This window comes from Kitasatospora sp. NPDC001175, from assembly GCF_053598215.1.
This window is the reverse complement of the sequence record NZ_JBSFJU010000058.1, coordinates 1-48,154: the sequence shown is the minus strand read 5'-3', so window position 1 is coordinate 48,154 and position 48,154 is coordinate 1. Positions and strand designations below refer to the sequence as shown.

Genomic DNA, 48,154 nt, shown 5'->3' with positions numbered 1-48,154 from the left:
CACGCCACCCATCCGTACACCCAGGCGCTGCTGTCGGCGGTGCCGGTGCCGGACCCGACCGGCCGCGACGGGCGTGAGCGGATCATCCTGTCCGGGGACATCCCCTCGCCGGCCAACCCGCCCTCGGGCTGCCGCTTCCGCACCCGCTGCTGGAAGGCCGAGGAGAGGTGCGCGGTGGAGGTGCCGCTGCTCGCGGTGCCCTCGCTGGAGGGGCCGGCCGCGCACGAGTCCGCGTGCCACTTCGCCGCGGAGTGCGAGGTCGAGCAGAGCGCCGCGGAGCGCGAGGTCGAGTAGCGCAGGGCGGTGTGACGCCGCTCAACGGGGCGGGCCCCGGAGGGAAATCCCTCCGGGGCCCGTCCCGTTGAGCGGCTCAGGGCCGGAACATCACTTGGTGAAGCCGATGTTCTCGAAGATGTAGTCCGACAGACCCGGGGAACCGAGGTTGGCGATGCTCTTCTTCACGCCGTAGATGGCCGGACGCTGGTACAGCGGGAGCAGACCGGCGACCTTCCACTCCTCGGCGTCCGCCTTGTCCAGCCCGGCGAGCTCGCCGGCGGTGTCGGGGGCCGCGACGGCGCCGTCCAGCGCCTTGTCCAGGGCGTCGCTGCCGACCTGGCTGTAGTTGGCACCGCCGCCCTGCTTGTACTGCGGCATCATCGAGCTGGCTGCGAACGGGTTGCCGAGCAGCGCGAAGACGGTCATGTCGAAGTCGTACTTGTAGACGTACTTGTCGAAGAACTCGTCCGACGGGGCGGTGAAGGTGGTCACCTTGATGCCGACCTGCTGCAGCATCTGGGTGATCATCGAGCTCTCGTTGGTGGCGGTGGTGACACCGGCCGGGATGACGAGCTTGAGCGCGAGCTCCTTGCCGTCCTTCTTGCGGACGTCGCCGTCCATCTTCCAGCCGGCCGCGTCCAGCGTCTTCTTGGCCGTCTCGGGGTCGAACTTGCTCAGACCGCCCGAGTTGTCCTTGTAGCCGTTCTGGGTCGGCACCAGGAAGTGGTTGTTCATCGCGGCCGGCGGCCAGTTCAGGCCGTTCAGATCGGACTTGGCGATGGTGTCGCGGTCGATCGCCTGGAAGATCGCCTGGCGGACCGTCGGGTCCGTCAGCATCGGGCTCTTGCCGTTGAGCATGACGTGGCGGAAGTCGGGGCCGCCCGCGATCCGGGCCTCGCCGTCGGCGGTGCCCTGGATCTGCTTCAGACCGGCCGCGTCCGGGCCGTTGTTGAAGAAGTCGATCTCGCCGTTGGCGAAGGCCTGCGGCATGGTGTTGGTGTCCATCGCCTTGTAGACGATCTTCTCCAGCAGCGGCTTGTCACCGGTGTAGTCGGGGTCGGCCACCACGGTGACGGTCTTCGCGGTCTGGTCGATCTTGTCCAGCTTGAACGGACCCGCGGTGGCCGGGATCTTGTTCACGAAAGCCGTGTTGAACAGGTCCGGGGTGGAAATGTACTTGGCCGGGAGCAGCGGCGCGTTGGCGACGCTGTTGAACATGCCCTGCCAGTCCGCGTACGGCGCCTTGAAGGTCATGATCGCCTGGTAGTCGTCGACACCCTTGACGACGCTCTCGACCTGGTCGAAGCCGGAGGTCGAGGAGACCTTGTAGTCCTTGTTGGTGCCGTTCTGGGACTGCCAGTTGGCCTGGATGTCCTCCCAGGTGATCGGGGTGCCGTCGGACCACTTGGCCTTCGGGTTGAGGGTCCAGGTGACGACCTGCTTGCCGTCCTTCACCTCGGACTTGGCGTCCACCAGGTAGGCCTTGTTCGGCGTCTGGGTGCCACCGGCGTCCGAGCGCCAGAAGGTCGGGAAGAGGGCCTTGGCCACGTCGATGGTGGACGACTCGTTGCCGTCGGCCTCCAGCGGGCTCCACTGGCTGGACATCTGGTCGATGGCCCAGTTGAGGGTGCCGCCCTGCTTCAGGGCGGAGCGGTCCTTGGCGTTCATCGCCGTCTGGGTCGGCTTCGGCGCGGAGGAGGCGGCCGGGGCGGCGGAGTCGTCGCTCTTGCTGCTGGAGCAGGCGGTCAGCGACAGCGAGGCGGCGGCGATGGTGGCGACCAGCGCGACCGGGATCCGGTTGGGCTTCAAGGGATTCCCCCTGGTGGTTACGGATGTGTGGGAGTAGACCCGGCAGCGTCATTGGCGACGGGAGGTGCCGGTGGAACGACTACGGCTGTACTGGACTTGGCTGTACTGGTGGTGCAGGACGCCCTGAGGTGGGGCTCGGTGGGGTCAGATCACTTCCAGCGCCTTGGCGAAGTGGCAGGCGGCCGAGTGGTCGTCCGCGAGTTTCGCGCTGGCGGGGTCCTCGTCGCGGCAGCGCTGCTGGTCGCGCTCGTCGAGCGTGAGGTACTTCGGGCAGCGGTTGCGGAACCGGCAGCCGCTCGGTACGTCCGCCGGACTCGGCAGGTCGCCGGTGAGCAGGATCCGGGTCCGCTCGCGTTCACGGCGCGGATCCGGGAGCGGCACTGCGGAGAGCAGGGCCTGGGTGTACGGGTGGGACGGCTTGTCGAAGATCGCGTCGGTCTCACCGATCTCGACGATCCGGCCCAGGTACATCACGGCGATCCGGTCGGCGATGTGCCGGACCACCGAGAGGTCGTGGGCGACGAACAGGTAGCTGAGTCCGAGCCTGCTCTTGAGCTCGTCCAGCAGGTTGAGCACACCGGCCTGGATGGAGACGTCCAGGGCGGAGACCGGCTCGTCGAGGATCACCAACTTGGGCTCCAGGGCCAGGGCCCGGGCGATCGAGATGCGCTGCCGCTGGCCGCCGGAGAACTCCTGCGGGTAGCGGTCGGCGTGGTCGGGGTTGAGGCCGACCAGCTCCAGCAGCTCCGGGACGCGGGCTGCGATCCGGGCCTTGTCCCAGCCGTGGGTCTTGAGCGGCTCGGCGAGGATGTCGCCGATCGGCATCCGGGCGTCCAGCGCCGCCATCGGGTCCTGGAAGACGATCTGCATGTCCCGGCGGAGCGCCTTGCGGTCGTTCCGGTTCATGTTCTTGGTCGCCTTGCCGAAGACCGTCACGGTGCCGACCTGGTCCTTGGGCAGGTCCAGGATCTCCAGCAGGGTGGTGGTCTTGCCACAGCCGGACTCGCCGACCAGGCCGAGCGTCTCGCCCTCGCGGATCTCCAGCGAGATGCCGTCCACCGCGCGCACCACGCCGACCTTGCGCTTGACGATCGCGCCCTTGCTGAGCGGGAAGTGCTTGGTCAGGTTGTCCAGCTCCAGGACCGTGGCACGCTCGCCGCGGGGGCGCTGCTCCAGGTCGGAGGACTCGGGCAGTTCGGGCACCGGGTAGATGGCGTCCGGGTCCAGGGTGTCGCCCAGCTCGTGGCTGCGGTGGCAGGCGGTCGGGTGCGTGCCGCCCTCCTTGACCGACAGCTCCGGCTCGACCTCGCGGCAGCGGTCGATCGCGATCGGGCAGCGGGCCGCGAACGGGCAGCCCTGGGGCAGCTCGACCATGGACGGCGGCGTGCCCTCGATCGGGGTGAGCGCGCGGCGCTCGGTGTCGTCCAGCCGCGGGATCGAACCCAGCAGGCCGATGGTGTACGGCATCCGGGGGGAGTAGTACACCTCGTCCACGTCGCCGGACTCGACCGGCTTGCCCGCGTACATCACCTGGACGCGGTCGGCGAAGCCGGCCACCACGCCGAGGTCGTGCGTGATCATCAAAATGCCGGCGCCGGTGAGCTCCTGAGCCTTCTTCAGGACCTCCAGTACCTGGGCCTGGATGGTCACGTCCAGCGCGGTGGTCGGCTCGTCGGCGATGATCACCTTGGGGTCGTTGGCGATCGCCATGGCGATCATCGCGCGCTGGCGCATACCGCCGGAGAACTCGTGCGGGAAGTTGTCCACCCGGCGCTTGGGGTCCGGGATGCCGACCGTGTTGAGCAGGTCGATGGCCCGCTCTCGGGCCTGCTCCTTGGTCATCTGCTGGTGGATCTGCAGCGCCTCGATGATCTGGGTGCCGACGCTGTACACCGGGGTGAGCGCGGACAGCGGGTCCTGGAAGACCATGCCGATGTCCTTGCCGCGGATCTTGGACATCTCGCCGTCCGAGAGGCCCAGCAGTTCACGCCCGCCCAGCTTGACCGAGCCGGTGACCGCGGCGGAGTCGGGCAGCAGGCCGAGCACGGCCATCGAGGAGACGGACTTGCCGGAGCCAGACTCGCCGACGATGCCCAGCACCTCGCCCGGGCGGACGGTGTACGAGACACCGCGCACCGCGCGGACCGGTCCGGCCTCGCTGGGGAACGAGACGACCAGGTCGCTGACGTCGAGGATGGGCTGAGACTTGTCCAGCCGGGAGTCGGTCACCGGTCGGAGTCCTTCCTTGGTACGGGTGCTGTCCGAGGGCTGCGAGGAGTTGGCCGCGGCCGTCATGACGCGCTCAGCGCGTCGGAGGAGGTGCTCGGACCCTGCAGCTGGTTGGGGAGCCCCTGGCCGGCCTTCTTGGTGCCCGCGGGCTTGAGCTTCTTGGCCTTGGCCTTGGCGCCGGAGGCGTTCGGGTCGAGGGCGTCGCGCAGACCGTCGCCGATGAAGGCGACCGCGATACCGATCAGCACCAGGCAGCCGGCCGGGAAGTAGAACAGCCACGGGTAGGCCGGGGCGTTGGTGGTGTTGTCGGCGATGATCGTGCCGAGCGAGACGTCCGGCGCCTGGATGCCGAAGCCGAAGTAGGACAGGCCGCTCTCACCGATGACCGCGGCGCCGACCTGGATCACCATGTCGATGATCAGCAGCGAGGCCATGTTCGGCAGGATGTGCCGGAAGATGATGACCGGTCCGGACACGCCCATGTACTTGGCGGCCTTGACGAACTCGCGGTCCTTCAGGGTCAGCGTCATCGAGCGCACCACGCGGGCGGTGATCATCCAGCTGAACGCGGCCAGCAGCACCACGAAGATCAGCCAGCTGGCCTTCTGGAACAGCGGCGAGAGCACCGCGACGAGTAGGAAGGACGGCAGCACCAGCAGCAGGTCGACCCCCCACATCAGGATGCGGTCGACCCAGCCACCGTAGTACGCCGAGACGGCGCCGACGGCGCCCGCGACCAGGGTGCTGATGATGCCGACCAGGAGGCCGATCACCAGGGACTTCTGCAGGCCGCGCATGGTCAGCGCGAAGAGGTCCTGTCCGCCCTGGTTGGTGCCCCACCAGTGGTCGCCGCCCGGAGGGGCGTTGAATGCCATGTAGTCGTGGTGCAGATAGTCGTACTTGTCCACCAGCGGCCCGCCGTAGGCCATCACGAAGAGGATGACCAGGACGGCCAGACCGGCCAGCGCCAGCCGGTTGCGGGCGAAGCGGCGGATGGTGAGTTTGGCGCGGCTCTGCCGCTTGGCGGTCTTGGGCTTCTCGGTCGTTGCGTCGCTCATGAGTTCTTCTCCTCTGCTGAGTAAGGGACGTGATGCTGCGTCGGGTGCGTCAGCGCACCCGGACGCGCGGATCGAGCGCCGCGTACATCAGGTCGGAGAGGAATCCCGCGATCAGCACCAGCACGGCGGTGAACAGCGAGACGGCCGCCGTCGCGTTCACGTCGTTGCGGGTGATGGAGTTGACCAGCAGCTCGCCCATGCCGTGCCAGCCGAAGGTCTTCTCGGTGAACGTGGCGCCGACGAACAGCAGAACGATGTTGTAGACCAGCAGCGGGACGACCGGCAGGATCGCGGTCCGCAGACCGTGCTTGACGAGTGCGGTGCGGCGGCGCAGGCCCTTGGCCCGCGCGGTGCGCAGGAAGTCGCTGCCCAGTACGTCGAGCATGGTGCTGCGCTGGTAGCGGCTGTAGAGGGCGACCTGGATCAGGATCAGCGTCAGACCGGGCAACAGCATGTGCTCGGCGCGGTTGCCCAGCGCGGCGAAGTCCCAGCGGCCGGCGAACTCGGGGTCGGTCTCACCGGTGAAGTGGATGGTGCCCGCTCCGAGCAGCTGGATCGTCCCCAGTTTGAGGAACAGGCCGAGGATGAAGACCGGCATGGCCAGGATGAAGAACGAGGCCAGTGTGCTGAACCGGTCGAAGAACTTGTACTGCTTGATGGCGCCGACCGCGCCGACCGCGACACCGCCGACCGAGCCGAGGAGGGTGGCCAGCAGCAGCAGGCGGGTCGAGACGCCGAGCCGGCGGCCGACCTCGTCGTTGACCGACGAACCGTCGATGGTCTTGCCCAGGTCGCCGTGCGCGACGCCCTCCGCCCAGGTGGCGAACCGGGTGACGATCGGCGTGTCCGGGTTCATGTTCACGTCATCGAGCGTCTTGGCGATGGTCGCCTTGGGGATCGGGGGGTTGCGACCTTCGTAGTTCGCCTGCGGGTGCAGGCTCAGGCCCGCTACGAAATATGAGAGGGAGGCGGCAAGGACGACCAAAATCAGATTATTGGCCAGCTTGCGCAGCAAATAGCGACCCAAGGTGGTTCTCTCCCTCGTGCGGTCCCGCGTTCGCCGACTGCACAAGGGCCCCGACGGCGCGATCCGTGAGGATGGCGGGTCCCGCACTTGATGCTGAGGGGCGTCTCGGAGGTCGGACTGTTGGTCAGAAATACGGCAGCCGCTGTAGGACGGCTCGCTGCCACATCTTGCTAACCAGGTGAACGCTTGTCGACTGGCGCCGGATCAAATATTGGTAACGCTGGGCGCAATCCTCCAGGTCGAAGACCGTTTTGACCGTAGGTTCTTCGGCTCCAACCCCGGCTGAGGGGCGTATTTCGGGCTCCAATGCCGCCGGAGCACAGGATTCCGCTACTGCGCGACGATGGCGGCATGTCCGGCCATAAGTCGCCAATGGCGAGAATTCGCCAGCTTTCGCGGATCAATGAGTGGATGAATTGAGGTGTCCGCGATGAAAAACATATGTCCGATATGTGGATATATGGAATCGTTGGATCGATGGCGCGGGAACGCCGAAGGCCGGGACCAGTGAACGGGTCCCGGCCTTCGGTCGCGCGGCGGGCGGGTCAGACCTGGAAGCGGTAGACCCGGTCCTTGGCGGCGGTCTTGTCGATGACGGAGGCGATGCCGTCCGCGACGTCCTGGGGGGTGACCTGTACCGGGGCGCCGTCCTTCTTGATCTTGACCTTGTCGAAGGAGACCTTCTTCAGGGCGTCGTTCAGCTTGTCGAGGTCCCACTTCAGGACGATCTTGCCGGAGTCGTCCGGTGCCAGCGTGAGCGCCTGACTGGCGGTCACCTTTCCGAAGTCGAAGCTCTTGGTGCCCGCGTAGACCGTGACGGTGCCGTTCAGCACCGACTTGCCGAGGCTGTCGGCGGCGGCCCTCAGGGCGTCCTCGGTGACCTTCGGCTGGGCCGCGGCCACCGGGACGGTCACCACGGCGTCCGGCTTGCCCGCGGCCCGGTCCCGGTACGCCTGCTCGATCAGGTCCATCGCGGCGTTGGCGTCCACGGCCTGCCCCGCCTTGCCGGGGACGACCTCGGTCTGGCCGGCGGCGGTGAAGCGGACGAAGCCCTCCTGGAGGCCCTGCGCCGAACTGCCGCTGAGGGTCTGGAGCGCGGCCTTCAGCTTCGCCCGGTCCACCTTCACCTGCGGCTCGACGGCGGTGCTGCCGCCGCTCAGCGAACCGATCACCGCGACCGGATCGTAGGTGTGCTTGGTCAGCCCGTCCACGGTGGCCGTGGTGTCGAAGCTCAGACCCGCGGTGGCCGGGTCGAGGTTGACCGTCTGGTCGCCGAGCTTGAGCTTCAGCGGCTGCTGCCCGGCCTTGCCGACCGAGCTGTCCAGCGTGCTGACCGCCTGGTCGCGGGAGTCGCCGCCGATGTCCGTGCCGAGCACCGTGGTGCCCTTGGGGATGTCGGACTGATTGAGCATCAGGCCGGTTCCGTACGCGGCGGCGCCGGCGAAGAGCACTCCGCCGACCGCGTATCCGGCCAGCTTCTTCACCCGGCCGCCGCGGGACTTGGCGGGGGCGGAGGAGCCGGAGGCGGCCTTCGGCTGCGGCGCCTTGGCGTCCGGACCGGCGCTCTTGCCGGCCTCCGGGGAGGCCGGGGCCTCGGCGTTGCCGCCCGGCTCGGCGCCCTTCGGGGCAGCTCCGAAGGGCGGGCCGGCCGGTGCGCCGGGTACGCCGGGGAATGGTGCGGGCGCCTCGAAGCCCGGCGATTCGGCGAAGCGGCCCTGGGTGGGCCTGCCGTCGGGGAAGGGGTGGGGCCGGTCGGAGGTCGAAGTGGCCTGCGCGCCCGGGCGGCCCGGAGCGAAGGGGTCGGTGCCGGCCGCGGGCGGGGGAGCCGCGCCGAACCGGTTGGCCGCGGGCAGCCCGGATATGCCGCCGTGCTGCGGGTCCTGGCCGATCGGCTCGAAGCCGCCGATCTGGGTGTCCTCCGGCTCGCCCGCGGCGGAACCGGGACCGCCGGCCGGGTCGGCCTGCTTGGGCGCGGCCCGACGGCGCGGTGCGGCGGCCTCGGTGCGGAACGGGTCGCCCTGCCCGGGGCGGGTGGCGAACGGGTCGGTCTGCCCGGGGCCGGTGGCGAACGGGTCAGCCGGTGCCGGACCGCCCGCGAAGCGCCCGCCCGGGACCGGGTTTCCCGCGAACGGGTCGCCCTTGGCGGGCGCGGCGGCGAACGGGTCGGCCTGGGCCGGAGCGCCCGCGAAGCGGCCGCCGCGCGCCGGGCCCGGCGCGAACGGGTCGGTGGCCTGCCGGTTACCCGCGGCGGGGAAGCCCTGGCCGGGCTCGACGGCGTTCTCGCGGTACGGGGCGGCGGAGTACGGGTCGTTGGTGGCCGGCCCGCCCGCACCGAACGCACCGCCGCGGCCGGCGTCCTGGACGAACCCGTCGGGCTGCCGCTGCTGACCGTCCGCCGCGAAGGGGGAGGCCTGCGGGCCCGCCGGCCGGGCCCCGGGCACACCGCCCGCACCCGGCCGCGCCTGGTCCGCACGGCCCGGCAGACCCTGCTCCGGGGCGCCCTGACCGCGTGGCGCGGGCTCCTGCCCGGGCATCCGCTCCTGGCCCGTCTGCGTGGCGGTACCGCCGGGGCGCCCGCCCTCGTTGCGCGCACCGGCCGCGGTCGCTCCGGCGGCCGCACCGGCCATCGCCGCGCTGACGCCCGCGCCCGGACCGGTCGGCGCCGGCCCGGCGTCCTGCTGCCGGCCCCGCTGGCGCGGCCGGAACCATTCGCCGGTCGAGTCCGAGGAGCCGCTCTGCGGCTGGGGTGCGGCCTGCTGGCCGGCGTTCTGCCACTCCGGCGGCAGGTTCGGCGGCGTCGAGGCCCGCGGGTCGGGGTCCATGACCCCGAGCACGGGCGAGGACGGTGTGGCGGAGCGGTGCCGGGGCCCGTTCGGCCCGGACGGCTCGGCGGGGGCGGCGCTCTCCTCGTTCTTCACGGGGCTGCGCATCACCACCGGCGGGATCGGCCGGGAGCCGGGGATGTTGATCCGGATCCTGGTGGTCAGCGTGGTCTCGGTCTTCGGCGTGTCGTCGTCCGCCCCCGGCTCGGTCGCAGCCGGGTCTTCCCCCAGCCTCCGGCCGGGGGTGCCCCCAGGGCCGAACGGATCGGCGGCGTGGCCGCCCGGGAGACCCGTGCCGTACGGCGGGGTGCCCGACGGATACGCGTCCGGCCCCTCCCCCGGTCGCCGGCCGGAGTTGCCCCCAGGCCGGCGCGGCGGGTACGCGCTGTCAGATTCGCGGCTGCTCAATGCTGCTCTGCTCCGGGTTCGCAGCCGCGCTGTGGAACGGCGACCGCGGGTTGTGGGGCGTCAGCCCGGCCGTGCGGCGACTACTGCCGCGCGTTGGACCGGACAACCCCTCCGACACCAGTCTTCTTATCGTGTTGGCTGCGGCAAGCCGCCGGCCTTGCGATTGGGCGAAGCTACCTGCTCGTCCCGTGCACCGCATCGTCCGGGGCGGTTCTGCCGTTGCACCACCTTACTGGGAAGAAGTGCACGGTGAACTGGTTCGGATAGAACCTGATACGTCCGGGTTCCTCCGATATGAGCGTACGTGTGGAGCACTCTGACTGCTCGTCGCGGAGGTTTCAGCGCTTGGGCCCCGGTACCCCGAGCCCGAACCCACCCCGGGTCGGCAGGGTGGCGCAGATCACGCCGCCGACCGCGCCGAGGAAGAGGTAGGCGTACGAGGTGGGGTCCGCGGAGAGGACGAAGTCGCCCTTGGGGCGAGGGCTCATCAGCACCAACAGCATCAGGAACCAGCCGCCCAGCGGTGCACCGGCGCCCAGCTTGGTGCCGGTGAGCCTGAGCCCGCCGTAGAACAGGCCCAGGCTGGCGGCCACCGCCAGCAGCATCCCGAACGGCGGCCAGAGCGCCTGTACGAAGCAGCCGCAGAGCGAGACCACCAGCCCGAGCAGGAAGAGGACGACGTAGGCCACGATCCGTCCGGCGCGCGGCGGCTGAGGCTCGGCCAGTCGCTCGGCCTGGGATCCGAGCACCTTGGCGGGGAGGCTGCGCCCGGCGGGCGCGCCCTTCGGGGAGGGGCTCACCGGAGGGACTCCGCACTCGCGGGGGCCGGCTCCGAACCGGCCGGTTCCCGTCCGGAGGCGGGTTCCGCCACGTCGAGGCCGGCGAACAGATCGGTCTCGGGCCGCTCGCCACCCGGTTCGCCAAGGACCAGTTGGTAGTACTCGGTCGTCACGATCGGCTGCGCGAGGTCGTTGCTGAGCGCGAAGAACTCGCCGTCCACGGCGATCTGGGTGCGGTGTGCCCGCAGTGCGGCCGTCTTGGCCGAGGCGTGGGCAGTCCCGTCGAACACGGTGGTGATCACCTCGTCGTCCACCACGCCCGGGATGTCAGACACCTGGGCCACCCCGGGGAACAGCCCGCGGACGGCGGCCTCGGCCAGCCCCCGTTCGATCACCGAGCGCGGCATCCGGGTCCAGTAGACCTTGGCGATGTGCCAGGCCGCGCCCAGCTCGGGCCGGTGGGCCGGGTCGGCCGCCAGCTCGTGGGCGCGCATGGCGACGAGGTGCGCCTTGATGTGGTCGGGGTGGCCGTAGCCGCCCCGCTCGTCGTACGCCACCAGCACCTGGGGCCGCACCTCGCGGATCACCGCGACCAGGTGGCCGGCGGCCTCGTCCAGGTCGGCCTGCCAGAAGCAGCGGGGGTCGTCGTTCTCGGGCACGCCCATCATCCCGGAGTCCCGGTAGCGTCCGGGCCCGCCGAGGAAGCGGAAGTCGGCGACGCCGACCGCGCGCATCGCCCCGGTCAGCTCGTCGATCCGGTACCGGCCCAGGGTGTCGTCCCGGTCGGCGGTCAGATGGGCCAGCTCGGGCGGGATCACCTCACCGCCCTCCCCGAGGGTGCAGGTCACCAGGGTGACCTCGGCTCCCTCGGCGGCGTACCGCGCCATCGTGGCGCCGTTGCCGATCGACTCGTCGTCGGGGTGGGCGTGCACCAGCAGCAGGCGCCGGGTCGGCCGGTCGGTGGCAGAGGTCATGGACAGCAGCCTAGCGACCGGAGCCGGGGCGGCGGCGCCCGGCGACCGTCCGTGGGTGGGGGCCATCGGGCCGCTCCCGCTCTTCGCCGTCCAACCGGCCGGCTAGAGCTTCAGGCCATTGAGCATCCCTGCCAGGTTGCTGGTCACCGCCTGGATCGACGGGGCGATCGAGCTGGAGGCGAGATAGAAGCCGAGCAGCGCGCAGACGATCGCATGCGCCAGCTTCAGCCCCGATCGGCGGATCAGGACCACCACGATGACCAGCATCAGCATTGCCGCGGAGACGGACAAGGCCATGACGGCTCACACCCTTCCTCGGGTGCGCCGCCCTCGGCGAGGACGGCGGTCGGGACGTGCGGGACAAGCTCTCGACCCAGTCGGACGCGGGGTGCGGGCACACCTGGACGCGGCGGTTCCGAATCGACCAGTCAAGGAATACCCGATCAGTGAGGGCTGCATTACTTTCCGTGAGTCCGCATGGTCGGGGCGCGGGTGCGTCCATGGGGCGCACGGCCCGGCGGGAAGCGGGAAAGGGGCCGTGCCGAGTCTCTTCGGGGCGCTGCTCCGAACGAGTGATCACCGTGTCGGGCAGGCCGTATGGTTCGGTGCCATGACCACCGACACACCCGCGGACACCTTCCCCCGGCAGTACGCCCGGACCCTGCGCTACACCGTCGGCGCGCCCCGGTCCTTCACCGTCGCACCCGACGGCTCCCGGGTCCTCTTCCTGCGTTCCAGGACCGGCGGCGACCGGGCCAACCTGCTCTGGGCGCTCGACACCGCCACTGGCGCGGAGCGGATCGTCGCCGATCCGGCCGTCCTGCTCGGCGGCGGCGAGGAGGACCTCTCCGCCGAGGAGAAGGCCCGCCGCGAGCGCAGCCGGGAGGGCGCCGCCGGGATCGTCGGCTACGCCCTGGACGACGCCGGTGCGGTGGCCGCCTTCGCGCTCTCCGGGCGCCTGTTCACCGCCGACGCCGCCACCGGTGCCGCCCGTGAACTCCCCGCCGCAGGGCCCCTGTTGGACCCGCGTCCGTCGCCCGACGGTGCGTACGTCGCCTATGCGACCACCCTGGGCCAGCTGCGGATCACCCGCACCGACGGCAGCGGGGACCGCGCCCTGGCCGAGCCCGAGCGGGACGGAATCACCTGGGGCCAGGCCGAGTTCATCGCCCAGGAGGAGATGGACCGCGACCGCGGCTACTGGTGGTCCCCGGACAGCGACCGGCTGCTGGTCGCCCGCGCCGACGACGCGCCGGTCCGCCGCTGGTGGATCGCCGACCCGGCCAACCCCGCCAGCACCCCAGCCGAGATCGCCTACCCGGCGGCGGGCACGCCCAACGCCGAGGTCGGCCTCTGGCTGCTCGGCCTGGACGGCTCGCGCACCGAGGTGAACTGGGACCGTGCGGCCTTCCCCTACCTGGCCCGGGTGCACTGGTCGACGGGCGGGGCACCGCTGCTGCTGGTCCAGGCCCGGGACCAGCGCAGCCAGCAGATCCGCTCGGTCGACCCGGCCACCGGTGAAACCGAGCTGCTGGCCGAGGAGCACGACCCGGCCTGGCTGGAGCTCTTCTCCGGCGTCCCCGCCTGGACCCCCGACGGGCGGCTGGTGCGGATCAGTGACGAGAGCGGCGCCCGTGCCCTGGTGATCGGCGACCGTACCGTCACCGGCGGCGAACTGCACCTGCGCTCGGTGGTCTCGGTCGGTGCGGACGGCGTGCTGTTCAGCGCCTCGGCCGGGGCGGACCACGCGGTCCTGGAGCCCGGCGCTATCGGCGCGTTCACGATCGGCCTCGAGGACGGCGCGCAGCCGGTCGCGCTCGGCGAGGCCGGTGTGGTGGCGGCCGTCAGGGCGGGTGGAGTGACCGTGCTCTCCTCCGCCGACCCGGCCTGGGCCGGTGCCAGGGTCGAGGTGCTGCGGGAGGACGAGGCGGTCGCCACCATCGCCTCCTACGCGGAGACCCCGCTGCTCACCGCCCGGCCGGCGTTCACGCTCGCGGGCGAGCGGCGGATCCCGTGCGCGGTCTTCCTGCCCACCGGCTACGACCGGGAGCGGGACGGCCTGCTGCCCGTGCTGATGGACCCGTACGGCGGGCCGCACGGCCAGCGGGTGATCCGCTCGCACAACCCGCACCTGACCTCGCAGTGGTTCGCCGACCAGGGCTTCGCCGTGATCGTCGCGGACGGACGCGGCACCCCCGGCAACAGCCCGGCCTGGGAGAAGTCCGTCGCCTTCGACTTCGCCGGGGTCACCCTGGACGACCAGGTGGCCGCCCTGCGGGCGCTGGCCGGCGAGTACCCGCTCGACCTCGGCCGGGTCGGCATCCGCGGTTGGTCGTACGGCGGCTACCTCTCCGCGCTCGCCGTGCTGCGCCGCCCGGACGTGTTCCACGCGGGCGTCGCCGGCGCCCCCGTGACGGACTGGCAGCTCTACGACACCCACTACACCGAGCGCTACCTCGGCCACCCCGGCGAGCGGCCCGAGGTGTACGCGGCCAACTCGCTGATCGAGGGCGCGCCCGGGCTGGAGCGCCCGCTGCTGATCGTGCACGGCCTCGCCGACGACAACGTGGTCGCCGCGCACACGCTGCGGCTCTCCTCCGCGCTGCTCGCCGCCGGGCGGCCGCACAGCGTCCTGCCGCTCTCCGGGGTCACCCACATGACGCCGCAGGAGCAGGTCGCGGAGAACCTGCTGCTGCTCCAGGTCGACTTCCTGGAGAAGGCGCTGGCGGGCTGACCGCCGTCCCGGCCGGCGACTGCCGCCCCCGTCGCCGGCCGGGACCCATGACATCCGTCATGGCGAGGACACGACGGTGCACACTGCCCGGCGGCACCCCCGTCGCGGGAGCCTGAGCAGGTCAGGTGATCGGGAAGGGTGTGGGACGGATGAGCGCGGTCACGGCGGGGCTCAGGGCGGACGAGGAGGTCGCCGCCTTTCGGGGCGTCAGCAAGAGCTACGGCCAGGTGAGGGCGGTCAACGGCCTCGACCTGGTGCTGCGGCCCGGTGAGACGGTGGCCCTGCTGGGGCCGAACGGGGCCGGGAAGTCGAGCAGTCTGGATCTGCTGCTCGGCCTGCGCGAGCCCGACCAGGGCAGTGTCTCGCTGTTCGGCGGCACCCCGCGCGCCGCGATCGAGGCCGGCCGGGTCGGCGCGATGCTGCAGAGCGGCGGACTGATGGGCGACGTCCTGGTCCGCGAACTGGTGAAGCTCGCCTGCGACGTCCACCCGCGCGGTCGCCGCCCGGCCGAGGTGATGGAGAGCGCGGGCATCACCGAGCTGGCCGACCGCAAGGCGGACCGGCTCTCCGGCGGCCAGGAGCAGCGGGTGCGCTTCGCCCTCGCGATCGCCGGCGCCAACGACCTGCTGGTGCTGGACGAGCCGACCACCGGCATGGACGTCTCGGTCCGCCGGCAGTTCTGGGCGGCCATGCGGGCGCAGGCCGACGCCGGGCGCACCGTCCTGTTCGCCACCCACTACCTGGAGGAGGCCGACTCGATCGCCGACCGGGTGTTGGTGCTGCACCGGGGACGGCTGATCGCCGACGGCACCCCGGCGGAGATCAAGGCCAGGGCCGGTGCCCGCCGGATCACCTTCGAGCTGCACCCCGCCGACCCGGCCGCGGACGAGTCGCTGCTGCGCACCCTGCCGGGCACGGTGAGCCTGGACGTCACCGGCCGCATCGACGGCGTCCGGACGGTACGGATCCGCAGCAGGGACGCCGACGCCTCGGTCGCCGCCATCTACCGGGCCGGACTCTTCCCGCGCGGCCTCGAAGTCACCAGCCTGGGCCTGGAGCAGGCCTTCCTGACCATCACCGGCGAGGGGGCACCCTTCCCCCAGTCTTCGGCCGGGGGGACCCTCCCCCAGTCTTCGGCCGGGGGGACCCTCCCCCAGTCTTCGGCCGGGGGGACCCTCCCCCAGCCTTCGGCCGGGGGGACCCTCCCCCAGTCTTCGGCCGGGGGGACCCTCAGGCCCGAAGGCTGGGGGAAGGACGCGGCCGCCGACGACTCCGCCGCCGAGGAGGGCAAGCGATGACCACCCTGATCCAGCTGGAGATCATGCGCACCCTGCGCAACAAGCGCTACCTGCTGGTCAGCCTGCTCTACCCGGGCCTGCTGTACGTGTTCTTCATCAACGCGTACCACGGCGGGAGCGTGGCGGGCGGCACCCCGGCGAAGTCGTACTTCATGGTGTCGATGGCGACCTTCGGCGCGGTCGGCGCGGTGCTCAGCAACAGCGCCCAACGGATCTCGCTGGAGCGCAAGAGCGGCTGGGTGCGACAGTTGCGACTGACCGCACTGCCCGGGCGGGCCTACACCGCCGCCAAGATCGCGTCCTGCGCGGTGACCACGCTGCCCGCGATCGCGGTGGTCTTCGCGATCGGTGCGGTCGAGGGGGTCCGGCTGTCGGCGGCCCAGTGGGGCGGGCTCGGGCTGGCGCTCTGGCTCGGCAGCTTCGTCTTCGCGGCGCTGGGTGTGGCACTCGGCTACGCGGCGGCGCCGGACTCGGTGCAGCCGATCGTCATGATCATCTACATGCTGATGGCGCTCTTCGGCGGCACCTGGTTCCCGGTGACCGGCTCGATGAAGAGCTTCGCCCGGTTCAACCCGGTGTACCTGTACAACCAGCTGGCCACCTTCACCCAGCCCGGACACCCGCTGGACACCGTCGCGGTGGGCGGGCTGGCCGGCTTCCTGGTGGTCTTCGTCGCCGTCGCGGCCCATCTGTACCACAAGGACACCAAGCAGGCATGATGTCCGCCATGTCCAACGTCTCGCCGCCCTTCCGCCCCGTCGAGTCGGGGGAGGAGGGGCAGTCGGAGTCGTACGGCAGCATTCCCGGTGGCCGGGTGGAGACCCGGCGCCAGCTGGTGGTCAAGATCGCCTGGATGCTGCTGTGGATGATCTACCTGGTCTACCCGGTCAAGGACCTGGCGAGCGGCAGGCACGGTACGGCCGCCGTGGTGGCCGGGGCACTGGCCCTGGCGACGTTCCTGGTCGCGTACATCGGTCTGGTCGCCGCCCGTTCGACCCGGTCGGAGAACTGGCGCGGCAGCTACCTGATCGTCGGGCTGATGGTGACTCTGGCCACGAGCACCTCCTTCGGGCTCGGCCAGCCGTGGCTGACGCTCTTCACCTACTGCTCGGTGTGCGTGGCGACCGTGCTGCCGGTCAGGCTGGGACTGCCCGGGGTGGCCGGGACCACCGCACTGGCGCTGGCCGTCTCGCTGCTGATCCGTGCGGACCTCGACACCATGGCCTCGATCATCCTGCCCTGCTTCCTCGGCGGCCTGGCGATGACCGGTCTGCAGCGGCTGATCGCCACCATGCGCGAGCTGCGCGAGGCCCGGGCCGCCGTGGCCCACCTGGCCGCCGCCGAGGAGCGGCTGCGGCTCGCCCGCGACCTGCACGACCTGCTCGGCCACTCGCTCTCGCTGATCACGCTGAAGAGCGAACTGGCCGGACGCTTCATGGACTCCGACAAGCCGGAGCAGGCCCGGGCGCAGGTCGCCGACATCGAGAAGGTCGCCCGCCAGTCCCTGATCGACGTCCGGGAGGCCGTCGGCGGCTACCGCAGGCCCACCCTGCCGGTCGAACTGGCGGCGGCCCGGACTGCCCTGACCACCGCCCAGATCACCCTGGAGGCCCACCACTCGGTGGCCGAGGAGCACCCGGGCCTCGGCAACGAGGAGGCCGGGGTGCTCGCCTGGGCCCTGCGCGAGGCCGTCACCAACATCGTCCGGCACGGCGCCGACGCCACCGCCTGCACCGTCACCATGGACGAGACCTGGGAGGGCGAGGGCGAGCGCTACGCCGTCCTGGAGGTCACCGACAACGGCCGCGGTCCGGGCAAGTCCGCTCCGGGCAACGGCCTCTCCGGTCTTCAGGAACGCCTCGCCCAGGTCGGCGGCCGCCTGGAGACCGGGTCGGGACCGCGCGGGAAGGGCTTCCGGCTGCGGGCGCTGGTGCCGGTCCACACGCTCGCGAGCGGGCGGGTCGCCGCGGCCGATAGTGTGCCCCGGTGATCAGAGTGCTGCTGGCCGAGGACCAGGGGATGGTGCGCGAGGCGCTCGCCGCGCTGCTCGGCCTCGAAGGGGACATCGACGTCGTCGCGCAGGTCTCGCGCGGGGACGAGGTCGCGGACGCGGTCGAGGCCCATGACGTCGAAGTGGCCGTGCTGGACATCGAGATGCCCGGGATGACCGGGATCGACGCGGCGGCCGAGGTGCGCCGGCGCAGGCCGGGGACGAAGGTCGTGATCGCGACCACCTTCGGGCGTCCCGGCTACCTGCGCCGTGCCATGGAGGCCGGGGCGGACGCCTTCCTGGTGAAGGACGCCCCGGCGTCCGAACTGGCCGAAGCGATCCGGCGGGTGCTGCGCGGCGAGCGGGTGATCGACCCGGCGCTGGCGGCCGCCGCGCTGGCCGAGGGCGCCAATCCGCTGACCGCCCGGGAGCGGGAGGTGCTCGCGGCGGCGGCCGACGGCGCGGTCAACGCGGAGATCGCCAGACGGCTGCACCTCTCGGAGGGCACCGTGCGCAACTACCTGTCGATGGCGATCCAGAAGACCGCGGCCCGCAACCGTGCGGAGGCCGTCCGGGTGGCCAAGGACAAGGGCTGGCTCTGACCGGCCCGGGGCGGCCACGGCCCCCGGGACCCGGTCAGTTGAGGCGGTGCCGGGCGGCGCGGGCTTCGTGGCGGACGCGGTCGGCGGACTCGGGGTCGAAGGCGTCCAGGATCTCCGCGTAGGCGTCCATCTCGGCCGCCCCCGCCAGGAAGTGCCCGGTGCGGACCAGGAGTTCGGCCCGCTCCAGCCGCAGGCTGGCCGGGTGGCGGGGGAGCAGCAGGGCGAGCTCGGTGGCCCAGAGCTGGGTGCGGGCGTGCTCGGGACGGTCGGCAGCCCAGCTGCGGATGTTGCCGAGTACCCGCAGGACGGTGTCCAACGGCTGTGCGGGCGTGAGCAGTTCCGGTGAGAACTGGTGCCCGCCGGCGGCGACCAGCTGCTCGACGTCGTCCCGGTCGAGCAGCCGCCCGCCGTGGAAGGGATCGGCGAGCACGTACTCCTCGCCTCCGGCGGGTCCGCCCACCGCGACGATGAAGTGCCCGGGCAGGGCGACCCCGCGGACGGTGAGGCCGGCCCGGTCGGCGACCGCGCACCAGACCAGCGAGAGCATGATCGGCAGCCCGCGGCGCCGCCGCAGCACGTCCGGCAGCAGCGAGGACTCCAGCCGCCGGTAGTCCGCCGGGCGGCCGTGGAAGCGCTCCCGCCCGCCGAGCACGGCCGCGAGCAGCGCCGCGGTCTCCTCCGGGGTGGCCGGGGCGCGTTCGGCCACGGCCTGCCGGACGGCCGCCGCGTGCCGGTCGAGCGCGACCCGGCAGGCCGTCAGCAGCTCGTCCAGGGTGGCGGGCGCGTCCGGGTCGGCCAGGGTGTGCTCGGCGGCGGCCAGCAGGCAGAGCAGCACCGGATCGGGGTGCTCTGCCCGGGCCTCGGCACGGAAACGTGATCTGCTCTGCTCGGTCAACAGAAGCCTTCGTCGGTCCGGGGGTCGGTACTGCCGCGGGGGCCGGTCCTACCGCTGGGGAAGCTGGGCGTAGTGGTAAGTGTGACTCGTGCGGAAGCCGAGCTGGTCGTAGAGGGCGATCGCGGCGGTGTTCTCCGCCTCCACCTGGAGACAGGCGCCGCTCGCGCCCTCCTCGGCGGCCCGGGCCGCGAGCACCGCCATCACGGCGGTGGCCAGACCGGCGCGGCGGGCGTACGGGGCGACCTCGATCGCGCCGAAGCAGGCCCACGGCCCGTCGACCACGCAGCGGCCGATCGCCAGCGGGCCCTCGGGGCCGGGGACGGTCGCGAACCAGACCGAGGGCCCGCCGTGCAGCACCCGGACGGCGGCCCGCTCCAGCTCGGCGTCGGCGGTGACCCGGCGGTACTGGGCGAGCCAGTCGGGCCCGGCGGTGCGCGAGAGCCGGACCCTCCCCCAGCCTTCGGCCGGGGGTGCCCCCTTGTGGCCACTTGCCAGCCGGCTCAGCGGGGCCAGCGGCGCGGTGCGGACCAGGGTGGGGGCGTACCGGGCGCCCAGCCGGTCGAGTTCGGCGATCAGGCCCTCGGGCGAACCGGGGACGGTCACTTCGACGTAGGCGGGCAGGTGGCGCAGCCGGTACCAGTCCCGGACCGCGGTCAGCGCCTCGGGCAGCGGGAGCCCGGGATCGCCCAGCGCCTGCACCGAGTTGGCCCGCCGGGTGAATCCGGACGCGGCCCGCAGCGTCCACTCGCCGAGCGCCTGCTGCTCCACCGCGGGCCAGCCGCGCGCGGCGATACGCTGGAGTTCCACCGGGTCCGCCTCGGGCATCCGGGCCGCGCGGCGGGCCGGGAAGAGCGGCACGGTCTTGCCCGCGACCAGCAGTTTCTCGGGGAACGAGACCGGGCGGCCGTCCCGCGGGACGACGGTCAGCCCCTGGTCGTCCCAGGATTCGAGCACGCCGATCACATCACGGAACACCGGACGGCCGTCCACGAACTCCGAAAGGCGCCGGACAGAGACCCGTCGTCCCACGTCAGAGCGGTCTATCCGGACCTCGGGACGGGGGTCGGCCGGATCTTGGCCTGTCATCTGGGGCACCTCCTGTGCATTTGCGTGCTCTGACCCGCGATACTAGGGCGGGCATCGACGACACCGCGCTCACCCGCGCACGCGAGCAAGAGCAAACAGTTTGGGGCGCCAGCCCTTCCGAGGAGGAACGAAAGCGTGACCTACGTCATCGCGCAGCCTTGTGTCGACGTCAAGGACAAGGCGTGCATCGAGGAGTGCCCGGTCGACTGCATTTACGAGGGCCAGCGCTCTCTGTACATCCACCCGGATGAGTGCGTCGACTGCGGTGCGTGTGAGCCGGTCTGCCCGGTCGAGGCGATCTTCTACGAGGACGACACCCCGGAGGAGTGGAAGGACTACTACAAGGCGAACGTCGAGTTCTTCGACGACCTCGGTTCGCCGGGTGGCGCCTCGAAGCTCGGCCTGATCGAGAAGGACCACCCGTTCATCGCGGCCCTCCCGCCGCAGGGCGAAGAGTGAGCAACTGAGTGAGCACGACTGACACTCCGCACGCGCCGCTCCCGGGTCACCCGGGAGCGGCGCGCCGCGTCTCGGACCTGCTGCCGGTCTTCCCCTGGGACAAGCTGGAGCCGTACAAGCGCACCGCCCTGGAGCACCCCGGCGGGATCTGCGACCTCTCGGTCGGCACCCCGGTGGACCCGGTCCCCGAGGTGATCCAGAAGGCGCTGGCCGCCCACTCCGACACCCCCGGCTACCCGACTGTCTGGGGCCCGCTGGAGCTGCGCCGGGCGATCGCGGGCTGGCTGAACCGCCGGGCCGGCGCCGAGATCGGGCCCGAGGCGATCCTGCCCACCATCGGTTCCAAGGAACTCGTCGCCTGGCTGCCCACCCAGCTCGGCCTCGGTCCCGGCGACCAGGTGGCCTACCCCCGCCTGGCCTACCCGACCTACGAGGTCGGCGCCCGGCTGTGCGGCGCCGAGCCGGTCGAGTACGACGACATCGCCGAGCTCGACGGCGCGCGGGTCCGGCTGCTCTGGCTGAACACGCCCTCCAACCCGACCGGCAGGGTGCTGTCCAGGGACGAGCTGCGCCGCGCGGTGGCGTGGGCGCGCGAGCACCGGGTGCTGCTGGTCAGCGACGAGTGCTACCTGGAGCTGGGCTGGGAGGCCGATCCGGCCTCGGTGCTGGACCAGGAGGTGTGCCGGGGCGACCACGAGGGCCTGCTGGCGGTGCACTCCCTCTCCAAGCGGTCCAACCTGGCGGGCTACCGCTCCTCGTTCGTCGCCGGGGACCCGGTGGTGATCAGGGAGCTGCTGGAGATCCGCAAGCACGGCGGCATGATAGTGCCCGCCCCGGTGCAGGCGGCCACCATCGCGGCCCTCGGCGACGACGTGCACGTGGCCGAGCAGAAGGCCAGGTACGCGGCGCGGCGGACCGCGCTGCGCGGCGCCCTGGAGGCGTACGGCTTCCGGATCGAGCACTCCGAGGCGAGCCTGTACCTGTGGGCCACCCAGGACCGCCCCTGCTGGGAGACCGTGGCCGAACTGGCCCGACTGGGCATCCTGGTGGCGCCCGGTGACTTCTACGGCCCGTCCGGCGGGCAGTTCGTCCGGGTGGCCTTCACGGCGACCGACGAGCGGGTGCGGGCGGCGGTTGAGCGGCTCACCCGCTGAGGTGCGAAAGGCCTCCCGCCCGGTTCCGGGCGGGAGGCCGGTGGCGGGTCAGCGGCCGAGGCCGCCGAGGATCTGGCCGATCGGGCCGAGGCCGAGCGAGTCGAGCGGGTTGCCGCTGCCGAGGTCGGGCAGGCCGCCGAGGCGGTGGGTGTCGGCGTGGCCGGTCAGCCGGCCGAGCGCGTCGGTGAGGGGTGCCGCCTTGGGGAGGCTGCCGGGGAGCTGGTCGGTGACGGTGTCGGTGTTCGGCACGCCACCGGTCGGCAGCGCGCTGGCCACGGTGGTGCCGCCGGGGACCGAGTGGGTGAGGTGCTCCAGCTCGGCCGAGGCACCGCGGGTGCTGGGCACGGTGCGGGTACCGGGCAGCTCGGGCAGTGCCTTGCCGGCTACCGGGGCGAGCCGCTCGGTCAGCACCGGGAGGGCCTTGTCGGCTGCCTTGGTGGCGACCTGGGTGAGCGCACCGGTGACGGCGGCGGTCCTGGCGGTGGGGCCGGCGACCCTGCCGATGGAGTGGTCGGCGTTGGGCAGTGCCTTGGCGATCGTCTTGCCGGCGGCGTCGGCGGTGGCCGGAACACCCGCCTGCACGGTGGCGGCGCCGGTGGTGCCGAGGGCCTCGCCGGCCTGGTGGGTCGCTTCCTCCACCGTGCCGGCCGAGTCCGGAGCGGAGTCCAGCTGGGTCAGCCCGGCCCCCAGGTCGCTCGTCGGGGGCACCAGGTCGGCGGCGGAGGCGGACCCGGCCCCGACGAGAGGTGCCGCACCGGCCGCGACGAGCAGCGCGGCCTGGGCGATCCGGCGCGTGAGGGGGAGAGACATGGTGCTCCTAAGTGGTGAGGTTCGTACCGTCCGGCGAACGGACGACGTGAATACCGCTGGAGGAGCGAGAAGGTTTCGGGCTGTACGGGTCAAGCGTTTTTAAAGATCGGACGATCGTTTTTGGGGCAATCCGGACGGATCGGCCAACCGGCGGACGCCTGCGGAAACGTCACCTCCCTTGCGGCACAAGGGGGCCCAAGTCGCGGCCCGGTGCCCGCCCGGAGTGGGCGGAACCGGGGTCGGACGTCGATCGGGATTGACCGGAATCACCCGTTCGAAGGATGGCCGGTCAACCGCGGGTCAACGGGCCTCAGCTCTTGCCTGGCGTGCCCAGGGTGATTAGCACCCGGTCCGTCGAAGGGGCGGCGGCACTCGTCTTCCAGCCGTCGTTCGGCCGGTCCACCCGCCAGATCCTGCCGTCGTACGCCACCGCGCCGATGCCCAGCTGCCGCGCCTGGGCCACCGACCACTGGGCCACCGCCCAGCCGCTCTGGCTCAGGGCGTCGGGGCCGGAGTCGGTGCTGGTGGCCGGCTGCGGGGTGAGCGCGATCACCGTACGCGGGTCGTTGTCGGCCTTGGCGGCGGGCGCCGAGCTGACGGTCTTGCCGAACTCGCGGCGGACCCGCGCGCCGACGTCCAGCGGCTGCGCCGTGGCGCCGGCCGAGGGGGACGGCGAGGGGACGGTCAGGTCGTCCACCACACAGCTGAGCGCGGCCGGCTCGCGGCCGGTGAGCACCGAGGCGACCAGCGTGGCGTTGCCCTCGTGCTTGGCGTACGCCTGCGGGTAGCCGCTGCGCTGCACCTGCTGGGCCGCGTCGGTGAGCGGCATCCGGGCGTAGCCGGGGATCTTCACCAGGCTGTCGAGGAACTTGTTGGTGGCGTACACCGGGTCCATGATCTGGTCCACCGTGCCCCAGCCCTGGGACGGCCGCTGCTGGAACAGGCCGACCGAATCCCGGTCGCCGCCGGTGATGTTGTGCAGCTTGGACTCCTGCATCGCGGTGGCCAGCGCGATGGTGACGGCGCGTTCGGGCAGGCCGCGGGAGATCGCCACCGAGGCGATGGTCGCGGCGTTGGCCGCCTGCGCGAGGTCGAGCGTGCCCTTGCCGGCCGCGGTGTTTATCGTGCAGCCCTCCGGCGGCGCGATCAGCCGGTCCCGGTTGAGGTAGACCACCACGCCCGCCAGCACCGCGAGGGCCAGCAGACCGATCAGGACCCGGCGCACCGGCCGCCGGCGGCGGACGCCCGCCTCGCCGTCCTGCTCGCCCGTTGCCATCTCGGTCACCGCTTCCCCTCTCGCCTCGCGTCTGTGCGCTCGCACACCGTACCCACTCGGACGGCTGTACGGGGAAGGCGGTTGCGCAGGCCCTCGGGGGACACGGCTCCCAACAGGGTGCGGACGTGGCCGGTGTCACATGCGGCGAGCCTGCGGCTGGACGGTCGCGGCTACGCTAGGCGTCCATGAGCAGCCCTCACTCGCCTCTGGACCTGACCCTCGACGGCGGCGCGCTGACCGCCCGGCTCGTCGACTTCCCCTCCGTCAGCGGAGACGAGCAGGCGCTCGCCGACGCGGTCGAGAGCGCGCTGCGGGCCCACCCCCATCTCGCCGTCGACCGGTACGGCAACAACGTCGTCGCCCGCACCGATCTCGGCCGGGCCCAACGGGTGCTGCTGGCAGGTCACTTGGACACCGTGCCGATCGCCGACAACCTGCCCTCCCGCGTCGAGGGCGACCTGCTCTACGGCTGCGGCACCTCGGACATGAAGTCGGGTGTCGCGGTCCAGCTGCGACTGGCCGCCACGCTCACCGAGCCGAACCACGACCTCACCTACGTCTTCTACGACTGCGAGGAGATCGAGGCATCCCGCAACGGCCTCGGCCATCTGGCCAGGGAGCGCCCCGACTGGCTGAAGGCCGACTTCGCGGTGCTGATGGAGCCCAGCAGCGCCGTGGTCGAGGGCGGTTGCCAGGGCACCCTGCGGGCGCAGATCAGACTCACCGGCACCCGGGCCCACTCGGCCCGCAGCTGGCTCGGCGACAACGCCATCCACCACGCCGCCGAGGTGCTCGGTCGGCTCGCCTCGTACCGGGCGCAGCGGGTGGAGATCGACGGCCTGGAGTACCGCGAGGGCCTCAACGCCGTCCGCATCGACGGCGGTGTGGCCGGCAACGTCATCCCCGACGAGTGCGTGGTCACCGTCAACTTCCGCTATGCGCCCAACCGCAGCATGGAGGACGCCGAGGCGCACGTCCGCGAGGTCTTCGACGGGTTCGAGGTCACCGTCACCGACCACGCGCCGGGGGCGCTGCCCGGTCTCGCCCGGCCCGCCGCGCAGGCCTTCCTCGCGGCGACCGGCGGTCAGGCCCGCGCCAAGTTCGGCTGGACCGACGTGGCCCGGTTCAGCGCGCTCGGCGTGCCCGCGGTCAACTACGGCCCCGGCGACCCGAACCTGGCGCACAAGCGCGACGAGCACTGCTCGCTGAGCGCGATCGCCGAGTGCGAGGAGCGGCTGCGGGCCTGGCTGGGCTGAGCGTCCGGTGGGCCCGAGTGCCCGGCTCGCCAAGGCACTTGGGCCCACCGGACGCCCGGTCGGGGGCGAGTGCGCGGCCGGGCCGGGGACGTCGGTCCGGTGAACCCCGATGCCTTCCTGCGTTCTCCTGCTGTTCCCCGAAAAGCCGGAGCGGCGGGCGTAGGGTTTCGCCATGACAGGCACTGGAGAGGAAAAGCACTACGGGCACGGCCCTGAGCGGGCCGACGCGCCCGAGCGGAAGAAGGCCTGGCCGGAGAAGCAGAAGGGCCCGGTTCTGCTGCGCCGCGACCAGGTCGGAACCGGCACCACGGACCAGCGGCTGCTCGACACCACCGGACCGACCGACTGGCTGCACACCGACCCGTGGCGGGTCTGGCGGATCACCTCCGAGTTCGTCGAGGGCTTCGGTGCGCTGGCCGAACTCCCGGCCGCGATCAGCGTGTTCGGTTCCGCCCGCACTCCGGTGGACTCGCCCGAGTACGCGGCGGGGGTGGCGATCGGGCGGGCGCTGGCGCAGGCCGGCTACGCGGTGATCACCGGTGGCGGGCCCGGTGCGATGGAGGCCGCCAACCGGGGCGCCTCGGACGCCGGCGGACTCAGCGTCGGCCTCGGCATCGAGTTGCCGTTCGAGCAGGGGCTCAACGAGTTCGTCGATCTCGGGCTGAACTTCCGGTACTTCTTCGTCCGCAAGACGATGTTCGTGAAGTACGCGCAGGGCTTCGTGGTGCTGCCGGGCGGACTGGGCACGCTGGACGAGCTCTTCGAGGCGCTGACGCTGGTGCAGACCAGGAAGGTGACCCGGTTCCCGGTGATCCTCTTCGGCAGCGCCTACTGGGGCGGCCTGGTCGAGTGGTTGAAGAACACCCTGGTCGCCGAGAAGAAGGCATCCCCGCAGGACCTGGAACTGTTCCACGTCACCGACGACGTGGACGAGATCGTGGAGATCCTGGCGGCGAGCCGCCGTCCCAACGGTGACGTCTGAGCGGCCGGTCGCACCGGCAGGGGCGCGGGGGAGCGGCGCGAGCCCCGCCCCTCCACGGACGGTCGCTCGCGCACTTCCCCGCGCTCGCTGTTGCCGGCCGGCCTAAGCCAGGCCGCGGCGGGCGACCGCCGGGGGCCGGGTGCCGCGGATCGAGGCGACCATGTCGAGGACCTGGCGGGTCTCCGCGACCTGGTGCACCCGGTAGATCCGGGCACCCAGCCAGGCGGAGACGGCGGTGGTCGCGAGGGTGCCCAGCAGTCGGTCGTCGACCGGTCGGTCCAGGGTCTCGCCGACGAAGTCCTTGTTGGAGAGCGAGACCAGTACCGGGAAGCCGGTCGCGGTCATCTCCGGCAGTCGGCGGGTGGCCTCCAGCGAGTGCCGGGTGTTCTTGCCGAAGTCGTGGCCCGGGTCGATGATCAGCCCGTCCCTGCGCACGCCCAGCTCCAGGGCCCGCTCGGCCAGCCCGACGGTGACCCGCAGGACGTCCGCCATCACGTCCTCGTACCCGATCCGGTGCGGCCGGGTGCGCGGCTCGGCGCCGCCGGCATGGGTGCAGACCAGACCCACGTCGTACCGGGCGGCGACCTCCGCCAGCTTCGGGTCGGCTCCGCCCCAGGCGTCGTTGAGCAGGTCGGCGCCGACCCCGCAGACCGCCTCGCCGACCTCGTGCCGCCAGGTGTCCACGCTGATCACGGCCTCGGGGTGGCGCTTGCGCAGCTGGGCCACGAACGGGACGGTCCGGCGCAGCTCCTCCTCCACCGTCACCTCTTCGCCCGGGCCCGCCTTGACCCCGCCGATGTCCAGGATCGCCGCGCCCTCGGCCATCGCCCGGTCGGCGGCGGCGAAGGCGGCCTCGTCGGCGAACGTCGCGCCGCGGTCGAAGAAGGAGTCCGGGGTGCGGTTGACGATCGCCATGATCACCAGCTCGTCGTCGCCGAACTCACGTGGCCCGAGGCGCAGTACCACCGGAATCTCCTCCACAGCTCGCCCGGGTGCGATGATGGGCCCCGGCCTACCTCAGGGACCATGATCCCACCTGTTACCGGGGCCGGCTCGGAGTGTGGAGGACAGCTCGTGTTCTGGGTGATCGTGGCGGCGATGGCCGTGGTGGTCGGCGGCGCTGCCCTGGTGGCGCTCGGCGGAGGCGGCGGCCTGCAGGAGGCGGTGCCCGACCGGATCACCGCGCGGCTGCCGCAGGACCGTCCGCTCAGCCGCCACGACGTGGACGAGATCCGGCTCCCGATGGCCCTGCGTGGCTACCGGATGGATGAGGTGGACGACGTGCTCGACCGCCTCGGCGCCGAGCTCGCCCACCGCGACTCGCGGATCGCCGAACTGGAGGCCGCCGCGGCGGTGCCGGCCCCGGCTCGGGCGGCGGCCGCGGAGGGCGAGCAGCCGCTGCCCGGCCTGGAGACATTCAACGAGTCGACCGGGGAGCCAGCCGGCCCCGAGCGGACCGGGGTCGATGCGCCGGGTGGGGGAGCGGAGAGCGTCGGCACGGCGGACACCGGGGCGAGGAGCGCTGACGGGAAGAGCACCGAGGCGGCGGACGCCGACACCGCCGGCGATGCCGCCGCTGACGGAAGGGGCGAGCAGTGACCGGCGCCGTACCCGGCCCGGACGGCTTGCTGCGCTGCGCCTGGGGCCTGTCCACCGACGACTACCTCGAGTACCACGACACCGAGTGGGGCCGGCCGGTGCACGGCGATGACGCCCTGTTCGAGCGGATCTCCCTGGAGGCGTTCCAGTCCGGGCTGTCCTGGATCACCATCCTGCGCCGCCGGGAGGGCTTCCGGGCGGCCTTCGCCCGCTTCCGGATCGCCGAGGTGGCCGAGTTCGGGCCCGCCGACGTCGAACGGCTGCTGCAGGACGAGGGCATCATCCGCAACCGGGCCAAGATCGAGGCGACGCTGACCAACGCCCGTGCCGCAGCGGCCCTGGGCCCCGGCGGCCTGGACGAGCTGATCTGGCGTCACGCCGGCGACCCGGACCGGCCGGCCCCCCGCACGATGGAGGAGGTGCCGGCCGTTACGCCCGAGTCCACCGCGCTGGCCAAGGAGCTCAAGAAGAACGGCTTCCGCTTCGTCGGCCCGACCACGGCCTACGCCCTGATGCAGGCCTGCGGGCTGGTCGACGACCACCTCGTCGACTGCCACGCAAGGGGAGTCCGCTGAGCCGCGGCGGTCCTACCGGCCCAGGAAGACCGGCTTCTCCTTGGCGAGGAAGGCGTTCACCGCGATCCGGTGGTCCTCGCTGACCCCGGCCAGGGTCTGCAATTCGTCCTCCTTGTCGAGCAGTTCGTCCAGCGAGTGCGAAGCCCCGTACGCCAGCGACTCCTTGATCGCGCCGTACGCGACCGTCGGACCCTGGGCCAGGCGCCTGGCGAACTCCCGTGCGGTGTCGGCGAGTTCGGCGGACGGAACGACCTGGGTGGCCAGCCCGAGCCGGAGTGCCTCCTCGGCCTTCACCGTCCGCGGCAGCATCAGCAGCTCGGTGGCCCGGGCATGCCCGACCAGCCGGGGCAGGGTCCAGGAGGCGCCCGAGTCGGCGGTCAGCGCGACCCCGGCGAAGGAGGTGTTGAAGCCGGCGGTGTCGGCGACGATGCGGAAGTCGCAGGCGAACGCCAGCGAGGCGCCCGCGCCCGCCGCCACTCCGCCGACCGCCGCGACGGTCGGCTTGCGCATGCCGGCCAGCGCCCGCAGCAGCGGGTTGTAGTGCTCGGCGACGGTGCGCAGGGCGCCCTCGCCGGTCTCCTCCTGCCGCTTGAGCAGCCCGACGTGCTCCTTGAGGTCCTGGCCGACGCAGAACGCGCGGTCGCCGGCGCCGGTGAGCAGCACCGCCCGTACCGCACTGTTCTCGGCGGCCTCGGTGACGGTGTCCCGCAGCGCCACCTTGGTGGCCACGTCCAGTGCGTTCATCGCGTCCGGGCGGTTGATGGTGATGACGGCGAGACCGCCGTCGAGCTCGTACAGCACGGAGTCGGACATCGACAGGTCTCCCCGGGTCTCAGATGGTGGGACGGTGTCAGCATGCCCGAGTCGGCGGCCCGCCGGGGAGTGTGAGGTACGGCACCTTTTCGCGTCGTTCCGGACATCGGACCGGCATCGGAGGGGTGCCGGAGGAACGCCAGGGAGTCCTGGTGGAGTAGCACCCTGATGGGGCTTCTGGCGAAGGAGGGGCGGGTCGGGCGGGGGCGGCCGGGCTTGCGGAGGGAGTGATGTTGGTCATCGGGTCGCCGCATGCGGGATAATGGCTTCCGATCAATGCGTTCGATACCGGCGGTGGACGGACTGCCGGTGCGTAGCTGAGCGGTTGCAGGAAGGGGAACGAGCATGGCGGCCATGAAGCCGCGGACGGGTGACGGCCCGCTCGAGGTCACCAAAGAGGGGCGAGGCATCATCATGCGAGTTCCGCTCGAAGGCGGCGGACGCCTCGTGGTGGAGCTCACGCCCGATGAGGCCGATGCCCTGGGTGAGGCCCTGAAGAAGGCCTGCGGCTGACGCAGCGGGTGCTCCCCTCATCCTCGGAGATGACGCGCACGGAACCCGGGTCCCGGTACACGCCGGACCCGGGTTCCGCTTTGTGCGGGGGGAGTTGAGCCGGACGCCGGTCAGCGTTTGACGGCGCACAGCAGGCCGTCGCTCACCGGCAGCAGGGCGGGCAGCAGCCGGTCGCTCTCCCGGATGTCGCGGACCAGCTCGCGCACCGCGTCGGTCTGCGGGTCGCCGTCGTCGGGATCGGCCAGCCGGCCCTCCTGGAACACGCCCTCGAAGCAGACCATCCCGCCGGGTCTGAGCAACCGTAGCGACTCCGCCAGGTACTCCTGCGACTCGGCCGGGTCGCCGTCGCAGAACACCAGGTCGTACTGGCGGTCGGCGAGCCGCGGCAGCACCTCGAGCGCCCGTCCGGGTATGAAGCGCGAGCGGTTGGGGGCGAACCCGGCCGCGTGGTACGCCTCGCGGGCGAGCTGCTGGCGGACCGGTTCGGCGTCCACCGTGGTGAGCACGCCGTCGCTGCGCATGCCGCGCAGCAGGTAGAGGCCGGAGACGCCGGTGCCGGTGCCGATCTCGGCGACCGCCTTGGCGTCCAGCGCGGCGGCGAGCAGCCGCAGGCAGGCGCCGCCGCTGGGCCCGATCGCGCGGATACCCGTCCTGGCTGCCTGGGCCCGGGCGTAGGTGAGCACCGCGTCCTCGCCGATGTAGGTATCGGCGAGAGCCGCGTGAGCGGGCCCGAACTCGCTGATGGCTGCCTCTTTCGGAGCGCCGGCTGTCGGCCTGGTGGCGGCCGGATGTCGATATTTCCTGCCACAGATTACTGGCCGACCGGGAACCGCGTTCGGGGACCGGGCGTTGATCCAGGAGAACGGGCGGTCGGTCCGGGTACTTGCCCGGCCGAGCACTTTTATCCCGATCTGACGGGTGAGGTGGATATGGTGGTGGCCCTGCTGGGCAGAAGAGCCGACCGAGGAGGTGTGGCCGAGGGCGACGTCCCTGTGCGGCGGCACCCCCGCGGCACCGCGTCGGCCCGTACGCCGAAGCCCGTGATGAACCAGTCTGCGTACTCCCCCCTGGACAAGTCGACCGCAGCCGACACCGCGATGGCCGAGGCCCCCGCCGAGCTCGCGACCTTCGCCGAGGGCCCCGACGCGCAGACCTGGACGCCGCCCAGCTGGGAGGAGATCGTCGAGGCGCACAGCGCCCGGGTCTACCGGCTGGCCTACCGGCTGACGGGCAATCAGCACGACGCCGAGGACCTGACCCAGGAGGTCTTCGTCCGCGTCTTCCGCTCGCTCTCCACCTACAGCCCCGGCACCTTCGAGGGCTGGCTGCACCGGATCACCACCAACCTGTTCCTGGACATGGTGCGCCGCCGCCAGCGGATCCGCTTCGACGCGCTGGCCGAGGACGCGGCCGAGCGCCTGGCGAGCCGTGAGCCGAGCCCGGCCCAGCACTTCAGTGACACCCACTTCGACGCTGACGTCCAGCACGCCCTGGACACCCTGGCGCCCGAGTTCCGGGCCGCCGTGGTCCTCTGCGACATCGAGGGCCTCTCGTACGAGGAGATCGCGGCCACCCTCGGGGTGAAGCTGGGCACCGTGCGCAGCCGCATCCACCGGGGCCGCTCGCACCTGCGGACGGCGCTGAAGCACCGCGCCCCCGGTTCCGCCCCCGGGCGCGTCCGCCGTGGCGGCACGGCCGAGCCGGTGGCGGTCGGTGTCGAGTCCGGCTCCCTGGGCGGGAGTGAACGGGGGCGCTTGTGAGTGGCGCCGACCGTTCGGGATCCGGCCGTGCCACGGGTGCGGCAGGGGAGCCCGCGAGCCGGCTGCGACGCGGGGCCGGCTGGGCCCAGCGCGGCCGCGGCAGCGAGCCGGAGGGCCATGAGCTGCGGCCCGTCGCGGTCCGTACCGCCGAGCCGGCGGCCGAGGAGCACCACCTGGGCGACCGGCTGACCGCCTTCCTGGACGGCGAGCTCGGCCATGACGCCCGCGAGCGCGTCCAGGCCCATCTGGCGACCTGCGCCGACTGCCTGGCCGAGGCGGACGAGGGCCGCACGGTCAAGCAGCTGCTGACCCGCTCCGGCACCCCGGCACCCTCCATGATGCTGATGTCCCGTCTGCTGGCGGTCGCCGCACTGCCGGACGACGAGCCCGGCGCCGGTCCCGGCGCCGGCGCGGACGACGTCGGGGCGGGGACGATAGGCGGCAGCCGGCTGACCGGCGGTTCGTTCGGGCGTGGGGCCGGGGCCTCGTTCGGCAGCGGGGCACTGGGTGCCGAGTCGCCGCTGCCCGGAGTGGATCCGCGGGCCGGCCGCTCGGGCTTCCTGCGCCGCTCGCCCGCCGGGGCGCTGCCGGTGCCCGCGCCGCTGGCCGCCCTGGTGGAGCCGGTCGCGGTCCGCCCGGTCGGCCACCACCACCCGCAGCCTCCCGCCGCGCCGTTCCGTCTGATCCGCGGGCGCAGATTCGTTTTCGCCGCCGCGGCCGGGGCGTTCTCGGTGGCGGCGGTCACCCTCGGTGGGGTCGGCGAGGTCGGTGCCAACCAGCAGCACGGCGGCAACAGCGTGATCCCGGCCCGGGGCACCGGCGGCCAGCTGGTCCCGATGACGGTCCAGCAGCCGGTGGACTTCCCGGTCCTCCCGGCCGGGGCCCCGTACGGCGCCGGGTCCGTCCCGCAGGCCCCGTACAGCGTCCAGCCGCAACTCGTCCCGTCACCTCACCAGCACGAGTTCCGTTAGCCATCCGGGCCCCGGCGGCACCGCTGCCGGGAGGGTCCGCCGCGGCTAGGCCATCGGCCGGTCTTTGCCACCGCTTCATCCCGTTCATCCCGCGGTGGGGCACGGACCTGGTCGGTGGCCATTACGCTGTATAGACCGTTGTCCGCAGGGCTCATCGGGTTCGACCACCAGGAGCTGGGAGCTTACGTGTTCCAAGACATAGGCCTACCTGAGGTCCTGACGCTGATCGTCATGGGCCTGGTGATCTTCGGGCCGGACAAGCTCCCCAAGCTGATCCAGGACCTCAGCGGCTTCATCCGCAAGGTGCGGAGCTTCGCGGACAGTGCCAAGGAGGACATCCGCAGCGAGCTGGGCCCCGAGTTCAAGGATTTCGAGTTCGAGGACCTGCACCCCAAGGCATTCGTCCGCAAGCAGCTGCTCGGCGGGAACGAGGACCCGCTGGGCCTCAAGGAGATCCGGGACGGCCTGGACGTCAAGTCCGTGCTGAACGACGAGCCCGCGCCGGCGATGACCGGTACCAAGGCAGACCTGACCAAGAGCGCCGTGCCGGCCGCTGCCGCCGGTGCCCCGCTGAGGGACGGCGAGCGCCCTCCGTTCGACCTCGACGCGACCTGACGTCGCGCCAGTTCGCCCCGCCCGGCAGTGCACAGCTGGGCGGGGCTTCGCCGTTTCCCCGGTTATGGTGTCGGTTGCCTCCGCTGTGCCGTGGCTCACGGTCGGTCCGGTGCCGATTCGCCGGACGGGGGCACCGCCGTACGCCACCATGGAGCGCGCTACGGCACAGAACGGCGCATTCGAGGAGGCCCGGGGATGGACACGACGAGTCATGCTGCGGTAGGGACGGCCGAGGCCGTGGTCGGTGCCCAGGCGGGCCCGGTGGTCCCGGCCGATCCGCTGGAACCGTACCTGGCGGCGGACTTCCCCTGGTACGGGCTGGACGACGGCTGGAGCGGCCGCCGCTGGCTGATGCAGGCCGGCGGCGGGGGGGTGCGGGCCGCCCAGCGCGGTGCCATCGACTACGGCACGCTCGGCCACGGCGAGGAGCCGGCCAGGACGTACGAGGCCCGGGACCTGCGCCGTTTCGCCGTGGTGGTCACCGTGGCCCGCCGGGACGTCCGCCGCAGTGCCGACAACACCGGCATGCTGGAGGCCACCTCGGCCTCCTCCGCCGCTTGGCTGGCCGGCTCCGGCCTGCTCGCCCACAGCTGGCCGGGCCAGCTCGACCGGGCCCTGCGCCAGGACTGGTTGGACCAGCAGTCCGCCCTCGCCTGGGACCTGGCCGACGACCTGGACGGGCCGGGCTGGAGCTCGCTCACCCTCCCGGTGAACGGCCTTTCCCAGCCGTTCCGCTACCGCGAGTCCGAGTACGGCTGGGTCCTGGCCGGCGAGGCGCCGGGCGTCCTCCTCGGTGCCTACGGCCGCGGCGTGAGCGCCTACGGCGTCGGCTTCGCCACCGTCCCCGACCTGACGGCCTACACCCGGCTCTGAGGGGGACGGCCCGTCAGGGACGAGGGACGGCCTGAGCAGCCCCGCGCCCCTGTTGCCGGTCGGTCCTAGAACTTGTTCTTCGGCGTGAGCCCGAGCGAGAGTCCGGAGAGGCCGCGCTTGCGGCCGCCGAGCTTGCCCGCGACGGCGCGCAGGGCCGCGCCGGCGGGGGAGTCGGGCGCGGCGAGGACGACCGGGCGGCCGTCGTCGCCGCCCTCGCGCAGCCGGACGTCGATCGGGATCGATCCGAGCACCGGGACGGTCGCGCCGACGGTGCGGGTGAGGGCATCGGCGACGGTCTGGCCGCCGCCGGTGCCGAAGACGTCGATCATCTCGTCGCAGTGCGGGCAGGGCATGCCCGACATGTTCTCGATCACGCCGACGATCTTCTGGTGGGTCTGCACCGCGATGGTGCCGGCCCGCTCGGCCACCTCGGCGGCGGCCATCTGCGGGGTGGTGACGATCAGGATCTCCGCGTTCGGGATCAGCTGGGCCACCGAGATGGCGATGTCGCCGGTGCCGGGCGGCAGGTCGAGCAGCAGGACGTCCAGGTCGCCCCACCACACGTCGGCCAGGAACTGCTGGAGCGCGCGGTGCAGCATCGGGCCGCGCCAGACCACCGGGGCGTTGCCCGGGGTGAACATGCCGATCGAGATGACCTTCACGCCGTTCGCCTGGGGCGGCATGATCATGTCCTGGACCTGGGTCGGGCGTCCCTCGACACCCAGCATCCGGGGCACGCTGTGGCCGTAGATGTCGGCGTCCACCACGGCGACCTTCAGCCCGTCGGCGGCCATCGCGGCGGCCAGGTTGACGGTGACCGAGGACTTGCCGACGCCGCCCTTGCCGGAGGCGACCGCGTACACCCGGGTCAGCGTGCCCGGCTTGGCGAACGGGATCTCCCGCTCGGGCGCGCCGCCGCGCAGCAGCTGGGAGAGCTCCTTGCGCTGCTGGTCGCTCATCACGTCGAGCTCGACCTCGACGCCGGTCACGCCGGGCACCTTGGCGACCGCGTCGGTCACCCGGCCGATGATGGTCTCGCGCATCGGGCAGCCGGAGACGGTCAGGTACACCGCGACGCGGACCGCGCCGCCCTCGGCGATCTCGACCGATTTCACCATGCCGATCTCGGTGATCGGGCGGTTGATCTCCGGGTCGTGAACGGTCGCCAGGGCCTTGCGCACGGACTCCTCCGTGACGCCGGGGGCAACCTCAGTCTCGTTGGCCATGCCTTGATGGTACGGCGAACGTCGAAGTAGTTGACGCCCCAGTAGCGTGCTGCCGGTCACAGCAGCTCGGAGGACTCCCGCTGGCCGTCGAAGCGCTGGCCGTCCAGCTCCTTGAGCAGCGACTGGAGCTCGGAGCGGATGAAGTCCCGGGTGGCGACCTCGCCGAGCCCGTGGCGCAGGGCCGCGACCTCGCGCGTCAGGTACTCGGTGTCGGCGATGTTCCGGTCGCTGCGGGCCCGGTCCTGCTCCATGTTGACCCGGTCGCGGTCGTCCTGCCGGTTCTGCGCGAGCAGGATCAGCGGCGCCGCGTAGGAGGCCTGGAGCGAGAGCACCAGGGTCAGGAAGATGAACGGGTACTGGTCGAAGCGGACGTTCGGCGGCAGCAGGGTGTTCCAGGCGACCCAGATGACGATCACCACCGTCATCCAGACGATGAACCGCCCGGTGCCCAGGAAGCGGGCGATCCGCTCGGAGAGCCGGCCGAAGGCCTCCGGGTCGTAGCTGGGCAGGGTGACCAGGCCGGGGCGCCCGGTGCGCGGCTGGTCGAGCCGGCTGCGGGCGGCGGCGCTGCTGCCGGTGCCCTCCGGCCTGGACGAGTGCCGGCCGCCCTCCCTGGCCCGCAGTTCGCGCAGCTGGCGCAGTTCGCGCAAGTCGCCCTGGAGGCGCTGGTTGCGACCCTCGTCCCGTCTGCCCCTGCGGTCAGCGTCCACCGGCGGCCTCCCTCTCGTGCTCGTTCTCCAGGGCCTCGCCGCCGTGCAGTGCCGCCTCGCGCCAGTCGTCCGGCAGCAGGTGGTCCAGTACGTCGTCGACGGTGACCGCGCCCAGCAGGTGGTCGTCCTCGTCCACCACCGGAGCGGCGACCAGGTTGTACGCGGCGAGGTAGCTGGTGACCAGCGGCAGCGGGGTGTCCGGCGGCAGCGGGTCGAGGTCGTCGTCCACGATCGAGCCGACCAGGACGTAGGGCGGCTCGCGCAGCAGCCGCTGGAAGTGCACCGTCCCCAGGTACGTGCCGGTCGGTGTCTCGTTCGGCGGGCGGCAGACGTACACCTGGGCGGCGAGGGCGGGCTTGTGGTCGGAGATCCGGACCCGGGCCAGCGCCTCGGCCACCGTGGCGTCCGGCTCCAGGACGATCGGCTCGGTGGTCATCAGACCGCCGGCGGTGTCCTCCTCGTAGGAGAGCAGGCGGCGGACCGAGGCCGCCTCCTCGGGCTCCATCAGCCCCAGCAGCCGCTCGGCCGCGTCCTCGGGGAGGTCGGAGAGCAGGTCGGCGGCGTCGTCAGGGTCCATCGCCTCCAGGACGTCGGCCGCGCGCTCCTCCTTGAGCTTGCCGATGATCTCGATCTGGTCGTCCTCGGGCAGCTCCTCCAGGACGTCGGCCAGCCGGTCGTCGTCCAGCGCCGCGGCCACCTCGGCACGGCGCTTGGCCGACAGGTGGTGCATCACGTTGGCCAGGTCGGCCGGGCGCAGCTGCTCGAAGGTGGCCAGCAGGTTGGCCGCGCCCTGGCCCTCCTCGGTCAGCGAGAAGCCGGTCACCGCCGACCAGTCCAGGGTGAGCGTCTCGCCCCTGGCCTTGCGCAGTCGGGTGACCTTACCGGTCTGCACGAAGACCTTGCTGATCTCCCACTCGCGCACCCGGGTCTGCACCATCGCGACGTCCAGCACGGTGACCTGCTCGCCGGTCTTGGCCCAGGTCACCGTGCGGTCCAGCAACTCGGCCAGGACCAGGGTCTCGGACGGCCGCTGCTCGAACCGCCGCATGTTGATCACACCGGTGGTCAGCACCTGCCCGGACTCCAGGCTGGTCACCCTGGTCATCGGGAGGAAGATCCGGCGCCGGCCGATCACCTCGACCACCAGGCCGAGCACCCTCGGCGGCCGCCCGCCTATCCGCAGCGAGACCACCACATCCCGCACCCGGCCGACCTGGTCGCCGTTCGGGTCGAAGACCGCGATCCCGGACAGGTGCGAGATGAACACCCGGCTGCCTGGTCCTGCCATGGAGTCCCTCTCTCTGGCCGCTGCGCTCTGCTCGCCGCAAGGGTACCGGTGCCATCCGAACGGAAACCCGCCGACCGACGGGGGGCTTCCGCAGGCCGTGGGGAGGCCCGCCGGGGGGCGCTCGAGGTGCGCGGGGAACCGCGCGACCAACCATGCACCCACGTGCGGATCCAAGCCACTCCTGCACCGTCCGGGGGCGCCGCATGGCCGATCGGACGGCCGCGCCGGCGGCCGGGTACGGGTCCTCGCGCGGTACCGCGCGGCCCCGGCGGGCTCAGCGCTTCCGGCTCCTGAACAGGAGCTTGGGCAGTCCCGCCGGGATCGGCTGACGGGTGATCACCGGCGAGGGCATCGGGGCCGCGGCGTGCGAACCGTCCGGCATCGACCCCGGCTGCTCGGCGAGCGGCCCGGACGGCTCCAGCCGGAGCACCCGGCACTCGCGGGCCCACCGCTCCCCGATGGCCTCGGTGTCGGGCGCGTTCAGCCGCTTGCCCTTGAGTTCCTCGACCGCGCCCGTCCAGCCCTCGCTCCCCGGCGCCAGCTCGCTGACCCGGGCCGTCCAGCCGACCAGCCGTCCCCACTTGTCCTTGCTGCGCACCGTCACCGCTGCGGTCGAACCCGCGGCGAGTCCGTGCAGCGGCTGCTCGGCGCCGTCGCCGACCACCACCACCGCGCCGTCGTGCCACGCGTGCCAGAGCGCCCGGCTGTGCGGCTGCCCCTCGGCACGCACCCAGAGCAGGCCGGACTTCTTCGCGGCCTCCTCCAACAGCGCGCGGTCGAAGAAGGCGTCGGCGGTCGTCGTAGGCTCCATGCCGCACAGCGTACGGCCTGGGTGTCCGCACGGTGTCCCACCGGTCGGAACGGCGGTCACCGGTACCGGGCACAGGGCTTAGGTTTGGATCCGATCCGTCCGCTGACGCCCTCCGGAGGAGAGCCGTGCCCGCCGCCAGGCCCGACACCGAGGTGTCCACCGCCGCCCGGAGGCCGGCCGGTGCCGCTCTCCCTCCGCTGCCCAAGCCGGACCTGGTGCTGCTCGCGATCTCCATCGGTGGGATCTCGCTCTCCGCCCCGCTGATCAGCGCCACCGCCGCCCCCGCACTGGCGATCGCGCTCTGGCGCAACGTCATGTCGGTCGGAGTGCTCGGCCCGTACGCGCTGCTGCGGCACCGCGCCGAGCTGCGCGGCATCGGCCGGCGGCCACTGCTGCTGGCGATGGCGGCGGGCGCGCTGCTCGCGGCGCACTTCGCGCTCTGGATGCCCAGCCTGAGGATGACCTCGGTGGCCTCGTCGACCGCGCTGGTCACCACCACGCCGCTGTGGACGATCCTGCTGATGCGGCTGGCCGGCCACCGGGCGCCGCGGCTGGTCCGGCTCGGTGCGACGGTGGCCTTCGCCGGGGTGCTGGTGCTGACCGGCGTGGACCTGTCGCTCTCCCCCCGGGCCCTGCTCGGCGATGCGCTGGCACTCGGCGCGGGGCTGGCCGCCGCGGGCTACGTGCTGTTGGGCGCCGAGGTCCGGCGGACGGTCAGCACCACTGCGTACACCCTGGTCTGCTACGCCACCACCTCCGCCGTCCTGCTCGGCGTCTGCCTGATGGCCGGCGCCCGGCTCGCCGGTTGGCAGGCCGGGGTGTGGTGGCAGATCGCGCTGCTGATGGTGACCGCGCAGCTGCTCGGGCACTCGCTGAGCAACCGGGTGGTGCGCACCCTGGGTCCGTCGGTCACCTCCACGGCCGTCCTGCTGGAGACCCCGGGCGCGGCCCTGATCGCGGCCCTCTGGCTGGGCCAGTGGCCGCCGGCCGCCGCCTACCCGGCCGTCGCCCTGATCCTGCTCGGCCTGGTCCTGGTCGCCCGCGGCGGCCGCACCGGCTGACGCCGAAGGCGGCCGGGGAGCATCGGAGCCGCCGCTACAGCCAGCCGTTGCGCCTGAAGCCCCGGTACATCCCGATGCAGATCAGCACGATCCCGCCGAGCACCACCGGATACCCGTACTGGCTCTTCAGCTCGGGCATGTTCTCGAAGTTCATGCCGTACACACCGGTGATCATGGTGGGCACGGCGAAGATCGCCGCCCAAGCGGTGATCTTGCGCATGTCCTCGTTCTGCGCCACCGAGACCTGCGCCAGGTTGGCCTGGAGCAGCGAGTTGAGCAGCTCGTCGAAGGCGTGCACCTGCTCGATGACCCGGGCCAGGTGGTCGGCGACGTCCCGGAAGTACTTCTGGATGTTCGGGTCTACCAGCCGCTGCACCGGCTCGGAGAGCTGCTGCATCGGCCGCAGCAGCGGCGCCACCGCGCGCTTGAACTCCAGTACCTCGCGCTTGAGCTGGTACAGCCGGCCGACGTCGGCGCCGCGCCCACCCTTGTTGGCGAAGACGTCGTACTCGATCTCGTCCACGTCGTTCTGCAGCCGGTCCGCGACCAGCAGGTAGTTGTCCACCACCTGGTCGGCGATCGCGTGCAGCACGGCCGACGGACCGCGGCCGAGCAGTCCGGAGCCGTCCGGGTCGGTCTCCAGCCGGTGCCGCAGCTCGTGCAGCGAGTTGTGGCCGCCGTGCCGGACGGTGATCACGAAGTCCGGGCCGACGAAGACCATCAGCTCGCCGGTCTCGACCACCTCGCTGGTCGGGGTCAGCTGGTCGTGCTCCACGTAGCGGATGGTCTTGAACACCGCGAACAGCACGTCGTCGTAACGCTCGACCTTGGGGCGCTGGTGCGCGTGCACCGCGTCCTCGACGGCCAGCGGGTGCAGGCCGAAGCGCTGCGCGATGCCCTCGAACTCGGTCGCGGTCGGCTCGTGCAGCCCGATCCAGCTGAACGATCCTGCACCCGTCTCCTTGCCCTGCCGCACCCGTTGCGCGGCCTCGCGCGGGCTGCAGGTCTCGCCGTACCGCTTGCCGTCCCGGTAGACCGCGCAGTCCACCACGGCCGAGACGGCGCGCCCGTCGAGGGCGCCGAACCCGTCGGCCTCGGTCCGGCGGCGGTGTGGACGGACGGCGGCGCGCAGGCTGTTGATCATCGACATGGCAGGCTCCTCGGACGGGAACCGTCGCACGGCGGGCCGGTGGCGGGCGGAGGGCGCGACGGTGGAAGAAACACCAGGTGATTCCGGGCCCACGGCCGGTCCAGCCGCCTTGCTGGGGCGCGATGAGGACCGCGTGGCTCCGGGGAGGATGCTCGCCGGACCGAGGGTGACGCCGCCTCAGTTGCCGGATCGGGAAACGATCAACGGCGGGTGCGGTGAGGGCTGCGCGGCGGCCGGGCAGAGCTGCCGGTACTGCATGGTCGGCTGGTATCCACCGCAACCACCTCCTTCATGCCGCCGCCCCGGGAAGAGGATCCCCGGTGGCCAGCTGCCCACACTAACAGCTGGCGTGTGGACGGGGACGGGGGGTTCGAGCGCCGCTCCACGGCCGGGCGTTAAGGTCTGGCCATGGCGCACGACTTCCCTCTATTCGGCGACCCCACCGACCCCACGGGGAACGACTCCGACGAGCTGACCCGCGAGGCGGTGCTGGCGGCCGTCGAGGCCCGTCTGCTGGCGACTTTCGGGGAATCCAGCGGCCGGGCGGCCGTCACCTTCCTCGGCACGGACCGGATCGAGGTGCTGCGCTTCGGCCCCGACGCGGACGGACTGGTGAGGTACGCCACTCTCGGCATGTCCGCCGCACCGATGTCCGACCCGACCGCCGTGGTCGCCGATCCGGTCCGCGGACCCAGGGTCGAGTTGGTGCTCACCGTCCGCGGGGGGCGCGACGACGTACTCCGCACGCTGGCCACCTTCGCCGCCACCCCGCAGGTCGAGGGCCTGGTCCTGGCCCCGGGTGGCTCGCTCGACCTCGGCTCCCCGCTCTGGGAGGGCGCCCCCTTCACCTCCGTCCTCGCCGCCGAACCCGGCGGCCTGGTCCCGGACCTGGAACTCCCCGACCCCGCCGACCCGGTGCGCTTCCTGCCGCTGCTGCCGATGACCCCCAACGAGGCCGCCTTCAAGCGGGTCCAGGGCGCCGACGCCCTCCAGGAGCGCTGGCTGCGCCACGGCACCGACCTCCGTGATCCGCACCGCCGCGGTGTGCCGCTCGACTGATCCGCCGTCAGGCGGGGGCCGCTCTCCCGGGGCGTGGAGGACCGGGGAGCCGGCCGGGTGGCCCGCGCGCCCGCGCGGGGCTTCAGCCGGTGATCGGCCGGGCCCCCGTCGCCTGGGCCACCAGCGCCTCGTACACCTCGGGGGCGGTGGTGTACTCGCCGAGGCGCACGTCCTTGCGGCTGCCGTGGTAGTCGCTGGAGCCGGTGGTCAGCAGGCCCAGCTCGGCGGCCAGGCCCCGCAGGCGCTCGCGGGTGTGCTCGTCGTGGTCCAGGTGGTCCACCTCCAGCGCGGCCAGTCCGGCCGCGGCCAGATCGGCGATCACCTGCTCGGACACGGTACGTCCGCGCTTGACCGCCCCGGGGTGCGCGAACACCGGCACCCCGCCCGCCGCCCTGACCAGCCGGACCGCCGTCACCGGGTCGGTCTCGTGCTTGCGGACGTCCGCCCGGCCGCCGTTGGCCAGCCAGTCCGGGGTGAAGGCGTCCGACACGGTCGGCACTATGCCCGCCTCGACCAGCGCGCTGGCGATGTGCGGACGTCCCACCGAACCCGCGCCCGCGATCCGCTGCACCTGCTCCCAGGTGATCGGCGCGCCCAGTTCCCGGCAGCGCTCCACGATCGCCCGCCCGCGCCTGAACCGGTCGGTGCGGACCACCTCGCGCTCGGCGGCGAACTCCGGCTCGGCGGGGTCGAACAGATACGCCAGCAGATGCATGCTGATCCCGTCCACCTGGCAGGACAGCTCGGCGCCCGGCACCAGGGTCAGCCCGGTGCCCCGGACGGCCTCGGCGGCCTCCGCGTGCCCGGACACCGTGTCATGGTCGGTCAGCGCGACCACGTCCAGCCCGGCCGCCACCGCCGCGGTGATCAACTCGGCGGGGGAGTCGGTGCCGTCGGAGGCGTTGCTGTGGGCGTGCAGGTCGATGCGCACGGTCTTCGACACTCCAGGAACAGGGCGGACGGGTGCGCTCCAGGATAGTCAGCGCCGGTTGACGCCCGACGGGCCTTCGGCTCCTGGCGGCCGCCGGCTCCCGGCCCGCCCGCCTGCCGCAACGCCCGCCTGCCCGGGACGTTCCTATGGATGTCAGCCGAGCAGCCGGGGCGAGAGCGCCCCGCACGGCAGCAGTTCGAGCTCGGCGCCCGCGTCCCGCAGATCGGTGAGCACCAGTTCGTCGTACATCATCAGCGCCGACTGCTCGGGCCAGGCGATCGCCCAGAGCCAGAGCCCGCGCGCCTCGCCGACGAAGACCGCCCGGTCGGCGGGGGCGTCCGGGACGTGGAACATCGGGGTCGGCCGGCCGGCGGCGAGCAGTTTGGCGTCGGCGGGTTTGTAGAGCGACACCGTGTCGCCCGGATCCGGCCCCGGCAGGCCCGCGTACCGGGCACCCAGGCCGACCCCCAGCTCCTCCGCGATCAGCACCAGTTCGCCGAATCCGCCCAGTGGCGCCGGCCCCGAGCAGGCCACCGCGGTGGCCCGGGCCCCCGAGACGTCGTCCCCGGCATGGGCGATGCCGGTGAACAGCCAGCCGACCGGCAGCGGCCAGGGCAGCCAGACGGGTACCTGCGAGCGGGCCACCGCCACGCTCAGCGCCTCCACGCTCGGGGGCAGCACCGGCTGCATCGGATGCACGGCACCGTGCTGGTCGCACTGCCAGGTATCGGAGAAGAGGCCGGGCGCGCGGACCCGACCACCGCACCTCGGGCAGCTTGGCTCGCCCCTCATAGCGGACAACGCTCCTCCCTCCGGAGCGCCGCGTCAAGGACGATCACCCGTACGGAGTGCGTCGCGTTGCTCCCCAGGGGTGGCCGGCGTCGGCGGCTGCCCCGGGAGTGGATGTCCGGTGACGGGCGGCGGCAAACGTCCTGCCGGGAGCGGGCATTGGGATCGGAGCGGAAGCGGGTGGATCGACCGCGCCTCGAACGCACTGACGCCCCGTCGACGACTCGGGCTCAAGCGGCCGGAGTGTGACCGGGCGTCAGTTCGGTATCGGAACGTCGGACGCGGCCTCGGCGGGGGCCTCGATCGGTCCGGCGTGGGTCAGGCCGCCTTGCACGGTCGGATGTACAGGCGTTCGCCGGTGCGGGCGGCTGCCTCCACGAACTCGCGGACGGTGTCCGCGTCGGCGATCAGACGGTCGGTGACGGTGCCCTGGGTGTCGTCCAGTCGGAGGATCTCAAAACGCATGGGCCTCTCCCTTCCCCCGCCCGCTCGGGGCGATTCGGCTCGGTTGTCGTACGGGTGCCGTTTCCGGCGTGTGGACCACGGTGTCGTGGCACTGCTTCCGGGTGATTGCCCGGTCGTGAAGTCCTGGTTTCGGGCGAACTGGCGCCATCGAGGTCAACGGGGCGGCAGGACGCGACTGTTCCCGGACAGAATCAAATATTACCCGACCTAACGAAATTTGTCGCGTGCGTTGTCCAGACCAGGTGGGCACGGGTGGACGGTGCCGGCCGGAGGTGCGGCGTCCGATCAGGCGTCAGCTTCCCGGCGGCGAGGGATCAGTCGGCCCAGAACTCGGCCAGCGCGGCGGCCGTCGCGGCCGGCTGCTCGGCGTTGGGGGAGTGCCCGGCGCCGGCGATCACCACCTGACGGGCGGCCAGCCGCTCCGCCATCCGGGACTGCTCCTCGACCGGCCAGGCGTAGTCCTGCTCTCCCGAGACCACCAGTCGGGGCAGTCCGGTGGCGGCCAGCTCCGCGACCAGGTCCGGGGCGGCGACCAGGTGGCCGCCCATCGAGACCAGCGCCTGCGGGACGTTCGCCAGCCAGCGGCGGTGCAGGAAGTCCGAGATCTCCGGGCGGGGAGCGGGGACGCCCTCGTCCTGATCCATCCGGCGCATGACCTGCCAGATCGACTCCAGGTCCATCGTCCCCAGGGCGTCGATCAGCAGCCTGGTCCTGGCCGCCTCGTCCGGCGCGATCGCGCCGGGACCGGTGGCGAGCAGCGTCAGCGAACGCCACGGCAGCTCCCGCCGCCCGTCCGCCGCCGCGAGCACGGCCTGGCGGGCCACCTGGCCGCCGAAGGAGTGCCCGAGCAGGTGCAGCGGCCCGTCGCCGGCGAGTTCCGCCGAGAGCGCGAGGACGTCGCCGGCCAGCTCGTCGATCCGGTACGCGGCCGGATCGACCGGGCCGCCGGTCTCGTACTGGCCGCGCTGGTCCACCGCGAGCACCCGGTAGCCGGCCGTGGCCAGCGGCTCCAGCAGCGCGATGAAGTCCTCCTTGCTGCCGGTGAACCCGGGCACCAGTAGCGCCGTCCCGCGTACCGCCCCCGTCCGGGGCAGCGCCTCGAGCGCGGCGAAGGCGCCTCGGGCGGTCTCCAGTCGAAGCGCCCGGACGCAGCCGGGAAGCGTCAGGAACGGCGGCGTGCTCATCGGCCCTACTCCTCGGTAGCCACAACTACCCCGAGCTTAGCCACTCACGGAGACTTCCGGAGCGGGCGGGAATCCGCAAGGCGTCCGGGGAACCATCCGGCGCGCCGGGGAGAAAGCCGACGGGCGGGCCGGGTCGCGAGGACCAGGCCCGCCCGTCCGGGGTGGTTCAGCTCTCCGGGGCGGCCTCGGGGGTCACGGCGGAGCGGCGGGTGCGGGTGCGCGTACGGGCGCGGCGCGGGGCCTGCCCGGCCTCCGCCTCGCCGGCCTCGTCCGTCGCGGCGCCGGCCTCCACGGCCTCCACGGCCGCCGCGGCCTCAGCTCCGGCCTCACCGCTCGCCGCGCTGCGCGTGCGCCGACGGCGCCGGCGCGGAGCCTCGGCCGTGCCCTCGCCGGCGGCGGTGTCCGAGAGGACCGCGGCCGGAGCGTCGGCCGGAGCCGCAGCCTCGGTCTCGGCCGGAGCCGCGGCCCCGGCGGCGTTCGGCGCCACCTCGGCGCTCACGCCGCCACGGGTCCGGCGACGCTGCCTGGGCGTACGCGCCGGGCGCTCGGCCGGGGCCTCCTCGGCGGCCGCAGCCGTGCGCCCGCCCCGCGAGCGGCCGGAGCGCGAACCGCGTCCGCCGGTCTCGCCGAGGTCCTCGACCTCCTCCGCGTTCAGGCCCGCCCGGGTCCGCTCGGAGCGCGGCAGGACACCACTGGTCCCCGGGGTGATCTTCAGCAACTCGTACAGGTGGGCCGAGGTGGAGTAGGTCTCCTCCGGCTCGTTGAACGGCAGGTCCAGCGCCTTGTTGATCAGCTGCCAGCGCGGGATGTCGTCCCAGTCGACCAGCGTGACGGCGGTGCCGGAGGCCCCGGCGCGGCCGGTGCGGCCGATCCGGTGCAGGTAGGTCTTCTCGTCCTCGGGGCACTGGTAGTTGATGACGTGGGTGACGCCTTCGACGTCGATGCCGCGGGCGGCGACGTCAGTGCAGACCAGGACGTCGACCTTGCCGTTGCGGAAGGCCCGCAGGGCCTGCTCGCGGGCGCCCTGGCCGAGGTCGCCGTGGACCGCGCCGGCTGCGAAGCCGCGCCTGGTCAGCTGCTCGGAGACGTCGGCGGCGGTCCGCTTGGTGCGGCAGAAGATCATGCACAGACCGCGGCCCTCGGCCTGCAGGATGCGCGAGACCATCTCGACCTTGTCGAGCGAGTGGGCACGGAAGACGTGCTGCTCGATGTTGGCCACGGTGGTGCCGGTGTCGTCCGGCGCGGCGGCCCGGATGTGGGTGGGCTGGCTCATGTACCGGCGGGCGAGGTTGATCACCTGGCCCGGCATGGTGGCCGAGAAGAGCAGGGTCTGCCGCTTGGCCGGCAGCATGGTGATGATCTTCTCGACGTCCGGAAGGAAGCCCAGGTCGAGCATCTCGTCGGCCTCGTCGAGGACCAGCGCGCGGACCTTCGACAGGTCCAGCTTGCGCTGGCCCGCCAGGTCGAGCAGCCGGCCCGGGGTGCCGACCACGATGTCGACGCCCTTCTTGAGCGCCTCCACCTGGGGCTCGTACGCCCGGCCGCCGTACACCGCGAGCACGCGGACGTTGCGGACCTTGCCGGCCGTCTGGAGGTCGTTGGTGACCTGGGTGCACAGCTCGCGGGTCGGCACCACGATCAGTGCCTGCGGGCTGTCGGAGAGCTGCTCCTCGGTGGCGCGGCCGGCGTCGACGTCGGCGTGGACCACGACCCGCTCGATCAGCGGGAGGCCGAAGCCGAGGGTCTTGCCGGTGCCGGTCTTGGCCTGGCCGATGACGTCGTGCCCGGTCAGCGCGACCGGCAGGGTCATCTCCTGGATGGGGAAGGGGTGGACGATGCCGACGGACTCCAGGGCCTCGGCGGTCTCCGGGAGGATCCCCAGCTCCCGGAAGGTGGTCTTGTGTTCAACGGTGGTGGACAGGGTGCTGCCTCTTCCATGTGGTGGGGCCGAGAGCGAGAGGCGGGGCGGGCAGCCGCACGGCTGCTCGCGGGCCTGTCAGGCCCTGCCGCAGCCGCGGGACGCACAACCGCGCCTGCCCCTGCGGCCTGCCGGCTCGCGCGGCCCGGTGGCGGGCGCGTCATCCGGCGGCGTGGGGGAGGGTTCCCGTGAGGAGCCGGGCGCGGGACCTTCGCCGTACGGCGCGGTCCGCAACGGCCCTCGCTCGGCCACTGATGCGGTGCCAAGGCTTGAAGTCCAAGCCAAGGTCGGAGCCGATCGGCTCTCCGACCGGGCATCCGCGTACGTGAGTGCTCGGTGCCGCACGGAGTACGTCTGCGCGGCCTGCCGTGGGTGGCGGACCGCGCGAATACACCAAGCCTCGCCACCAACCATACAGTCCGGCGACCACTCGAACACGTGACGCGGCTAACGCGGCAGCCGCGCTGGTCTGCGGTGTCGGGCGGCGGCGGCCGGCCGGTCTAGGGTGGCGAGCCGTGACTCTGCCCCTGGTGGGCCGGGTGCCGCCGGATCGCCCGACCGACGCGGGCTCTCGGCGGCCGGGCCCGGGCCGCCGCGCTGTGGCAGAGTCCCGACTGTACAACGGGGCATCGAGAAGCGAGGACTGATGGAGACTCAGGAACCCGGGGCCGAGCGCCCGATCGGTTCGATCGGGGACTGGACGGCCTGCGCGGCGGACCCGGGCTACCGGGCGGCCGTGCTCGACCTGCTCGGCGCGCTCGCGTACGGCGAGCTGAGCGCCTTCGAGCGGCTCGCCGAGGACGCCAAGTTCGCCCCCGGCCTCGCCGACAAGGCCGCGCTGGCCAGGATGGCCTCCGCCGAGTTCCAGCACTACCAGCTGCTGCACGACCGCCTGGTGGAGATCGGTGCGGACCCGACCGAGGTGATGAGCCCCTTCGTCGAGCCGCTGGAGTCCTTCCACCGGATGACGGCCCCCTCGGACTGGCTGGAGGGCCTGGTCAAGGCGTACGTCGGCGACTCGATCGCCAGCGACTTCTACCGCGAGGTGGCGGTCCGGCTGGACGACGACACCCGCGAGCTGGTGCTGCGGGTGATGGCGGACACCGGGTACGCGCAGTTCGCCGTGGACCGGGTGCGGCAGGCGATCGAAGCGGACGGCCGGGTCGGCGGGCGGCTGGCGCTCTGGGGCCGGCGACTGATGGGCGAGGCGCTCAGCCAGGCGCAGCGGGTGGTCGCCGAGCGGGACGCGCTCTCCAACCTGCTGGTCGGCGGCGCGCAGGTGCAGGGCTTCGACCTGGTCGAGGTCGGCAAGATGTTCACCCGGATCACCGAGGCCCACACCAGGCGGATGGCCGCCCTGGGGCTCGCCTCCTGAACCGGGGCGGCGCGGCCCCGGGCGGTACGGAGCGGTCTTCACGGAGGCGGGGCCGCGCGGCCCGCTCAGGCGTGGCGGTGGCGGCCGTGTTCGGCGGCGGGCTCGGGGCGCGCCAGCACCGAGACCAGCAGGGCGGAGCCGATCGCCGAGATCGCCAGTGAGAGGGCGGGCAGCCCGGCGTCGAGCGTGAACCGGGAGATCAGCCCGGACAGCAGGGCCGCCACCACTCCGGTGCCGACCGTCAGGCTCCGTGCCGCCGGGAAGTACTCGGGCAGCAGGGTCAGCGCCCCGGCCCCGACGGCCAGTCCGATGAGCACGAAGGCGAACGACTCGACGAGCACGGGCTGCCTCCCGGGGCCGATCAGGGCGCGCGGCACAAGGTGCGCACGGGGTTCCGGTTCGGCCATACCCGGTCGCCGCCGACGGTACGCGCACCGGATGAAAACGGCGTTGCCCCGCCCCTCACGAGGAGGAGCGGCCAGGGTCCGCACGTCGTGCTCGGAGCGGACCACGAAGTGGTCGAAGCGGTTCAGCCCTGCCAGGT

45 protein-coding genes and 1 pseudogene are annotated in these 48,154 nt (G+C 72.5%); 20 read left to right on the top strand and 26 right to left on the bottom strand.

What is annotated here, in order from left to right; all coding sequences use genetic code 11:
* The coding region (locus tag ACWDAK_RS31070) for an oligopeptide/dipeptide ABC transporter ATP-binding protein (RefSeq protein WP_427394691.1) at nucleotides 1-294 on the top strand (294 nt) is incomplete at its 5' end.
* A gap of 90 nt (nucleotides 295-384) precedes the next feature.
* Here the strand turns inward: ACWDAK_RS31070 and ACWDAK_RS31065 are convergent.
* The 8 genes from ACWDAK_RS31065 to ACWDAK_RS31030 all read right to left on the bottom strand — a co-directional run bounded on the left by ACWDAK_RS31065 (nucleotide 385) and on the right by ACWDAK_RS31030 (nucleotide 11,679).
* Nucleotides 385-2,085, bottom strand: a complete 1,701-nt coding sequence (locus tag ACWDAK_RS31065) for an ABC transporter family substrate-binding protein (RefSeq protein WP_344638394.1) — start codon at nucleotides 2,083-2,085, stop codon at nucleotides 385-387.
* Nucleotides 2,086-2,229: 144 nt separating this feature from the next.
* Nucleotides 2,230-4,380 carry an ABC transporter ATP-binding protein gene (locus tag ACWDAK_RS31060; RefSeq protein ID WP_344638393.1) on the bottom strand — a complete coding sequence of 717 codons (2,151 nt, stop codon included), beginning with the start codon at nucleotides 4,378-4,380 and terminating at the stop codon, nucleotides 2,230-2,232.
* Entirely contained in the window at nucleotides 4,377-5,372 is a 996-nt protein-coding gene (locus ACWDAK_RS31055; RefSeq protein WP_344638392.1) for an ABC transporter permease, read from the bottom strand. The genes ACWDAK_RS31060 and ACWDAK_RS31055 overlap by 4 nt, the downstream gene beginning before the upstream one ends.
* 49 nt (nucleotides 5,373-5,421) lie before the next feature.
* Nucleotides 5,422-6,399, bottom strand: a complete 978-nt coding sequence (locus ACWDAK_RS31050; protein ID WP_344638391.1) for an ABC transporter permease — start codon at nucleotides 6,397-6,399, stop codon at nucleotides 5,422-5,424.
* Between the two features lie 545 nt (nucleotides 6,400-6,944).
* Nucleotides 6,945-9,629: a hypothetical protein gene (locus ACWDAK_RS31045; protein WP_427394690.1), complete on the bottom strand. Its 2,685-nt coding sequence runs from the start codon at nucleotides 9,627-9,629 to the stop codon at nucleotides 6,945-6,947.
* Between the two features lie 338 nt (nucleotides 9,630-9,967).
* Entirely contained in the window at nucleotides 9,968-10,429 is a 462-nt protein-coding gene (locus ACWDAK_RS31040) for a DUF6113 family protein (RefSeq protein WP_344638389.1), read from the bottom strand.
* Entirely contained in the window at nucleotides 10,426-11,382 is a 957-nt protein-coding gene (gene mshB, locus ACWDAK_RS31035) for an N-acetyl-1-D-myo-inositol-2-amino-2-deoxy-alpha-D-glucopyranoside deacetylase (RefSeq protein ID WP_344638388.1), read from the bottom strand. Before mshB ends, ACWDAK_RS31040 begins: the two co-directional genes overlap by 4 nt.
* Before the next feature lie 102 nt (nucleotides 11,383-11,484).
* On the bottom strand, nucleotides 11,485-11,679 hold the full coding sequence (locus ACWDAK_RS31030; protein WP_344638387.1) for a DUF2304 domain-containing protein: 195 nt from the start codon (nucleotides 11,677-11,679) through the stop codon (nucleotides 11,485-11,487).
* A gap of 313 nt (nucleotides 11,680-11,992) precedes the next feature.
* Here ACWDAK_RS31030 and ACWDAK_RS31025 point away from each other — a divergent pair, with 313 nt between their 5' ends.
* The 5 genes and pseudogenes from ACWDAK_RS31025 to ACWDAK_RS31005 all read left to right on the top strand — a co-directional run bounded on the left by ACWDAK_RS31025 (nucleotide 11,993) and on the right by ACWDAK_RS31005 (nucleotide 18,006).
* Entirely contained in the window at nucleotides 11,993-14,116 is a 2,124-nt protein-coding gene (locus tag ACWDAK_RS31025) for a S9 family peptidase (protein ID WP_344638386.1), read from the top strand.
* Between the two features lie 149 nt (nucleotides 14,117-14,265).
* Nucleotides 14,266-15,195, top strand: a pseudogene (locus tag ACWDAK_RS31020) (ABC transporter ATP-binding protein); the annotation flags it as partial.
* A 215-nt stretch (nucleotides 15,196-15,410) separates the two neighbouring features.
* Nucleotides 15,411-16,133, top strand: coding sequence for an ABC transporter permease (locus ACWDAK_RS31015; protein WP_344638384.1), 723 nt, complete (start codon nucleotides 15,411-15,413; stop codon nucleotides 16,131-16,133).
* An 8-nt stretch (nucleotides 16,134-16,141) separates the two neighbouring features.
* The gene (locus tag ACWDAK_RS31010; RefSeq protein ID WP_344638383.1) at nucleotides 16,142-17,404 is read left to right on the top strand and encodes a sensor histidine kinase; all 1,263 of its coding nucleotides are present in this window, start codon (nucleotides 16,142-16,144) and stop codon (nucleotides 17,402-17,404) included.
* 29 nt (nucleotides 17,405-17,433) lie between these two features.
* Nucleotides 17,434-18,006 carry a response regulator transcription factor gene (locus ACWDAK_RS31005; protein WP_425557736.1) on the top strand — a complete coding sequence of 191 codons (573 nt, stop codon included), beginning with the start codon at nucleotides 17,434-17,436 and terminating at the stop codon, nucleotides 18,004-18,006.
* A 34-nt stretch (nucleotides 18,007-18,040) separates the two neighbouring features.
* On the opposite strand, the gene ACWDAK_RS31000 is transcribed toward ACWDAK_RS31005, so the two are convergent.
* Nucleotides 18,041-18,901: a SirB1 family protein gene (locus tag ACWDAK_RS31000; RefSeq protein WP_344638381.1), complete on the bottom strand. Its 861-nt coding sequence runs from the start codon at nucleotides 18,899-18,901 to the stop codon at nucleotides 18,041-18,043.
* Nucleotides 18,902-18,949: 48 nt separating this feature from the next.
* Nucleotides 18,950-19,987 carry a GNAT family N-acetyltransferase gene (locus ACWDAK_RS30995; RefSeq protein ID WP_344638380.1) on the bottom strand — a complete coding sequence of 346 codons (1,038 nt, stop codon included), beginning with the start codon at nucleotides 19,985-19,987 and terminating at the stop codon, nucleotides 18,950-18,952.
* A gap of 135 nt (nucleotides 19,988-20,122) precedes the next feature.
* Between ACWDAK_RS30995 and fdxA the strand changes: the two genes are divergently transcribed.
* Nucleotides 20,123-20,446: a ferredoxin gene (gene fdxA / locus ACWDAK_RS30990; RefSeq protein ID WP_344638379.1), complete on the top strand. Its 324-nt coding sequence runs from the start codon at nucleotides 20,123-20,125 to the stop codon at nucleotides 20,444-20,446.
* 8 nt (nucleotides 20,447-20,454) lie between these two features.
* A complete protein-coding gene (dapC, locus tag ACWDAK_RS30985; RefSeq protein ID WP_344638378.1) occupies nucleotides 20,455-21,600 on the top strand; it encodes a succinyldiaminopimelate transaminase in 1,146 nt (381 codons plus the stop codon).
* A 48-nt stretch (nucleotides 21,601-21,648) separates the two neighbouring features.
* Here dapC and ACWDAK_RS30980 read toward each other — a convergent pair whose 3' ends face one another.
* Together ACWDAK_RS30980 and ACWDAK_RS30975 are read right to left on the bottom strand one after the other, a co-directional pair.
* Entirely contained in the window at nucleotides 21,649-22,410 is a 762-nt protein-coding gene (locus ACWDAK_RS30980; protein WP_427394689.1) for a hypothetical protein, read from the bottom strand.
* A gap of 310 nt (nucleotides 22,411-22,720) precedes the next feature.
* Nucleotides 22,721-23,686, bottom strand: coding sequence for a hypothetical protein (locus ACWDAK_RS30975; RefSeq protein ID WP_344638409.1), 966 nt, complete (start codon nucleotides 23,684-23,686; stop codon nucleotides 22,721-22,723).
* A 185-nt stretch (nucleotides 23,687-23,871) separates the two neighbouring features.
* On the opposite strand from ACWDAK_RS30975, the gene dapE reads away from it, so the two are divergent.
* Nucleotides 23,872-24,942: a succinyl-diaminopimelate desuccinylase gene (dapE, locus tag ACWDAK_RS30970; protein WP_344638376.1), complete on the top strand. Its 1,071-nt coding sequence runs from the start codon at nucleotides 23,872-23,874 to the stop codon at nucleotides 24,940-24,942.
* A gap of 172 nt (nucleotides 24,943-25,114) precedes the next feature.
* The gene (locus ACWDAK_RS30965) at nucleotides 25,115-25,924 is read left to right on the top strand and encodes an LOG family protein (protein ID WP_344638375.1); all 810 of its coding nucleotides are present in this window, start codon (nucleotides 25,115-25,117) and stop codon (nucleotides 25,922-25,924) included.
* A gap of 102 nt (nucleotides 25,925-26,026) precedes the next feature.
* Here ACWDAK_RS30965 and folP read toward each other — a convergent pair whose 3' ends face one another.
* Nucleotides 26,027-26,839 (bottom strand): dihydropteroate synthase, encoded by an 813-nt coding sequence (gene folP / locus ACWDAK_RS30960; protein WP_427394692.1) that lies wholly within the window; start codon nucleotides 26,837-26,839, stop codon nucleotides 26,027-26,029.
* A gap of 159 nt (nucleotides 26,840-26,998) precedes the next feature.
* Here folP and ACWDAK_RS30955 point away from each other — a divergent pair, with 159 nt between their 5' ends.
* A complete protein-coding gene (locus tag ACWDAK_RS30955; protein WP_427394688.1) occupies nucleotides 26,999-27,523 on the top strand; it encodes a DivIVA domain-containing protein in 525 nt (174 codons plus the stop codon).
* Nucleotides 27,520-28,098 carry a DNA-3-methyladenine glycosylase I gene (locus tag ACWDAK_RS30950; RefSeq protein ID WP_344638373.1) on the top strand — a complete coding sequence of 193 codons (579 nt, stop codon included), beginning with the start codon at nucleotides 27,520-27,522 and terminating at the stop codon, nucleotides 28,096-28,098. The genes ACWDAK_RS30955 and ACWDAK_RS30950 overlap by 4 nt, the downstream gene beginning before the upstream one ends.
* A 12-nt stretch (nucleotides 28,099-28,110) precedes the next feature.
* On the opposite strand, the gene ACWDAK_RS30945 is transcribed toward ACWDAK_RS30950, so the two are convergent.
* A complete protein-coding gene (locus ACWDAK_RS30945) occupies nucleotides 28,111-28,911 on the bottom strand; it encodes an enoyl-CoA hydratase-related protein (RefSeq protein WP_344638372.1) in 801 nt (266 codons plus the stop codon).
* Nucleotides 28,912-29,256: 345 nt separating this feature from the next.
* On the opposite strand from ACWDAK_RS30945, the gene ACWDAK_RS30940 reads away from it, so the two are divergent.
* Entirely contained in the window at nucleotides 29,257-29,424 is a 168-nt protein-coding gene (locus tag ACWDAK_RS30940; RefSeq protein ID WP_014137929.1) for a DUF3117 domain-containing protein, read from the top strand.
* 110 nt (nucleotides 29,425-29,534) lie between these two features.
* Here ACWDAK_RS30940 and ACWDAK_RS30935 read toward each other — a convergent pair whose 3' ends face one another.
* Nucleotides 29,535-30,167: an O-methyltransferase gene (locus ACWDAK_RS30935; protein ID WP_344638407.1), complete on the bottom strand. Its 633-nt coding sequence runs from the start codon at nucleotides 30,165-30,167 to the stop codon at nucleotides 29,535-29,537.
* 354 nt (nucleotides 30,168-30,521) lie between these two features.
* Between ACWDAK_RS30935 and sigE the strand changes: the two genes are divergently transcribed.
* The 4 genes from sigE (at nucleotide 30,522) to ACWDAK_RS30915 (ending at nucleotide 33,643) form a co-directional block, all read left to right on the top strand.
* Nucleotides 30,522-31,184: an RNA polymerase sigma factor SigE gene (gene sigE / locus ACWDAK_RS30930; protein WP_425557735.1), complete on the top strand. Its 663-nt coding sequence runs from the start codon at nucleotides 30,522-30,524 to the stop codon at nucleotides 31,182-31,184.
* Nucleotides 31,181-32,155, top strand: coding sequence for a zf-HC2 domain-containing protein (locus ACWDAK_RS30925; protein ID WP_344638371.1), 975 nt, complete (start codon nucleotides 31,181-31,183; stop codon nucleotides 32,153-32,155). Before sigE ends, ACWDAK_RS30925 begins: the two co-directional genes overlap by 4 nt.
* Before the next feature lie 186 nt (nucleotides 32,156-32,341).
* Entirely contained in the window at nucleotides 32,342-32,770 is a 429-nt protein-coding gene (locus ACWDAK_RS30920) for a sec-independent translocase (RefSeq protein WP_344638370.1), read from the top strand.
* A gap of 195 nt (nucleotides 32,771-32,965) precedes the next feature.
* Nucleotides 32,966-33,643 (top strand): hypothetical protein, encoded by a 678-nt coding sequence (locus tag ACWDAK_RS30915; protein WP_344638369.1) that lies wholly within the window; start codon nucleotides 32,966-32,968, stop codon nucleotides 33,641-33,643.
* Nucleotides 33,644-33,708: 65 nt separating this feature from the next.
* On the opposite strand, the gene ACWDAK_RS30910 is transcribed toward ACWDAK_RS30915, so the two are convergent.
* The 4 genes from ACWDAK_RS30910 to ACWDAK_RS30895 form a co-directional block, all read right to left on the bottom strand.
* A complete protein-coding gene (locus ACWDAK_RS30910; protein WP_344638368.1) occupies nucleotides 33,709-34,869 on the bottom strand; it encodes an Mrp/NBP35 family ATP-binding protein in 1,161 nt (386 codons plus the stop codon).
* A gap of 56 nt (nucleotides 34,870-34,925) precedes the next feature.
* Nucleotides 34,926-35,579, bottom strand: a complete 654-nt coding sequence (locus ACWDAK_RS30905) for a DUF1003 domain-containing protein (protein ID WP_344638367.1) — start codon at nucleotides 35,577-35,579, stop codon at nucleotides 34,926-34,928.
* Entirely contained in the window at nucleotides 35,569-36,867 is a 1,299-nt protein-coding gene (locus ACWDAK_RS30900; RefSeq protein WP_344638366.1) for a magnesium transporter MgtE N-terminal domain-containing protein, read from the bottom strand. The genes ACWDAK_RS30905 and ACWDAK_RS30900 overlap by 11 nt, the downstream gene beginning before the upstream one ends.
* Nucleotides 36,868-37,141: 274 nt before the next feature.
* Entirely contained in the window at nucleotides 37,142-37,678 is a 537-nt protein-coding gene (locus ACWDAK_RS30895; RefSeq protein ID WP_427394687.1) for a pyridoxamine 5'-phosphate oxidase family protein, read from the bottom strand.
* A 125-nt stretch (nucleotides 37,679-37,803) separates the two neighbouring features.
* On the opposite strand from ACWDAK_RS30895, the gene ACWDAK_RS30890 reads away from it, so the two are divergent.
* Nucleotides 37,804-38,739: a DMT family transporter gene (locus ACWDAK_RS30890; protein WP_425557733.1), complete on the top strand. Its 936-nt coding sequence runs from the start codon at nucleotides 37,804-37,806 to the stop codon at nucleotides 38,737-38,739.
* A gap of 34 nt (nucleotides 38,740-38,773) precedes the next feature.
* Here ACWDAK_RS30890 and corA read toward each other — a convergent pair whose 3' ends face one another.
* The gene (corA, locus tag ACWDAK_RS30885; RefSeq protein ID WP_427394686.1) at nucleotides 38,774-39,889 is read right to left on the bottom strand and encodes a magnesium/cobalt transporter CorA; all 1,116 of its coding nucleotides are present in this window, start codon (nucleotides 39,887-39,889) and stop codon (nucleotides 38,774-38,776) included.
* A 408-nt stretch (nucleotides 39,890-40,297) separates the two neighbouring features.
* On the opposite strand from corA, the gene ACWDAK_RS30880 reads away from it, so the two are divergent.
* Nucleotides 40,298-40,948, top strand: coding sequence for a suppressor of fused domain protein (locus ACWDAK_RS30880; RefSeq protein WP_344638363.1), 651 nt, complete (start codon nucleotides 40,298-40,300; stop codon nucleotides 40,946-40,948).
* A gap of 82 nt (nucleotides 40,949-41,030) precedes the next feature.
* Here ACWDAK_RS30880 and ACWDAK_RS30875 read toward each other — a convergent pair whose 3' ends face one another.
* The 5 genes from ACWDAK_RS30875 to ACWDAK_RS30855 all read right to left on the bottom strand — a co-directional run bounded on the left by ACWDAK_RS30875 (nucleotide 41,031) and on the right by ACWDAK_RS30855 (nucleotide 46,127).
* Complete coding sequence (locus ACWDAK_RS30875) at nucleotides 41,031-41,879, bottom strand: PHP domain-containing protein (protein ID WP_344638404.1); 849 nt, start codon at nucleotides 41,877-41,879, stop codon at nucleotides 41,031-41,033.
* 153 nt (nucleotides 41,880-42,032) lie between these two features.
* Entirely contained in the window at nucleotides 42,033-42,671 is a 639-nt protein-coding gene (locus ACWDAK_RS30870) for a DUF6758 family protein (RefSeq protein ID WP_344638362.1), read from the bottom strand.
* A gap of 315 nt (nucleotides 42,672-42,986) precedes the next feature.
* The gene (locus tag ACWDAK_RS30865; protein ID WP_344638361.1) at nucleotides 42,987-43,133 is read right to left on the bottom strand and encodes a hypothetical protein; all 147 of its coding nucleotides are present in this window, start codon (nucleotides 43,131-43,133) and stop codon (nucleotides 42,987-42,989) included.
* Between the two features lie 314 nt (nucleotides 43,134-43,447).
* On the bottom strand, nucleotides 43,448-44,317 hold the full coding sequence (locus ACWDAK_RS30860; RefSeq protein WP_427394685.1) for an alpha/beta fold hydrolase: 870 nt from the start codon (nucleotides 44,315-44,317) through the stop codon (nucleotides 43,448-43,450).
* A gap of 166 nt (nucleotides 44,318-44,483) precedes the next feature.
* Nucleotides 44,484-46,127, bottom strand: a complete 1,644-nt coding sequence (locus tag ACWDAK_RS30855; RefSeq protein WP_427394684.1) for a DEAD/DEAH box helicase — start codon at nucleotides 46,125-46,127, stop codon at nucleotides 44,484-44,486.
* A gap of 754 nt (nucleotides 46,128-46,881) precedes the next feature.
* Here ACWDAK_RS30855 and ACWDAK_RS30850 point away from each other — a divergent pair.
* Entirely contained in the window at nucleotides 46,882-47,610 is a 729-nt protein-coding gene (locus tag ACWDAK_RS30850; protein WP_344638358.1) for a ferritin-like fold-containing protein, read from the top strand.
* 65 nt (nucleotides 47,611-47,675) lie between these two features.
* Here ACWDAK_RS30850 and ACWDAK_RS30845 read toward each other — a convergent pair.
* Nucleotides 47,676-48,154, bottom strand: a 479-nt coding sequence (locus tag ACWDAK_RS30845) for a hypothetical protein (protein ID WP_449806513.1), incomplete at its 5' end; no start/stop codon positions are given.

Coding starts and splice junctions, on each gene's coding strand:
- ACWDAK_RS31060 (WP_344638393.1), bottom strand. CDS start 4,380: ATGACGGCCGCGGCCAACTCCTCGCAGCCCTCGGACAGCACCCGTACC.
- ACWDAK_RS31055 (WP_344638392.1), bottom strand. CDS start 5,372: ATGAGCGACGCAACGACCGAGAAGCCCAAGACCGCCAAGCGGCAGAGC.
- mshB (WP_344638388.1), bottom strand. CDS start 11,382: ATGACCTCTGCCACCGACCGGCCGACCCGGCGCCTGCTGCTGGTGCAC.
- ACWDAK_RS31030 (WP_344638387.1), bottom strand. CDS start 11,679: ATGGCCTTGTCCGTCTCCGCGGCAATGCTGATGCTGGTCATCGTGGTG.
- ACWDAK_RS31025 (WP_344638386.1), top strand. CDS start 11,993: ATGACCACCGACACACCCGCGGACACCTTCCCCCGGCAGTACGCCCGG.
- ACWDAK_RS31015 (WP_344638384.1), top strand. CDS start 15,411: ATGACCACCCTGATCCAGCTGGAGATCATGCGCACCCTGCGCAACAAG.
- ACWDAK_RS31010 (WP_344638383.1), top strand. CDS start 16,142: ATGTCCAACGTCTCGCCGCCCTTCCGCCCCGTCGAGTCGGGGGAGGAG.
- ACWDAK_RS31005 (WP_425557736.1), top strand. CDS start 17,434: ATGGTGCGCGAGGCGCTCGCCGCGCTGCTCGGCCTCGAAGGGGACATC.
- ACWDAK_RS30995 (WP_344638380.1), bottom strand. CDS start 19,987: ATGACAGGCCAAGATCCGGCCGACCCCCGTCCCGAGGTCCGGATAGAC.
- ACWDAK_RS30980 (WP_427394689.1), bottom strand. CDS start 22,410: ATGTCTCTCCCCCTCACGCGCCGGATCGCCCAGGCCGCGCTGCTCGTC.
- ACWDAK_RS30975 (WP_344638409.1), bottom strand. CDS start 23,686: ATGGCAACGGGCGAGCAGGACGGCGAGGCGGGCGTCCGCCGCCGGCGG.
- dapE (WP_344638376.1), top strand. CDS start 23,872: ATGAGCAGCCCTCACTCGCCTCTGGACCTGACCCTCGACGGCGGCGCG.
- ACWDAK_RS30965 (WP_344638375.1), top strand. CDS start 25,115: ATGACAGGCACTGGAGAGGAAAAGCACTACGGGCACGGCCCTGAGCGG.
- folP (WP_427394692.1), bottom strand. CDS start 26,839: ATGGCGATCGTCAACCGCACCCCGGACTCCTTCTTCGACCGCGGCGCG.
- ACWDAK_RS30945 (WP_344638372.1), bottom strand. CDS start 28,911: ATGTCCGACTCCGTGCTGTACGAGCTCGACGGCGGTCTCGCCGTCATC.
- ACWDAK_RS30940 (WP_014137929.1), top strand. CDS start 29,257: ATGGCGGCCATGAAGCCGCGGACGGGTGACGGCCCGCTCGAGGTCACC.
- sigE (WP_425557735.1), top strand. CDS start 30,522: ATGGCCGAGGCCCCCGCCGAGCTCGCGACCTTCGCCGAGGGCCCCGAC.
- ACWDAK_RS30915 (WP_344638369.1), top strand. CDS start 32,966: ATGGACACGACGAGTCATGCTGCGGTAGGGACGGCCGAGGCCGTGGTC.
- ACWDAK_RS30910 (WP_344638368.1), bottom strand. CDS start 34,869: ATGGCCAACGAGACTGAGGTTGCCCCCGGCGTCACGGAGGAGTCCGTG.
- ACWDAK_RS30900 (WP_344638366.1), bottom strand. CDS start 36,867: ATGGCAGGACCAGGCAGCCGGGTGTTCATCTCGCACCTGTCCGGGATC.
- ACWDAK_RS30895 (WP_427394687.1), bottom strand. CDS start 37,678: ATGGAGCCTACGACGACCGCCGACGCCTTCTTCGACCGCGCGCTGTTG.
- corA (WP_427394686.1), bottom strand. CDS start 39,889: ATGTCGATGATCAACAGCCTGCGCGCCGCCGTCCGTCCACACCGCCGC.
- ACWDAK_RS30880 (WP_344638363.1), top strand. CDS start 40,298: ATGGCGCACGACTTCCCTCTATTCGGCGACCCCACCGACCCCACGGGG.
- ACWDAK_RS30870 (WP_344638362.1), bottom strand. CDS start 42,671: ATGAGGGGCGAGCCAAGCTGCCCGAGGTGCGGTGGTCGGGTCCGCGCG.
- ACWDAK_RS30865 (WP_344638361.1), bottom strand. CDS start 43,133: ATGCGTTTTGAGATCCTCCGACTGGACGACACCCAGGGCACCGTCACC.
- ACWDAK_RS30860 (WP_427394685.1), bottom strand. CDS start 44,317: ATGAGCACGCCGCCGTTCCTGACGCTTCCCGGCTGCGTCCGGGCGCTT.
- ACWDAK_RS30855 (WP_427394684.1), bottom strand. CDS start 46,127: ATGACCCTGCCGGTCGCGCTGACCGGGCACGACGTCATCGGCCAGGCC.
- ACWDAK_RS30850 (WP_344638358.1), top strand. CDS start 46,882: ATGGAGACTCAGGAACCCGGGGCCGAGCGCCCGATCGGTTCGATCGGG.